The organism is Kosakonia sp. (assembly GCF_032052965.1).
GTDB lineage: Bacteria > Pseudomonadota > Gammaproteobacteria > Enterobacterales > Enterobacteriaceae > Kosakonia.
Window position 1 is genome coordinate 1 of record NZ_DAMBVN010000011.1, and the last position, 57,240, is coordinate 57,240.

A 57,240-nucleotide genomic window follows, 5' to 3' on the forward strand; every position below is an offset into this window, starting at 1 on the left:
ACCACTTATTCAGAGAACCCAGCCTTTGGCTGGGTTTTTGCTTTTCTGGGTACGGCCCGGCACATAAAAGGTAGCGCTGCCTTATACGGCTTACATCCCTACAAGGGTACCGGTGTTAACAAGCTTGTCGGACTCCAGACTCAATCCGCCTGTGCCACCTAAACGCGCTTTTTTACCACTGTTAGTGACTTTATATGCGGCGACTTCCGCAGTGCCCTGACTCAACATATTGAGATAATTGTACAGATTACCCGTCGTTTTAACGGACAGGGATTCATTACTCAACACATTCCCCCAGTTAGTAATATTGTCTATAGCCGTAATCTCGATAGTTTTCCCAACGATATTGCTGTTGCTATTGTTGGTAATGGACTTTCCGCTCTCAATCTTCAGGTTTGTGCCCGCGGTAATGTCTTTATAGTTCTGAACGCCATTCAGGGCATTAATCGTCATCGCATTTTGTGCATCAAGTGTATTGTGGTTATAAAGGATGCCAGCCAATACGTTAACATTCATATCGCCTTTGGCGCTGATCCAACCGTAGTTAGTCATACTCTTATCTACCGTCAGGTTCAGGTTCTTATCCGCCGCGATAACGCCGGTAGCATTATTATTGGCTAAAGTACCGGTGCTGAGATTATCCAGATAGTGCGTTTCGATATCGAGATGGCCTGCGCTGCGGATCGTCGCGTAGTTATTATAGAAAACACCCCCAACGTTAATTTTCGCGTCCGCCTTACTGCTCAGCAACCCAAGCGTATTATCAATATTCCCTTTCGCCTGTAAGTTGAGTGCTCCGCCTTCGGCAACAATCCGGCTATTTGTTGTATAGATATTGTTCGCGGTCAGTTCCACGCCCCCTTTACCTGCCAGGCCGCCGATCTGCTGCGCCATACCTAAATAACGACCGTAAACGATACCAAAAATATTACCGTCACGATTTTCAATATTACCGTGAGCATTTATCGTCAACCTGTTGTCAGCAACGATAAGCGCAGTATTATTATTGAGCCACGAACCCACATCGACAGTAACATTCTGCCCTTTCATGAAACCACCGTGGTTATCCACGGTATGAGCTGCTAATACAATATCACCTTGTGCAGAACTGATAATACCAAGGTAATTATCAATATAGCCGTTCACCGCGACATTCACCCCCTGCTCACCACTGAGATAACCGGTGTCATTGCGCAAAGCGTTCCCTTTTATTATCACATTTCGGTTGGAAAGAAGTTTACCGTTATAATTATCGATACCCTTCGTGCTCTGTACTAGCACATCGCCATTTGATGCAATTTGCCCGGCATCGTTATTAATGGAGTCAGCGACCATTTCCACCCCCGCTCCGGCAATAATACCTAGCGAGTCAGAACTTACCGTATCAGCTGTCTTATTATCACGATTACTAATGGCACCACCCGCAGCCATTTTTATATGGCCGCTCACTGAGCGGATCAACCCAGCATTATTAGCGACATTTCCAGAGCTGGTGATATTGATATCGCTGTCAGATTCTATATGGCCACTTTTATTTTTCAGATAAGCAGTATTTATTTCCATCGAGCCACCGGTAATTTGCCCTTTGCTATTATTCAGCGTGCCGGTATTAAGCAACACAATATCCGCGCTTACACCCACATCACTGCCCTTACCGGAATTGGTGAACGTATTCTTATGCGTGTCTACAGCAAGCATACCGCCAGAAGTGAGTTTACCGTTGGTGTTATCGACCTCGCCGCTGCAAATCGAGACGCTGGATAAGGAAGCGATTTTGCCCATACGGGTATTGATGAGCTTATTCTGATTCGAATCGATTGAGAGGGCTCCTTGGGCTTCAATCAGACCGGAGGCATTCTCTAGCGAGCCGTTGGTCCGAATATTCATTTCACCACCAGACTGGATCCGGGCATTACGGTTCAATAGTTGCCCTTTCGAATCGATCACTACACCGCCGGTAGTGGCCGCAATCACCCCGCGATTACGAACACCGACACCGTTTTCAGTGCTAATGAGTGTGATCTTATTAGCGTACATTCCACCTAGCATGGCCACATCAATGCCATAGCTTTTACGTAACCCTGTTGCCGAAACCTCACCGGTTACTTGCCCGTTGCGATTCACCGCATTATTTCCGGCCACTACAGTTAGCGTGTCGGCAGTCACATCGCCGCTGATGACGACATTGCGGGCAAGAATATCGCTGGGGCTGGCACTGGCCAGTTTATCAATGCTAATGCTACCGCCATTGACCGAATACCCTGTCAGGTTATCCCCCTCAAACGTTGGCGTACCCGTGGTGAGTGTCAGCTTACTGGTATTAATAGCGGTACCGTTACTCACTGTAATGCCGTTTGGATTGGCAATAATCAGTTCCGCTTTATTTCCGGCGACTTCCATCGCCCCGTAAATGGCAGAACGGCTTTTCGAATTAACTTCGTTCAGAATGACGCTCGCGGAGCCCGTAGCAAGGTTGCTGTTCCCCCCAATCTGGTCGGCGAGTTGCGTATCCGATGCCGCACCGCTGTTATTAAAAATCATGCCATTTCGGTCAACATTTAGATCGCTCCAAACGTTATGGGAAACACCCTGACTGTTCGGCTTATTAATATCAACAACGGCAACACCGTTTTGTATTGTTATCTCTGTCGCGTGAGTAACCGCAGTAAATGAAACAATGATTGCAATGGTTAACGGTGCTAATTGCAGTCTTGCTGGTTTATATTGCCTCTTATTTAATGTGTTCATATCATGTCCTTTCATTTTAAATTTCCATGAAGAAACAACAGATAAAACCGAGCGAACATTGTTATAGAAACCCAATGACGTTTATTGTTTAAGAAAATGAAATGTCATAGCCATTCCCCCGCCGCAGTGGCTCAACGCCGTTAAGAGATTCGGGCATATGCCAATAAGGTATTCAGCATACACAACTCGACTGGGCGTCATCTATAAGTTGAAGATAAATACCGGACTATAAAAACAAAGGCTACGGCCGACAGAAAACCTAGCATGCTTTATGCCACAGAACAATATGACGAGCACAATGCCAGCCTGAAATAATATCTTACCGCCTCGCTTTATTTATCCAGAAAAAATAAAATCTTATTTAGGCGAGAGAAAAACACATAAAAAAAAAGATAATAGCGAATGAATAGCGATTCATCCGCCGTTAAATTACAGATAAGGCTATCGTTCAGAAACCTGCCAGCGATCGGCCATTGTCCAGATAATGAAGCTGCTGGTGAAGGTCTGTTGACGAGATGTGAGGCTGCCATTGCTGGCATCTTTGAGTTCAACCGACAGCGAAACGTTATACGCTTTACCGGGCTGGAAAACATAGCCATAAGTCGGAATGCATTTCTGCGGCGATACAGGCACTTCGCCTATATTCGCTTTCTGCAACAGATGATCCTTATTGCCAATTTCTTCAATCCACAGATAGTTCATACGCGCTTCGCCTTGCGGCTGAACGCGAATGCACACCGAGTTGGCAACGGTAAGAACTTCTGCCGGGTCGCGAGGGGGAATACGGTCACCCATCGGGCAGCCTGTAAGAAATGTTGCCAATAAACACACCGGAATAATCCGTTTCACGTCCTGTCACTCCTGTCTTAATAAGAACAGAGTGAGTATATCCCTGGATTATCTTTACTGAAGCCATTGATATAAAAAAACCGTCTGTTTTCAGACTGATTTCTCAACAGAAGCGCACAGTTCATTCCAGTAGCTGTAGCGCATGATCAGATAAAGGCGCTCATTTTTCATCATAAATCCAGACAGAAGGGTGGTAATCAAGACCATAAAGCAGACCGAACGGGATCAGCAACGCCACATGGCGGCCTGAGTCATATTCCCCCTCTTCCACCTGTACAGTCAGCGTCGGGCTAAGGCGATTGAGCCATTGTTGCAGTATTGTCTTCATCAGCACGTTCTCCGCAAAGGTGACCGGGATAGTTAAGCGCAAACTGCGTCATAACCAAAACGAGAATTTTTGCGCAGGATTACCGAAAAACGCATATGGCTTGCCACTCTCTTTTTCATGTAATATTGTAAATTACATGAAAGCACTTATCCTGACAGAAAGTTCATGAGCACCCACACTAACGATATCTTTAATCGCGAATTTTCCCGACAGTACGACGCGTATAGCCACAAACTGGCGGAAATTACCGATAACCTTCATTTGCTGATCTCTCTGCTGTTAAATACCCTGCCGTCACAGGCGCGCGTGCTCTGTGTCGGCGTGGGGACCGGCAGCGAAATACTCCGTCTGGCGCAACAACATCCACAATGGCATTTCGATGGCGTCGACCCCTCGCCGGATATGCTGGCCGTTTGCCATGAAAAGCTGGCAGATGCCGGAATAGCAGCCCGTTGCACATTACATGAGGGTTATCTCCGTGATTTGCCCGTCCGTGGCGACTACGATGCGGTGCTGTGCCTGCTGGTCACCCACTTTATTCAGCACCCGCAACGGGATGGCATCTATACGCAAATGGCACGCCAGTTGAAAAATGACGGCAGAATGATTACGGCTGAGATAGCGGGCGATATGCAAAGCCCGGCTTTTGATGAACAACTGGAGATGTGGAAAACGATGCACGAGGTCGCCAGCCAGGCCCCGCGTGACAAGGCAGAAATCAAAGCGCAGCTGTCGCAGCGACTGCTGTTATTGCCGCCGGAGCAGACAGAAAACCTCATCGCCACCGCCGGATTTACCCTGCCACAACGTTTTTTCCAGTCGCTATTGATTCACGGCTGGACGGCACGCAAAGCGCCATAATGCTGGCGCTTTCGCTTTGCCCCAGAGCCGGTCATTTACGTGAGCAGCAGGCGATATAATTCAGTTGATGACGATGACGGCGAAAGAAGCGGAACATGCCCAGAAAACGTGTTCGATTGTCGCGGTTGCGCAGACCGTTAAATACAATACGCAGCGCGCGGGTAAAGCCTTCATCGCGGATCAGACCGGCGGGCGACATCAGCGACATACTGCCGTTATGCGTCTCAACTGCTGAGAAACCATTCTCAATAAACAGTGCCTGCCACGCCTGTTGCGTCATCGGACTCACATTCGATTTAACGACCTGTTCCAGCATGGCCTGATTGCTGTTGGCCAGTTCATTACGGGTGTACATGATGTCGTGCGTTAACAGGCGACCTCCCGGTTTTAATACCCGGTAATATTCGCTAATCAGCTTCGCTTTGGCTTTATCTACATACATGGTCAGCATCGCTTCGTTGATCACCACATCGAACGTGTTGTCATCAAAGGGCAATTTACTGGCGTTGGCTTCATGGATGTGAACCAGGCGCTCAAGCCCGGCTGCATGAACATTTTCGCGTGCTTTCGCCAGCGCGTTTTTATCCATGTCGATGGCGTAAACCGTGCATCCGAAACGCCTGGCGAGTTCCATTGAGGTGGTGCCCATATTGCAGGCCACTTCCAGCACATTGCTCTCTGGGGTGAACTGCGCCTGGCTGAACAGCCACTCTGTAGCCTCCACACCGCCCGGACGCAAACGCGTTTTGCCCAGGCTGGCTAAAAAAGTGTGCCCTGCTTTGTCGTTTTCGGCCATCGGTGTTCCCTCGCTAAACATGCATTATAAATGCAACTTATCATAACCGTCTGGCGATGAGAATGGCTTCCATAACAAAAAAGCCCCTGCGCAAGCGCAAGGGCAAAAGGCTGTGTCCGAGCCAAAAAGTTAGTTAAATACCATCCCGCCATCAATCAGCAGGGACTGCCCGGTCATATAGTCAGAATCTGGCCCGGCAAGATAAGCGACGCATGCGGCGACATCTTCCGGTTCCGACAAACGCCCCAGCGTAATGCGTTTGGCAAACTGCTCTGTACCGTAACCCAGCGGCTGCCCGGCAGCTTCGGAAACCTGGCGATCGATCTCTGCCCACATCGGGGTTTTAACAATGCCCGGGCAATAGCCATTAACCGTGATCCCCAACGGAGCAAGATCGCGCGCGGCGGTTTGCGTTAAACCGCGAACAGCAAATTTACTTGAACTGTAGACGGCCAGTTCAGGGTTGCCGACATGCCCGGCTTGTGAGCAAGCGTTGATAATTTTGCCGCCGTGCTTTTCTGCTTTAAATGCCTGCACCGCCGCCTGCATGCCCCAAATCACGCCTTTCACGTTGATGTTATAAACTTTGTCGACCACCTCTTCAGTGATCTCTTCAATGGGGGTCGAGGGCGCAACACCGGCGTTATTGACAATCACATCGAAGCCGTTCAGTTTTTCCCGCGCCTCTTCGACAGCGGCAAACACCTGCTTACGATCGGACACGTCCACCGTCACCGCAATGGCGCGGCCTTGCTGGTTGTTGATTTCGTCCGCCACCGCCTTTGCGGTGGCTGCGTTGTAGTCCGCCACGGCAACGGCAAAGCCGTCTTTTGCCAGACGTAACGCAATGGCTTTGCCAATCCCCTGACCGGCACCGGTCACGAATGCAACTTTTTTCATGTGATCTTCCTGTTGTTTATAGAATCTGATTAAGGTTTAACTGACCCATGAGTAGCGGGTTATCGCTGTAATCCACCGGGATTGCGACCACCGCGGGGCCATCGATATCCATGGCGGCGCGCAACGTCGGTTCGAGATCCTCAGTGCGTTCAACGGCGAAACCGGCCGCGCCAAAAGCGTTCGCGTAAGCTTTAAAGTCCACGGGGCCAAAGTTCACGCCGGAAAGGCGCTGGTATTTTTTCTCTTCCTGAATTGCCACCATGTTGTAGGCGTTATCCACCCAGATGATGTGCAGGACATTCGCCCCGAGGCGCACAGCGGTTTCCAGCTCCATGCTGGATTGTAAAAACCCGCCATCACCCGAGACAGAAACAACTTTGCGTTGTGGATTCACCAGCCACGCGCCAATGGCCCACGGCAGAGAAACGCCCATGGTCTGTTGGCCGTTGGAAATCATGACTTGCCGCGCCCGGAAGCTGTAGAGATAGCGGGCTATCCAGATATGGAAACTCCCCATGTCTACCGTGAGCGTGACGTCACTGTTCACAATGTCCTGCATCGCCCGCACAATGCGCAGCGGGTGAATGGCGAACTGGCTGAGCTGGGCTCCCCGGCGGCTCAGTAGCTCCCGCTGATTGCGCCGCTCTATGAGGATTTCCGAGGCGCGGGGCGTGAGAACCAGCGGTTTCTCAATGCGTTCCGCCAGCTTGTCGAGCGTGCTGGCAATATCGCCAATCAGTTCAATATCCGGTACGTAGTGGCGCTCTTCATAAGCCGGGAGCACATCGATATGTACCACTTTCGCATCGCCGGTATTCCACATGGCCGGTTCGTATTCCACCGGGCTATAACCGATGCAGATAACCAGGTCGGCAAGATGCAACAACCGATCACCCGCCTGGTTATTGAACAAGCCGACGCGCCCGGCAAAGCGCGTAAAGTGTTGTTGATTGACCGCGCCCGCCGCCTGATAGGTACTGGTGACCGGAATATGGCTCTTCTCTAACAGTTGGTGCAACGCGCTGATATTTTCCTGCCGGCTGGCCATCAGGCCGAGCAAAAACACCGGATTCTTAGCGGCAGCAATCATCTTCGCCACCTGATCGATAGACTTATCTGGCGCGGCGCCCAGTTGAAGAACGCCGCTCGCGGGTAAAATGTTGCCGCTGGCAGGCTGGTCAGCAATATCCTGCGGTACGCTGATAAACGCACTCCCCGGTCGCCCCTGCTCTGCGGCACGAAACGCGTTTGACACGACTTCCGCTATTGCATCCGGCGAGGAGATCTCAACGGCATATTTGGTCACCGGATGAAACATGGCGACGGTATCCATGCTCTGGTGCACTTGTTTGGCCTTGTCGGCGCGTTTGACCGCGCCGCCAATCGCCACCAGCGGATCGCCCTCACTGTTGGCGGTGGCCATGCCGGTAATCAGGTTTGAACAACCGGGGCCGGACGTGACCAGCGCCACGCCTGCTTTCCCGGTAATGCGCCCGACGGCGGCCGCCATAAACGCCGCATTGGCTTCATGACGCACAGGAATAATTTGAATGGTTGAATCGAGGAGGGAGTCAAAAACCTTATCGATTTTTGCGCCAGGAATGCCGAAAATCTGTTTGACGCCCTGAGCCTCCAGTTGTCTCACGACCATATCAGCGCCATGCGCCCATTGGTGTGTACGGCTTTCACTGCTCATCATTCACTCCTTGTAACGTGATTAACTCTCCACAGAACGAATGGCCGCATCCAGATTGGCCGGGTGCAGGTTGGCCTGCAGAAATGCAGGATCGGCAGGCAGATCGATCATCAACTGGCGAATTTCGCCAAACGCCAGCGTGCCGTGATCGAGTTGATAATCCAGCAGATGCCCACCGCCGCGGCGGTCATCAGTAATAAAGTGTTCGTGATAGCCCGCCACGTTGATCCCCTGCATATGCTGCGGCGTGCGGAAACCCACCAGCACGCCATCACGTCCGTTGAAACGGAACACTGGCTGATCGTCGAGCACGTCGGTCATTGCACGATAAGGTGGTTTCTGACGCGGCACAGTGCGGGTATGGGCATGACGAAAATGACCATCAATACGCAGTGCGCAGAACAGGTTGTCTGACGGAATGTGCTGATCAATGACATCGTGCAATTGCTGGCGGCTGATAGGCGTATCGAATTGCTGGCGGTAATGCGGTGTGAACCAGGTCATCACCGCAAACGGTGTTTTCTGTTCCGGTTGCGCTTCTCTCGCACTGCCATCCGCACGCAATTGATAAACTTCGCTATTGAAAGCAATCAGCTCACCGTCCAGTTCATTAAAAGTGCCGAGGCCAAAATCACCATGCGCGAGCAGATCCTTAATGGTGGTATTGCCTTCATAAACACCGCAAAGTAAGGCACTCATTAGCGATGTTTGATATATCACGCTCTGTGGATTGCTTTCTGAAAAAGCACGAAATGTTTCTCGTAAATTTTCTTCGCAAGAACAATCTCTTACATAACTCATCCTCTTTTCCCTCGCTATGCAGACGGTTAGAAAAGCTGATTAAATATTGACTCGTTTCAGCTAAGGATTCCAATATACAAAGCATCAGGGTTTGAGATGTTTTCGATATGGAACTTCGTTATCTACGCTATTTTGTGGCCGTTGCGCAGACGCAACACTTCACTCGCGCAGCAGAAATGCTGGGCATGTCGCAGCCGCCGCTGAGCCAGCAAATTCGCCGCCTTGAAGAGGAGGTCGGCACCCCATTGTTCTACCGACTTACCCGCGGGGTAGAGCTGACTGAAGCCGGAGAGGCGTTCTATGAAGATGCCTGCCAGATCCTTGCATTGAGCGACGCCGCGCTGGAAAAAGCCAAAGGTATTGCCCGTGGCATGAAAGGCAAACTTTACCTGGGCGTAACCAGTTCAAATGCTTTTCACAGTAAGATTTTTTCCGTGCTGCGACAGTTTGTTAACGCTTATCCGCAGGTGGCGCTCCACCAAAAAGAAGCCAATATGGCGACGCTGATGCAGGAACTGGATGAGGGGGTGATTGATGTGGCTTTTGTCCGGCTGCCTTGTGAGAACAGCAAGTCATTTAACCTGAAGCTGATTGATGAAGAGCCGATGGTGATTGCCCTGCATCACACGCATCCGCTTTCGTCCAAAGAAGAAGTGTCGCTCTTCGAACTGCAAAAAACACCGGTGGTGACCTTCCCGCAGGAGGTGGCGCCAGGGCTGTACGAACTGGTGTATAACGCCTGTCTGCGAGCGGGTATTAATATGGACAACCAGCAGCAGGCTTCGCAATTCTCCTCATCACTGAGCATGGTGGCAGCCGGGTTTGGCTTCGCTATCATTCCGCAATCAATGGCCTGCTTCAGGCATCCACAGGTGACGTTTCACAAAATGGAAGAGGCGCTGAAAACGGACATTGCGCTGGCGTGGCGTAAATTTGAGCGTTCGCCAGCCGTGCGACGTTTTATTGACAACTTCTGACGTGTATTGCCCGGCACGCAGCCGGGCAATACCCCGCGTTAGCTGCGGTGGGCGTTAACAACCTGACCCATTCCCTTACCTTCCAGCGTTTCGTCCGGATCGGCAAAGAAATCAAGATTGAAGTAGGTGTCATCAGTAAGCAGTTCAATATGATGCCAGTACTGCGGTGGGCTGATGCCGAAATGGCCCGCCTCGATCACCACTTCCATCTCCGGTGTGGTGTCATGTTCACTGGCGAAACCAAAATATTTCACTGCGCCCTGCATCACAGACAAACGCCCATATACCCCTTTTTTGGTGTTATGGTGCGTGAGCAACGCCTGTGGGACCGTGTCTTTGGTCCAGAACGGGGTGGAACGGGTGTGACGAAAATGAACAGGAATTTGCAAAGCCATAGCTTACTCCTCCGGCGATAATTACCAGCCGCACACGTTAGTTTCTTCATCCGATTCGTAACCGCGCACAATATTAATCAAATCTTTCACTGCATCTGCGGCGTTAAGCGGATCGTTTAATTCTTCCAGGCTGGCAAAATCTTTGTCCACGGAAACACCGTTGTTGTTGTTGGTAACGGTCAGGACGAATTCGCTGGCATTATTTTTTGCATCAGAAAGGCCGTTAATCAGCTCTGCTACCGCCTGCACCGCAACGTCCGGAACATATAACGACATCGGCTTAAGAAACACTTTTTCGTTAGTTTCATTATTGCTACGGTTCGCTACCGATAAAGAATATCCTTTATTTTCAGTGGTCATAATGAATACCTCAGCCTTCAATCAAAATTTTCGGGTCAACATAGAAATCCACGCTAAATATCGTGTCGTCGGATAACGCTTCAATGTTGTGCCATTTTTCTGGCGGGAACACACCAAACTCCCCCGCGCGGATGGTTAGCGTTTCTACCGGTTCCGGGCTGGTTTCGTCGGCATAGCCGTAATAGCGGATGGCGCCTTGCAGCACGCTTAAGCGCGGGTAGACGCCCTGCCGCGTTCCGGCGTCAAGATGGCGCTTCCAGATGGAAGCCGGGGCGGTTTCTTTTGTCCAGAACGGCGTGGTACGGGTGTGGACATAGTTCGCGGGTATCGCAATACGTTGCATGTTTCATCCTCACTGTTCCCAACAGGCAACCCGCCGGGAAGGTAAAAACATATGTTGCATATCATATACCTGTTTTGATAATTGTGGACTACTTTTTTTAGGGGCTATTTTTCGGCGGTTTTTGGTACTCAGAAAGGGTTATTGAAAATTACGACAGCGAAGGAGAAGAATAGTAAACAAATATTTTATGGAAGGAGTCAAAGCAACAATGAAAAACAAATCAAAACTCAATTCATTTTATTATGGCTTCCCGGTTCTTTTAGTCACCACGCAAGACAGCAATGGCAACAATAATATTTGCGCTGCATCTTCATCTATTTCCCTTGGCGAAAAGCTGATTATTGGTATCAGCAAAGGCAGCAAAACGTGGAGTAATTTCATGGCGGGCTCCAATGCCGTGATCAATATTCCCGACCATAGCCTGTGGGAAAAAGTTGAGCAAATTGGCAGACTGACCGGCGGCGATACGCTGTCAGAAGCCCAGACCAAATGGGGCGTCGAGATTTGCCACGATAAATTCAGCAAAGCCGGATTACACACCGAAGCGTCTGTCGATATTGCCGTGCCGCGCATTGCGGAATGCCCTATTCAAGCTGAGTGCCGATTGGTCAGTACCAGCGATAAAGGGCGTTTTATGCTGGCCGAACTGGATATTGTCAACTTGTGGGTCGACGATGAGCTGTTAGGCGAAAAGGGGATTGTCGATTCCCGCAAATGGAAACCGTTGATTTTTAATTTCCGCGAGTACAACACCGTCGGTGAAACGCTCGGTTTCAATGTCAAATACGGCAACTGACGCCGGACAGGTTACGCCCGACTTTATACCGGATAAGGCCGTCGCCGCTATCCGGCATGAAGTCCTGAAACGTTAATCGAGTAAGTGTTTATCCCACCCGCTGAAAATCGCCGCCAGGTTATATTGCGCGGCGTCTTGCTGGCTTAACTGATACTTCGCGCCACCCTGCCCGGCACCCGGCCCACGGTTGCCGGACTCGTAAAAACGGCTGTCTTCAGGATAAAACCAAATCTTCTCACCCGCTTTGTCTTTGCCGGACATTTTGTCCCAACCGTAGATATGATCGTCTATCTCGCAATTGATAAACGCCGCCAGACCAATGGCGTTGGGATCGGCGTAACGTCCGTCGCTGAACTGCGTTGTCGGGTGCCACGGGCGCCCAAGCGCATAGCTTTTCGCTGGCACTCCTGCCTCTTTGCTCAGCTTACTGTTGATAATAAACAGGCCGAACTTCTGGTCCGCCTGCGTCGCGGGTGCCGTAATGTAGCCATACGGCGGAGTGGTATCGGTGCGGTTACGGGCAATGATGTCGCAGCGATCAAAAACCGCAATCCCAGGACCAAAGATAAAATCGACGTGTCCGCTGACTTCACAATCGGTGAAATAGCTGCGGCTACCGCTCTTGCTGTAAAACGTGTCCTGATAGCCCTCCAGCCGGACATGACGGAAACGGGCCTTATCGACATCTTCAGACACCATTAACGCCACCGCCTGCGTATCTTTCAGTTTTTTGGCATCGCCATCCGGCAGTGCTGCATTGGCCGGGTAATCAAAGCTGTTGCGAATGGTCATATTCTCGATCGTCACATTGCTGGCGCGGATCTCCACCGTACTGGTGCGCCCGGTTCCCAGTTTTTGACCGCTCTCATCCAGTGCTCCGGCAGGGGTATCAGCCTCAATCTGCGTTTGTGTTTTCGAAGCACCCACCAGCGTCACCGGTTTTTCAATCACCAGCCGCTCGTTCCAGCGCCCCTCTTTAATCAGAATACGCCACGGCGTTCCCTTGTCCGGCGCGGCGGCCAGCGCCTGGCGAATGGTCGCGAACTCGCCGGCCTGCGGCGAGGTGGAAACGACAGCATTCCACTCAGCCGCCTGGGCAGAAATACTGATACAAGCCAACAGTAACGCGGAACAGTGCAGTGTTTTCATCAGACTCTCCTTAGTGTTTTAACAAATCAGCAAGCGTGCTCAATTCAGGCGTCTGACGGATCTGCCCGGCAACAATCGATGCGACGGCCTCCGCGCCTTTTTCCTGGAAATGCGTCGTATCAGGATTGCTACGAATGCCTGATGTTTGCGTTTTATACCAGGGGTAACGCGGATCGTTTGGATCAACCGCCAGCCAGTAGTCCATCCAGTCGTGCGGATGCGCATTGGCAAAATCGATGGTCTCTTTTTCAAGATCGATAAGCGGCGTATGGTTACGCCGGGCGGTCTGTTTGATGGTGTCGATATAATTTCCGCTATAACGATAACCCGGCTTTGCCACGGTGTAATGGCTGCTCACGACCACATCGTTAGCGCCCTGTTGGAAAGCCGTTTTTCCGGCGCGGTTTTTCACCCGCGTCGTTGGGGTCAACAACACCGGCGTGGCGCCCGCCGCACGTGCCAGGGTGATATAGCGTTCCAGCGAATGCTGGAAGGACATTGCCGGTTGCCCTGGAGGGAACTGCGGATTGCCGCTGGCATCATTCGGGTAGGTACAGAGATTTTGCACATCGGCTGCGCCGCGCACTGCTTTATTACCATCGCAGTTCTGATCATTATGACCATGGGCAATAAACACATAGTCGCCGGCGCGCAGATCGCGTGCCATTTGCTGATACCAGCCCTCGTTGTAAAAATCGCGGCTGGAACGACCAGAGCGTGCGCCATTCAGCACAATGACGCCGCTATCCTCACGAAATTGCTGCTGAAAACGTTGCCCCCAGCCCATGCGCGGCAAGCGGGCTTGTTCATAGGCTGCGGCCGTGGAGTCGCTGACCAGCAGAATGCGCCTCTTCGCGCTGCGAATGGCCTGCTTGTCACGCAGCGCCTGCGGCAGATCCAGCGGTTCCCATGCTCCGCTGTTTTGTAACCCGACAATCGGGCGGAACGCACTGTCGGTAAGCACGGTGCTGCCCGCTTCCCCGCTGTTGTTGTCATAGTTACGGTTGTGATGAATCACCGATAAGATCATAGTCATACCGTCGCCCTGGCGGATCGGTGTTTGTACTGGATCACACTGTTGCGGATCGATCCCCGACAGGCGTAGCGCCTCCCCCATTCCGGCGCGGAAGTTTGCCAGCGGCGTAGCCAGCAGCCCGGCATTCAGCTTTGCGGGAGCCCCCAGTTCCACCCACTGTTGCGGGCCGGTAAACCCCAGCGCACCCGCCACTTCCGACACCAGCCGATCGGTAACGGGTGTGATATTGGCAATATTGGTCTGGTCAGCTTGCAGGGTCAGGCGCAGAGAAGCCAGACAACGGGCTCGCGGAACGTCGCTGCGCAGGCAGGTTATCGAGCCGTCTGTGGGCTGCACGGCGGAGAGGGTTAACGGTGCGCGAAGGCCATCGACATTCAAGGCATAGCGGCCATCGCGCTGAGTATGCGTGGTGAGTTTTTTTCCGTTGCTGTCGGCGACCATTACCGTTGCACCGACCAGCGGCGCATCGCTCATGACGGTGCCTTCGAGCATTGTCGCAGCGCTCGCCATCACTGGCAGGCAATATAACAGCGCGGTAACTCCCGCAGGATAAGACATGAATATTCTCCCGAAACAGGTGATCCCGGCGCACAAGCACCGGCGTAATCATGCGTTTCTGTTCCTGGAAAATGGCGCTAAACCAGACCGGCGGCACGTCACCTGCTGGGCTGAAAGTTGGCTAGGGTTTTTATATTTATAAACTCATAAAACGAAACGAAGTTTTACACAATGAGAAACGCAGTTTTGAGATCGGTTTCAAAAATATGACAATTGCTTATGTAGCCCGGCGGGAACCGGGCTGCATATCAGCGAGGAAAAACACGAGCGCGCCCGGTCACATTGACCTTCACCTTCATGCCAGGCAACCAGCTGGCATCGGTAACGCCCGGCAACACCAGGGATTCACCACTCGGCGAAAATAACAGCGTGAGCGATGAAAGGTACCCGGCAAAGTCGATGTCCACAATTTGTGCCTGTGGATAAATGCAGTCATCTGCACAGCGCTCTATTCTGATCTGTTCCGGGCGCAACAGGATCCGTTGAGAACCCTGCAGGTCAGTCTGCCCAACAGCCACCTCGCCCAACAGACAGCGCGCTTTCCCTTGTGCCACCTCGGCAGGGAGGATCAACGCATCACCTAAAAACAGCGCTGTCTCTTCATCCACCGGCTGCGAGTACACCTCAAGCGGCGACCCGACCTGCGTAAAGCGCCCATGGCGGATAACAGCAATTTGGCTGGCGAAGGAGAGCGCCTCTTTCTGATCATGTGTCACCAGAATCGCGGCGACGCCCGCCTGGGTTAACAACGCGGCCGTCGCTTTACGTGTGGCCGCACGTAATCCGGTATCGAGTGCGGAGAAAGGCTCATCCAGCAACATAATGGCCGGTTGCTGAGCCAGCGCTCTGGCAAGCGCCACACGCTGTTGCTGGCCGCCGGAAATCTCATGCGGCCAGCGCTGCGCCAGTTGACCATCCAGCGCCACCATCGCCATCAGTTCTGCCACACGAGTCTGCTTTGCCTGCCGGGAGCCACTCAGCCCCCAGGCAATATTCTCGCCCACACGCAGGTGGGGAAACAGCGCGCCCTCCTGCGGCACAAAGCCGATCCTGCGCTGGTGCGCGGGCACAAACTGCCCGTCGGCAAACAGCGGCTTGCCCTGCAGCATAATCTGCCCGCTGTCCGGTGCGTCGAACCCGGCAATCAGGCGCAGCAACGTGGTCTTCCCGGAGCCTGAAGGCCCGACGATCGCCGTTCGGCTGCCGGGTGGGATCGACAGGCTGATATTATCCAGCACTTTTGCAGCGCCAAAAGCTTTCGAAATATGCGTGAGTTCTAACATCTTAAAGACCTGAAAGTTTTTGTGATTGCTTATACAGCAGGCCGGTTAATGGCAGCGAAATCAGGATCATCAACAGGGCGTAAGGCGCGGCGGCTACATAATCAATCTCACTGGTTAAGGCCCAAAATCCCGTTGCCAGCGTGCGGGTGCCCGTCGGGGAGAGCAATAACGTGGCGGTGAGCTCATTACTTGCCCCCAGGAAAACCAGCGCCGCAGCGGCAGACGCGCCAGGTGCCGCCAGCCGTAGCGTGACCCGAACCAGCGCCAGCGTCGGCGGAGTGCCTAAACTTTGCGCTACGTGTTCCAGCTCCACCGGAGCCTGAGCAATACCGGCACGCAGGTTAATCAATGCCCTGGGCATAAACATCAGCAAATAGGCGAGAAAAAGCGTCACTTCGGTTTGATAAATCGGCCGCGCATAATGAATGGTTACCGTCACCAAGGCCAGCGCAACAACAATGCCAGGCAGGGCGCTGGCAACGTAATTACACCCCTCTAGCAGACGGAATAAGGGACGTGGGTGGCGCACCGCCAGCCACGCGGTGGGCAGCGCAAAAAAGGTAGTAATCAGCGCACCGCTAAGCGCCAGGGTGAGCGTCTGGTGTAACGAGAGCCACAGATCGGCGTTGTGCCAGTTCGCTATGCCGCCGAGCCACAACCAACGGCCAAGAACCACAACCGGCGTGCCGAGCGATAACACCACAGTGCCCACCGCCAGCAACAGCCCCACGGCCACACCGCAACACCCCAGTACGCGCACGGGTTGCCGCCGTGGCGCGCCCGCTCCGACACGCGCATAGCGTGCGGTTCCGCGCGCAGCGCTTTCCAGCAGCAATAAACCAAGGCAGCAGAGCGCAAGCACGCCGGCCAACATGTTGGCTGCCGGGCCGCTAAAGGTTGACTGAAACTGGTCATAAATCGCCGTCGTGAAGGTATCAAAACGGATCATCACAAACAGGCCATATTCCGCCAGCAAGTGCAGCGCAACCAGTAGCGCGCCTCCACAGAGCGCCAGTTTCAGTTGCGGAAGGATGACGCGAAAAAAAACCTGCCACGGCGGGGTACCCAACGACGCCGCAACATCTTCCAGACTGGGATCGAGACGCCGCAATACGGCTGCCACGGGCATATAGATAAACGGAAAATAGGCCAGTACCGAGATAAATACCGCCGCAGCAAGGCCATTGAAACCCGGTGCAATACTCATCCACGCATAGCTTTGCACAAATGCCGGAATAGCCAGCGGCGCAACTGCCAGTACCGACCACAGCCTGCGGGCGGGTAGTGATGTTCGCTCTGTTAGCCACGCCATTGCTGTGCCCAGCGTCACGCAGGCAGGCACTGTGATGGCAATTAACAAGGCAGTATTGCTCATCAGTTCGCCCACGCGGGGGCGAAAGATGAGCGCCTTAACGGTCGTCCATCCAGTCTCGATCCCCACGGCGACAACAAAGCACACGGGGAGCAAAGCCAGCAAGGCGACAAAAACAGCTAACAAGACCAACAACGCGGACGGGCGATGGCGGATCGTCCGGCGGGTCGCGTTGACGGACGATGATAACGCTAAACTCGACATAAGGCGCTCAGGGTAACGGAATTACAACAGACCCGCTTCGGTCATCAATTCACTGACTTTTTTACTGTTCAGCTGCGACGGCTCCACTTTAGGCGCATCCAGCTTATTCAGCGGGATCAGTTTCTCATTGGAGGTGGAATTCACGCCTACCGCGTACTCAAACGCCGTGTTTGTTCGCAACATCTCCTGACCCGCCTTGCCGGTGATCCATTTGATAAACGCCTGCGCCTGTTTTTGATGTTTACTGGAAGCCAGTACGCCACCACCGGAGATACTGACAAACGCGCCCGGATCCTGATGTTTGAAGTAGTGAAGCTGAACATTTTTACTGTTCTCACCCGTTTTGGCCTGATCAACAAAATAGTAATAGTGATAAATGACCCCGCTATCAATCTGCCCGGCATTCACCGCTTTCATTACCGTGCTGTTTCCTTTGTACGGGGTGAAGTTGTTTTTCATCCCTTTCAGCCACTCAAGCGTCGCTTTTTCGCCTTTTAGCGACAGCATCGCGCTGACAATCGCCTGGAAATCAGCCCCGGAAGGAGAAGCCGCCCAGCGGCCTTTCCATTCTGGTTTAGCTAAATCCATCAGTGAGGCGGGCAATTGCGCCTCGCTGATTTTGGCCGGGTTGTACACAAACACGGTGCTGCGCGCGGCAATGCCAATCCAGCGACCGTGTGCAGGGCGATATTGCGCAGGAACCTGTTTCAGCGTATCGGTATCCAGCGGGGCAAACAGATTTGCATTATCCACCAGCGTCATGGCCGGAGAATTTTCAGTCAGGAAGACATCCGCCGGAGAGACGCTGCCCTCCTGGACCAGTTGGTTACCCAGCTCCGTATCGCCGCCATTACGCAGCGTGACTTTAATCCCGGTTTCTTTGGTGAATTCATCAACCCAGGATTTCGTCAGATTCTCATGCTGCGCATTGTAAACAATGATACCTTCATCGTTATTTGCCGCCGATGCAGTAGACATAACGAAAACGGAAGAAATAACCAGTGCAAGAGAACAGAAAGGCAAAAAGCGATTCTTCATCATCACTCCTTTTTTTATGGGTGTAATAGCGAACGTCTGCAGACTCGCCAGGAGTGTAATCGCAGCGGCAATGGAATGAGAATCGGAATTATTATCAAGAATAACACTTCAAAATTTAATAGAAGAAAAAAACAGAAACACAAATGAATACGCTATTCTTGAATAGCAGGATTATCTTAAGCTTAAGAAAACCTTAAAACGTTTAAGAAATATTTAATCTGTTATTACTTCCCCGTCTCTCGCACCCTTTACTTTCCTTTTAGCGGATCGCAAATTAACAGTATACTTAGTAGGATTAATAAACATCGCAAGAGCGCCTGCACAGGTAAGTAAGAAAATCATGAGCAATAAAAAAATAGACACAATGGCTAAAGTCGCTATGCGCAGTAGGGGTTTATCGGTAAAAGAAAAACGCGTGCGTTACCAGGGCAAGATATTCACATTCAAATATCAATCGGGCCAATACGCTGTCTTTTTCGAAGGCCAGCAGATCGACACTTTCGCCACAGATAACATTAATCAGGCCATTGCCGATTATAAAGAAAAGCACAATAAAGCCAGGCGCTAACCCTCTCTTTTAACCTGCACGACAGGCCAATCGCCAGCTTTCCCCCCTCTTCTTTCCTGCCGGGCGGAAATAACGCCAGACCCGGTTTCGCCACACCAAAAACCCTATAAAAAGCATGGAAATCAACACATTAAAGTAATATTTTTTTACACAAAGCATTTACACGTTAACAATAATTCTTATCATAACGATAATCACTACCATGACACGGTGTGATGCCATTTGCGCGCGAAGGAGTGTCAACGCCGCACTATTTCTGATTACACGGGAATGAATAACAATGAAGCATCGCTATCTTTGGGCTTTAAACCCCTGCTTACTGATGATGTTTTCCACACCAGGCTGGGCTGAGGGCCAAAAAGAAGAGACGTTGGTTGTCGCCGCCAGCAGGGCAAATCACAGCATTACCGATATGGCGCAAACCACCTGGGTTATTGAGCAGGCGGAAATTGAGCAGCAAGTTCAGGGCGGTAAAGAGTTAAAAGAGGTGCTGGCTCAGCTTATTCCTGGCATGGATGTCAGCAGCCAGGGCCGGACAAACTACGGAATGAATATGCGTGGTCGTTCGATGATGGTCATGGTCGACGGCGTGCGTTTGAACTCCTCACGCAGCGACAGCCGGCAACTGGACTCCATCGATCCGTTTAATATTGAACGCATTGAAGTGATTTCTGGCGCAACCTCACTCTATGGCGGCGGCAGTACGGGTGGCCTGATTAATATTGTGACCAAGAAAGGTCAGCCGGATACCCAGCTTGAATTTCAGACCGGCACGAAAAGCGGCTTTAACAGCCATAACGATCATGATGAAAATATTGCCGCGGCTGTCAGCGGGGGCAATGATAACGCCTCGGGTCGCCTGTCAGTTGCGTATCAGCGCTATGGTGGCTGGTATGACGGCAAAGGCAATGAGGTCATTATTGATAACACCCAGACCGGTTTACAGTACTCCGATCGTCTGGATGTGATGGGCACCGGCACGCTGAACATGGATGACCATCAGCAGTTGCAATTAACTACTCAGTATTACAAGAGCCAGTCAGACGGTAAACATGGCCTGTTCCTCGGGGAAAACTTCTCGGCTGTGACCGGCTCGGGGAATGCATATAACAAGGGAAACCTTGATTCCGACCGCCTGCCGGGTACCGAACGCCACTTAATCAACCTGCAATACGCTAATAGCGATTTCTGGGGACAGGATTTGCTGGCGCAGATTTATTACCGCGATGAAAGCCTCACGTTCTATCCGTTCCCGACTCTTTCTGGCGGCAAAGTCACCTCTATTGGCGCATCGCAGCAGAAGACCGATTTCTACGGCGGCAAGCTGACCATCAATAGCAAGCCTGTCGATGCGTTAATACTGACCTGGGGGGTCGATGCGGAACACGAAACCTTCGACGCCAATCAGCAATTTTTCGATCTCAATAAAGCTGCGGCCAGCGGTGGCATGAAGCTGGATAATGCCTACAATGTCGGGCGCTATCCGGGTTACAGCATCACCAACTTCGCCCCGTTCCTGCAAAGCAGTTACGACATTGCGGCCATCACCTTAAGCGGTGGCGTACGTTATCAGTACACTGAAAATAAAGTTGATGATTTCGTTGGTTATACCCAGCAACAGGCCATCGCCGCTGGCCGCGCCACCTCTGCTGATGCTGTTCCCGGCGGGAAAACGGACTACAACAATCTGTTGTTCAATGCCGGGATCCTCGGTCATGTCAGTGACCGCCAGCAGTTGTGGTTTAACTTCTCGCAAGGCTTTGAGATCCCTGATCTGGCTAAATATTACGGCTCCGGTACTTACCGGCTGGCGAACGGCCATTACACCCTGCTTAACAGTGTCAACGTGAACGACTCGAAGCTGGATGGCATCAAAGTGGATGCCTGGGAGCTGGGCTGGCGTTACACCGGAGACAACTTGCGCACCCAGGTTGCGGGTTACTATTCGTTATCGGACAAGACCATCAACATCAATAAGTCCGACATGACCATCAATATTGAAGATGATCAGCGTCGTATTTACGGGGTTGAAGGCCAGGTGGATTACTTCTTTACCGACAGCGAGTGGAGCACCGGGGCCAACTTTAACGCCATTAAATCGCAAACGCGCGTCGAGGGTAAATGGCAGAAGTTAACAGTAGACAGCGCCAGTCCATCGAAAGTCAGCGCATGGATCAACTGGGCGCCAGGCGACTGGACGCTGCGACTGCAAAGCACTCAGACCTTCTCGCTTTCGGACGCAGACGGCAAGAAAATTGACGGTTACAACACGGTGGATCTGCTGGGCAGCTATGCCTTACCCGTGGGTAAGCTGAGCTTCAGCGTCGAAAACCTGCTGAATGAGGATTACACCACGGCCTGGGGCCAGCGTGCGCCGGGGCTGTACAGCCCAACGTATGGCGCGGCGGGTTTATATACCTATAAAGGGCGTGGGCGTACCTTTGGTTTAAATTACTCGGTGCTGTTCTGAGCCTTTTGCCGCCTGTCAAAAACAGGCGGCAAACCTTCTGAACCATCCCAAATAACCAAACAAAAGATAGCCGACATCCTCAGCTAAATATCCGCTGAAAAGGCAGTTGTGCAGTTACAGACTTAAGTTAAATATATATACGTAAGGCGATTATATTTGACTTAAATTAATATAAGATATATTTAAGCAACGTATTCAAAAACAGAATCATGCGAGTGATGTACTCACGTAATTACCCAAATCAGTTAAGAATAACCCTTATCATATACAGGATATAACGCCAAAAGCTTATTGCATGTCTGTCATTTCAGACTGACCGATACTTTCTGCCGGGACATTCTGTATAGCTTTTACGCCTTCCAGCTGTTGTTGCGCAACCTGACTATTTTGCTTCGCTAATTGCGCCTCTTCTAACTCTTGCTGTGTCACTTTTTTTCCGGAAAACGCATCGATCATTTCCGTACGGCCGTCAGGATATTTAACAATGGTCACTAATCTTCCGCCATATTGCGGAATGCCAGACATCGCCAGCGAATAATCAATTTCATGATTTTCCACCTTTTTCTTTTCCTGAACCTGCTGTTCGGCTTTTATATCCTTCGCTTCTTTATGTTTTTCTGCACGCGCAGAGAGCGTCACTTTGGTGCTGTCATCCTGATACGACGTTGGGTGGCCTGAGCCATGGTCTGCACTGTTCGCCGTTTCAATTTTATGCGTGATAGTCTCTTTTGTGCTGGCAAGGTGCGTGCTTGCCTGAATCGCCTGAATCTCCTGCATCATTATCTCCACCAAGGGTTAAACCCGATAATCTGCGACGAATGACTCCTCCGATCTGAGTCGAAAAAAGATCCTCATAACGATTATCGACAGGGTAATAAAACATATTAATAACAAATAATGCTGACAATGCACCATTCACAGAAGAAATTAAAATATCAACCACACCAAAATATATTTTATAGATTTTACTTAAATCAGAATAATTATGAAAAATATAATCTAAGTCAGATTAACTTGTGCGCAGGAAAAAAAACGGCGGCATTAATGGCTAATTGTTAAACAGGGTTAAGGGGGATTTTCTGGTCCGCAAAAGTGAACTTACGCCAGGGTATGGCCAACAAACAGGCCCTGTTACCGCGCGCGATGGCACATCGCAAGGTACAGAAGCGTGGCAAAAAATCATCCACTGTTACCTGTTTAACCCGTTGCTGTCTGACGGAATTATGCTGTTATTTCAATAACTCATACCAAAGACGGGCATTAACCGCATCGAGGGTAAAGCGCACTCCCCGTCTCTGTCGCATCCTGATATTCTCAAAGACGATAACCACATCCCATATCAGGAGTGAAAATGAACCAACAGCCTTTACACGCCGAACCATTAAGCTGGGGACACGGGCCGCGCACGTTTGAAGTGTTTCTCGAACCAACCTGCCCTTTCTCCGTTCGCGCGTTTAATAAGCTCGATGCGCTTCTCCAGTCCGTGGGGGAAGAGAATGTGACAGTCAAGATCCGCCTGCAATCACAGCCCTGGCATCTGTTTTCCGGCGTGATTGTGCGCTGCATCCTTGCCGCTTCTACCCTGCCGGAAGGCAAAAGTGCAGCCCACAAGGTACTGAAAGCGGTGGCCGATCACCGTGAAGAGTTTGAATTTACCGATCATTGCAGTGGGCCGAATATGGATGCCACACCGCAACAGATCATCGACCGGATCGAGCAGTACAGCGGAGTGAAACTGTCGCAGGCGTTCGCCCGCCCGGAACTGCAAAGTGAAATCAAATGGCACTGCAAATATGCACGCCAGAACGGTATCCACGTCTCACCCACTTTCATGGTGAACGGGCTGGTACAGGCCGACCTCGGCAGTGGCGATGATGTCAGCGTCTGGGCGCAGCGCATCCTTGGCTGAGGCACTGCTACACTCAATTTTTGTTTATTAACGCTTTGGTAACTCAACAAAAAGGCAGACCAAAATGTCAGACAACTATCAACCTCCAAAAGTCTGGACGTGGGATAAATCCGGCGGTGGCGCATTCGCCAATATCAATCGCCCGTTTTCCGGCCCGACGCATGAGAAAACCTTACCCATTGGCAAACATCCGCTGCAGCTCTATTCGCTCGGCACCCCGAATGGGCAGAAAGTAACCATTATGCTGGAAGAGCTGCTGGCAAAAGGCGTAACGTCGGTTGAGTACGACGCCTGGTTAATCCGCATTGGTGAAGGCGATCAGTTTTCCAGTGGTTTTGTTGACGTTAACCCGAACTCAAAAATCCCGGCGCTGCGCGATCATTCCACCACGCCGCCGACGCGCGTGTTTGAATCCGGCGCAATTCTGCTCTATCTCGCGGAGAAGTTTGGTCACTTCCTGCCTGAAGAACCGGCAGCACGCACCGAGACGCTGAACTGGCTGTTCTGGCTGCAAGGCTCAGCACCGTTCCTCGGCGGCGGCTTTGGCCACTTCTACAATTACGCACCGGTAAAAATTGAGTACGCGATTAATCGCTTTACCATGGAAGCCAAACGCCAACTGGATGTGCTGGACAAACAACTGGCGCAGCATAAATTTGTCGCAGGCGATGAGTACACCATTGCCGATATGGCGATTTGGCCCTGGTACGGCAACGTGGTGCTGGGCAATGTCTATAACGCGGCGGAGTTCCTTGACGCAGGTAGCTACACGCATGTGCAACGCTGGGCAAAAGAGATTCTTGCGCGCCCGGCAGTGCAGCGTGGGCGCATTGTGAACCGCACCTTCGGCGAGCCGAATGAGCAACTCCACGAACGCCACGATGCCAGCGACTTCGACACCCAGACCGAAGATAAGCGCAACGCGTAACCCTGCAAACCGGGCGTATCCTGCCCGGTTTTCTCCCCTATAGTGGGTGCCTTTCACTGTTTTTTTCACACTGTATTTACATAACCGGGATAACTGGTAAGAATGCCTTTTATTTACCCGAACGCCGCCTCATGTCCGATATTGCGCTCAAACAGCAGATCCAGAATCTGAAAAAGCATAACGCCCGGCTGGTGCGGATCGCACGCGACGCGCGTAACAAACTCAGCGCAGCGCTGGACGGCACCGGTCTGTGCCTGTGGCAGTTAGATGTGCCCAGCGGCAAGCTGATTATCTTCAATCGCCGATGGGGCGCGATGCTTGGTTACCAGCCAAAAGCGCTAAGCGCCCACTTTGATGTCTGGCGCGAGCATTTGCATGTGGAGGATCGCCAGCGTGTGCTGGAGGCGTTTTACGATCATTTGCATGGCAAGACCCCATTCTATGAAGCGCTGCACCGCATGCAGCATAAAAACGGTACCGTCACCTGGGTACTCGATCGCGGTCGCGTAACGGAACGGGATGACAACGGTAAACCGTTGAAAGTGACCGGTACGCATATCGACATGACCAAAGAGAAGCAGTATGAGGAGCAGCTGGCGGCGCTGGCGAATCACGATCCGCTGACCGGACTGGCAAATCGACATGCGCTGCTGCACCACTTTGCTGAATGTAAGAGCGCCGGGCCGTTATGCGTCGCATTTATCGATCTGGATGATTTCAAAAGGGTTAACGATACCTTCGGCCACCGCAGCGGTGACGAACTGTTGATCCAGCTGAGCCAGCGGCTACGCAGCGCCTGCCCGGAAGGTGCCATTGTTGGTCGCCTCGGTGGCGACGAATTTGTTCTGTTATTACCCTTCGCACTCAGCAGCCTGATGATTAACAGCACCGCGCATCATTGCCTGCGCGCCGCCCTTACCCCGTTTGAACTGGATAATGGCGAGGCCTCCGTTGGCGCGTCGATTGGTATTGATGAAGTACAGACGGGAGATGATTTTGTCAGCGCGTTAAAACGCGCCGATCAGGCGATGTATCACATTAAACATACGGGTAAAAACGGCGTGGCGATTGGTCAGAGACGCCTCTCTCTGTCTGCACGGGCGGAGGCATAACCGATGAAAGCGGCGCGCCAGCAGACGATCGTGCAACTGCTCACCCATCATGACACCCTGACCACCGCGGCGCTGGCTGCCCAGTTGAATGTCAGCATCGAAACAATCCGCCGGGATCTCAGCGACCTGCAAACGCAGGGCAAAATTGTACGGCGCCATGGCCGCGCACGCACGCTGCACTCACCACAACAGGATGGCGGCGAGCCGTTTCGTACCCGGCTGAAAAGCCATTATGCTGATAAAGCCGACATTGCCCGCCATGCGCTGAACTGGATCGACGAAGGGATGGCGCTGGCGCTGGATGCCAGTTCAACCTGTTTTCACCTTGCGCGGCAACTGCCGGATATGGCCCTCACCGTGTTTACCAACAGTTTGCCGGTCTGCCAGGAAATGGCCCGCCGGCAAAACATCACGCTGATCTGCTCTGGCGGGCAGCTGGAACGTTCCGAGCGTTGCTATGTCAACCCGACGCTTAGCAGCCTGCTAAAGACGATTGAGATCGATTTGTTTATCTTCTCCTGCGAGGGGGTGAGCGCTGACGGAGAAATGTGGGACTCCACGCACCATAACGCGGCATTTAAAGCCCAGTTATTACGTCGGGCGCAGCAGTCGTTATTGTTGATAGATAAGAGTAAATTTTACCGCGCCAGCGAAGTGAAAATCGGCAACCTGGCGCTGGTTACGCAAATGATCACCGATGAGAAAACCGAAATGCCTCACGCCTGAGGTGAAAACTCCTCCAGGTCCAGACTGCGTAACGCCTCCAGGGTCGCTCTCGCTTCCTCTTCATCAATCAGACTCATGGCAAACCCGACGTGCACCAACACCCACTGCCCAAGCAATGCACCCGGTTCACCTTCACATACCAGCGCGATATTAACCTCGCGCCGCACGCCGCACACATCGACCTGCGCCAATTGATGAAAATCCTCTCCCACGGCCACGACCTGGCCCGGTACGCCTATGCACATCGCGGCTACTCCACTTCAATACTTTTGATTTGCACACCTTCACTGCGTTCGATATGCAACGTTGGGCAGTGACAGCGCGGGCACTCATCATAGCGAGTAACCTCTACCGTCTGACTGCAATTCCAGCACCATGCCTGCGCCGGTTTAAGAATGATATGCAGCTCACAGCCCTGCGCCAGCGTATCGCGGCAGGCCATATCGAAACCGAAACGCAGCGCGCTTTCTTCAACACAGGCCAGCGCTCCCACTTCCAGCCATACCCCGGTCACCCGGGATGCGCCATGTTGCCTGGCCTGCTGTTCAATGATCTCGACTGCATTCTGGCACAGCGATAGTTCATGCATGCTGAGCACCCTTCAGCCTGCCAAGCAATGCCCGGCGGCTTACGGCGTCGCTCACTGGCAGAGAGAGCGCCATTTTCAGGCAGTCGTTCGCCAGTTGCGGCCCCTGCGCGGCGTTGATATCGCGCGACAACGGCGACATCAATGAACAACTGAGATACTGCGCCACCTGCGGCAACTCGCCAACGGTAAATGTCATCTCACCGTAGGGCAGTTTCAGCCCGATACGTTCGCCCACCCTGCGCCGCGCCCAGCACTGTTGCGGGCCAGGAAAAATCACCAGGCTCAACATCCATGGCGTGACCACACATCCCAGCCATTGCCCTTCAAACAGGGTGAATGGCGTAACGTAGACCGGCATTTGCGGGTGAACAAACGGTAAATCGCGCATTTCCCCGTCGGCAACAGTCATTAACGCAGCCTGTACTGCATCATGCGGCGAAGCCTCAAAGCCTGAAAACTCATCCTGCATGCTGCGCCTCCCGGGAATGCAGCGTCACTTCGGACTCCGCCAGTGCCGCCAGTACCGCCTGTAATGCGGTGTCGATGCTGGCCTCAACAACCGGCGTCATACCAATGTGTGGCTCCAGCGATGCCGGTATCACGCCTATCAGCGTCAGTTTCGCCGGGAACTCGCCGGTGAAACGCAGCGCCGACAGCACATCAGACAACCCCAGTTGGTGCGGTGAAATTTTATTGCTGAAAAGCGTCGGCACCGCATCGTCCCGCAGACAGATAACCTCCCCCGGCTGGCTTTTCCGCGTGACAATGGCGTCCACAATGATCAGATGATCACGGTTCGCCATGGCGCTTAACAGTTCCATACCCGCGGTGCCGCCATCCAGCACTTCTACATGCTCCGGCAGGTGAAAGCGCTGCTCCAGCGCCTCCACAACACGCACACCAATCGCTTCATCGGTGAGCAAAATATTGCCCACTCCCAACACGAGAATCGACATCACAACACCTTCACCGACACCACGTCGTTACCGTCCGCATCCAGTACATGCACGGCGCAGGACATGCAGGGATCGAACGAGTGGATAGTGCGCACCACTTCCAGCGGCTTTTGTGGATCGGCAACCGGGGTGCCCACCAGCGACAATTCGTAAGGGCCTGGTTCATCGTTAAAATTACGCGGCCCGGCATTCCATGTGGACGGCACCACCGCCTGGTAGTTGTCGATTTTGCCATCCTTGATCACCACCCAGTGCGAGAGCATGCCGCGCGGCGCTTCCAGAAAGCCCACACCTTTGTACTCGCCACTCGCGGGAATGTCCGGCTTTACAAAGGTTTCCATGTCACCTTTGCCGATATTGTCCACTAAAGCCTGATACTGCTGACTGGCCACCTGATGCAATTCGCAGGCATGCACGGTGCGCCCGATAATGCGCCCCAGCGTGGAATGGAGTTGTGCAGTCTCCAGGGTTTTGCCGGTGAGTTTGTGGTAAATCTCGACGATTTCATTGAGTTTATTGGTGGTTTTTTCATTTTTCGCAGCCAGTTTACACAGCATGTTGGCCAGCGGCCCGACCTCCACTGTTTTGCCGTAAAAGGTCGGCGATTTCACCCACGAGTATTTGCCTTCTTCCTGCCAGCCCGTGTAATCAGGTACCGTTGTACCCTGCCATGGCTCCTGCGGAGCGTCATCTTTATACCAGGCGTGTTTAGCACTCTCCTGAATACCTTTCACCAGGAAGGGATCGTTATAATCAGTGATCGCTTTGTAGGTGCTGAGATCGGCGTTTTCAATATAGCCGCCCGCAAAGAGAAAACTGCCATTGTTGCCGTCAGTAGGAAACTCGGGCGTACTCAAATAGTTCACGCCGCCTTTACCCAATTCCAGCCATTGCGGATAAAACGCGGCAATGACCGCCGTGTCCACTTTGTAAACCTGTTCGATAAAGCCCTGCAGTCGATCGATAAACGACTTGAGGTACATCAGGCGTTCCAGGTTCAGCACCTCAATCCCGTCGAGATTGATCGGGTTAGCGACACCGCCCACAGCCATGTTCTGAATGTGCGGCGATTTACCGCCCAGCAATGCCACGATGCGGTTGGCATCGCGCTGACACTCAAGAGCTTGCAGGTAATGCGCAACAGCTATCAGGTTGACTTCTGGCGGCAGTTTCATCGCCGGATGCCCCCAATAGCCATTGGCGAAAATACCCAACTGCCCGCTGGCCACCAGCGCTTTGATCTTGTTCTGTACCTCTTTAAACGCATTTTCGCTGTTCAGTGGCCAGTCAGAGAGACCTTTTAACAGCGCCGCGGCTTTGGCCGGATCGGCATTTAACGCAGAGGTGATATCCACCCAGTCGAGCGCCGAAAGCTGGTAAAAATGGACAATATGATCATGAATGGAGTGAGCGGCCAGAATAATGTTACGGATGTACTGGGCATTGACAGGCACTTTCATTTCCAGCGCACTTTCGACCGCGCGCACCGAGGCAATGGCGTGGATCGTCGTACATACCCCGCAAATGCGCTGCATAATGATCCAGGCATCGCGCGGATCACGGTTTTTCACGATCTCTTCCATACCGCGCCACATCGTGCCTGATGCCCACGCCCTGGACACCACCCCATTTTCAATTTCGCAGTCAATGCGTAAATGACCCTCAATACGGGTCACCGGATCGATGGTAATTCGTTGGCTCATGCTTCACTCGCCTTATGACGTTCTTGTCGTTGTAACGGAGGAATAATCGGCAACAGACGCAGGAGTAAAATGTACGCACAGACTTCAATTGCCACAAAACCGATAGAAATCAGTATCTCTTCCCAGGCCGGGAAGTAGTGATAGCCGTTGCCAGGATTAAACGCTAACAGCGAATAAGAGAGCCGCCACAGAGCGCACCCCAACAGCATGCTTAACGCGCCGATAAACAAAAAACGGGAATCGTTGCGCAGACGCGCCGAACGCAGCACCAGCAACGGAAAGAGCAGCAATGCGATTTCCAGCCAGAACATCAGGCTGTAAAAATCCCCGGCAAAGGCGTAATGCCACTTATCGCGCCAGGTAATTTCCCCCACGCGCAGCAGTAAAAAAATCAGCAGCAAAACACTGAGCGTGGCGGTTAACCGGGTGAAAAGTCGTTTTTCATCCGGCCCCTCGCCACGCAGGCTGGCCTGCAACAATGAGCCTTCAAAGATGACAATCGAAAAGCCCATGATAAATGCCGTCAGTAACGAAAACACCGGCAACATTTCATAGCTCTGCCACAGTGGGTAAACCTTATACCCGGCAGCAATCATCAGCGACCCCATAGAGGACTGGTGCATAGTCGGTAACAGGGCGCCAAGGGCGATAATAAAGAACATCACCTTATTCAACCGGCGTAGCGACACCTTCCAGCCCAGACGCTCCAATAACGCAGGCGCAAACTCCAGCGCCATTACACCGATATAGATGGTCATGCAGACGGCGGTTTCGAACAGCACCGAATTCACATTAAAATGCCCGGGAATGTAAAAGTAAGGCAGATTCCAGTAACGTCCCACATCGATGGTGATCGACAGTCCCCCCAGCGAATAGCCGAACAGACTGGCTAACAGCGCCGGGCGAACCAGCGGGTGATATTCACCCCGGTTGAAGACATACACCGCCCAGGCCAGCGCCCAACCGCCACAGGCAAAGCCGGTGCCGATCAGCAAATCAAAGGCGATCCAGATCCCCCACGGATAACCACCGTTAAGATCGGAAACCGATCCCAACCCAAAGACCAGACGTTTGACGATAAAGATCGCGCATAACACGATCAGCGGCGCAAAAAGCAGGATGGGTTTGCTGAGAAGCTTGCCACCCAACGGTTGCGGATCATGACTCATTTTCTGATCCTCCTTCATGGTGCTCGTTGCGGGTATGCCGGCGCACCAGTGCAGTCAGCCCTGCCAGCACCGCCAGCGGCAACATCATGCCTTTGTAGACCGTATGCTGAACATGTTCGGAGCGAGCGCCGGTTGCCAGATCATCAAGCGCCGGCAGGCCCAGCACCTCATAGGGAACCCCCGTCAGCACCAGCACCTGCGTGCCGCCGCCCTCTTTTTCACCGTACAAGTGCGGGTAGTAGCTGCCGACAGGATGTTGGTAAGTATCCGCCGAGTTCAGCGTTTGCCGGGGATAGAGATAGTCAGTGCCGGGTTTCAGCGAGAGGCGTTTTCTGGCCTCGGCCAGCAGCGCTTCGCGGGTGCCAAAAATCACCGCTCCCGCAGGGCAAACCTCCACGCAACCGGGCAACCCGCCTTTATCCAGCCGCTCAACCCCTTTCTGATTGCATAATTGGCATTTATGCAACTCACCGAAGGGATTGTTGTAATCATATTTCGGCACATCAAACGGGCAGGCGACCATACAATAACGGCAGCCGGTACAAACGCTGGCGTCGTAGTGAACAATCCCGGTTTTGCTGTCTTTTTTCAGCGCCTGAACCGGGCAGACCGAAACGCAGTTGGCATCCACACAATGCATGCACTGCTTTTTGATATAGGCGTAACCGTCTTGCAGACGATCTTTATTCTCCCCGCTCCCGCTACGCCAGACCTGGATAATGTTGTTGGTATAAGGGGTAAGTTTGTCGTTATTAGACCAGGTTTGCTCGCCCTGCGGATTGCGCAGCGGGGTATTGATATCCTGGCAACGCGTCACACAGGCCTGGCAGCCGACACACAGCGTGGAGTCGTACAACATGCCAAGCGCCCCCGGGATCGGCGGACGATTTTGCGCAGCGGCAAAGCTCGTCGACGACCCCGCCACTAGCAGCGCCCCGCCGGACGCGGCTTTGAGAAAATTTCGTCTGTTCACGGTCAGTCTCCCTGTGAGTCAGCGTCATTTTTCTTCTGCTGACGTCCCAGCTCGCGCACCGTCATCACGCCTACGCCCGCGACCAGGCCAACCACGCCGCCCAGCAACCCGACGGCCGTTGCCGACACCTTGCCGCCCTCTTTGAGATCCACATCCGGCTTTTCAGCGCGGGGCGTGGGGTTATCGACATGTGCCAGTTGATGAATGCCTTTATGAAAACCAATGCCTTCTTCATTACAGCCATAACAGGGGTGGCCAATGGCAACAGGCCAGACGCCGCCAACATCGCAAAATTGCAAAGTTGAGCAGTTACCCCAGGTCTCCGGGCCTTTACAGCCCAGATGATATAAACACCAGCCTTCGCGGTGCCCCTGGTCGCCAAAGGCTTTTGCAAAGCGGCCTGCATCGAAGTGCGGACGACGTTCACAATGTTCGTGAATAAGCCGCCCGTAAGCGAAGGCAGGCCGGTTTTTGGCATCCAGCGCCGGGGGTTTACCAAAGGTGATGAGATGCGCCACGGTGGCGAGGAAATTCTGCGGGTTCGGTGGGCAACCGGGAATGTTAATCACGGTTTTACCCGGCAAGACGGCCTGGAGGCTTACGGCCCCCGTCGGGTTGATCCCCGCCGCCGCAACCCCCCCCCAGGCGGAGCAGGAGCCAATGGCAATAATCGCCGCTGCGTTTTCTGCCGCCCTGCGAATATGGTCGACAATCGGCTCACCCGCCACCATGCAGTAGATACCGCCATCTTTCATGGGGATCGAGCCATCCACCACCAGCACATACTGGCCTTTGTACTGCTCCAGCGCGCGATGTTTATTCTCTTCTGCCTGATGCCCGAATGCGGCAGAAAGCACTTCGTGGTACTCCAGCGAAATGGTTTCCAGCACAAGGTTTTCAACAGTCGGGTGGGTGGAACGCAGCAGCGACTCCGTACACCCGGTGCATTCCTGCGCACCAATCCACACCACCGGTGGTCTCTGAGGATGGCTAACGGCTTCTGCCATGGCCGCTGCCGCTTTACTGCTTAATCCCATCGTGGCTGCAAGCGCCGCGCATAACTTCACAAAATCACGACGACTGACACCCGGTGATGCAAAGTGCTGATTCTCTCCTGCCATTGCCTTGTTATCCTTTAGTCGGAACCGCAATTATTCTCCACGCGTTTGGCTGAAGAATGCTGCGATCGCCCCGACAATTAATCACATAAAAAACAAGGGTATTATGCAAAAAGTAGACGGAGAGCACAGTAGACTTAGAAGAAGAAGGGTCTTTGCGGGCACAAAACGATAAAAAAAAATGAAAGCCACTCTCGACAAAAGTGACCTTCACTAAAGAGAACTACACATTGAGCAAAGCTTATTTTTAGATTTCGAGGCGGTAACCCGCCATAAAAAAGCGGATCACGGTGCTGGAGTGGCTCTCGCGAAAGAAGTCCATCACCATGTCCTTATCCAGTCCGTAGCGGCGCGTTAGAATGCCTGCTTCCCACGCGCTGAGTTGACGATCGCCGGTTTTTTCAAACATGCGATGTGAAAACCCAAGAACAAAGCCCCGCTTATAGTCCGGGCAGAAATGCGCCACATTACTGGCGCTATCCGCCTGTGCGGCATTCAGCCCGGCCATCAACCCTTTACCAAAATGGTTGTCCATTCTTATCCCCCCAATCGTTATATAAAAAATTATATAACGATCTTTCTAAGGGGTGATAGTACGGATTAAAACGCCACCCATTCATCCTGCGAAGCCGCAGATTTTTTGCCAGTACCGCCGGTACCGCGCGACAGATCCGGTTTGACCAGCGCCGTGGCAGCCGGTGTGTGCTGTTCATCGCTGGACAGACGGAACTGCTGCACGGAACGCTGCAACTCCTCTGTCTGACGCTCCAGCGCAGCAGCAGCAGCAGAGACTTGCTCGACCAGCGAGGCGTTCTGCTGTGTAACATTATCCATCTGCGTGATAGCGACGCCCACCTGCGAAATACCTTTGCTCTGCTCAGCAGAGGCGGCGGCGATCTCTTTCATAATGGTGGTCACTTCCGTCACCGCACGCAGAATGCCTTCCATCGTGGTGCCGGTGTCACTGACCAATTGTGCGCCTTTTTCAACCCGGCTGACCGAATCAGCGATCAGCGTCTCAATCTCTTTCGCTGCGCCCGCACTTCGGCTGGCAAGATTACGGACTTCACCGGCAACAACAGCGAAGCCGCGGCCTTGTTCGCCCGCACGCGCCGCTTCAACAGCGGCGTTCAGCGCAAGGATGTTGGTCTGGAATGCAATGCTGTTAATGACGTTGGTGATTTCCGCAATTTTCCTCGAGCTACCGGAGATGCCATCCATCGTGCTGATCACTTCTTTGACCAGCGTGCCGCCTTTGCTGGCGGTAACCGAGGCGACTTCCGCCAGTTCACTCGCATGGCTGGCGTTATCAGCATTCAGTTTCACTGTTGCGGTCAGTTCTTCCATACTGGCTGCAGTCTGCTCAAGCGCTGCCGCCTGCTCTTCAGTACGGGAAGAGAGATCATTGTTACCGGAGGAGATTTCTGTCGCACCGCGCCAGATGTTCTCACTGCCGTGGCGAATACTGCTTACGGCTTCACGCAGGCTGTCCTGCATGGCCATCAGCAACGGAACAACCTGGCCCACACAGTTGCGGCCGAAGTCCTCCATCGGCTGGCTCAGATCGCCCTGCGCCATCTGGCGGAAGTGCGCGCGAATACGGTTTAGCGGCTTCACCAGCATGGTAACCAGATAACGGTCGGTAAACAGCAGGATCAGCAAGCCCAGTACCATGGCAGCAATCAGTACTGCGCGGGTGCTGCTGGTCTGGCTGTCGACCATGACACGGGTTTCATCAAGCATCACACCCGCCGCCTTATTAAAGGCTTCGGTCGCGTTGCCAAAATTGCGGCTCAAGCCTGGGGTGACATTATTCGCCTGTTGGCGGTACGCATCAGGGGTACCCTGCTGGGCCAACTGCATTTGCGGGTTTATTCCCTGGTCCAGCAACGCCTGCCAGCCAGAAATCACTTGCTCAGAGACAGCCGGATCCATCGGCCCCGGCGAGATCGCTTTGAAGTCAGCAAGCCGGCGCGTCATGTTATCCAGCGCTTGTTGGACGGGGGCCATATCTGGTGAGCCGCCCGCAGCTTTGGCTTCCATTACGCGACTAAGACGAGTAACAAACCGAAAGTATTGATCATTGCCCTGGCTAAGAAGCGTCATCTGTGACACTAACTGGCGATCAACTTCATTGCCGTCGGCCACTTTTGACAAAGAAAACACGCTATACAAACCGACGCCAGACCACAGCAAGCCAAAGATCCCGAGGATCACCAGCATCACGGCTCGTATAGTAAAGTTACGAAGCATACCCATAATATTATCCTTGCGGTGAAGGTGCGTTATCGCCTGCGGGCGATACTTATCGTCTTTATCGGCAAGTTTTAGAAAATATGTATGGTCCTGGTAAAAAAAATTATCGTCGAAGTTGCACTTCATATCTTTGAAACCGTCCGCCTTGCCATCCGGGCAAAACGTTATTCTGCTAAGTTTCTCTCCCCCACACCCGGTGAACAGAAAAGTTAGCCACACGCTAAAAGCATCTGTAACCCCTCAATTTTTAAGAAAAATTTAATTAAACATTAATTAACTAATTTTTTTAAATATAATCAAAGGTAACAATGAGGTTATCACAAACACCCAGCAAACACGGCGCAATAAAATTATAAGCCTGCATCATCGCAATCTATTATCCGAGAAAAAACCCACCCCATAAATATTGCACTAACCTATCTCAAGCACCGTAGCGGAAATATTAAAAAAGCTTGATATAAGCGCTAAAATACCGGCCCACAGTTCTATTAAGTGGGGATTAAATCATCATTAACGCTTGTTAAAATAGATTAAATATTATGCAGCCTGGTGCGTTGTTCATCCGTTTTAACAAACTGCACAACAGATGCCATGCAGCCTGCCGGGGAGGTCAGATCAGTCAGCAGATCCGGGTCATTCAGCTATGTTGCAAACGAGGCCGGAGGCTTTGCCTATATTTGTATACATTCATAAATATTATGAGTAGAGCACACTCATTTAGTCTGCGACGGTTTTTCAGCCATTTTTCCAGGAATTTTCTCAGAAGAATGGCCATGCCTAAAGTAAATTAAAACCGCTATCAAGCGCAGCGCTGGCAACAATAAAAAAGCGAGAATACCGTTATTTGCTGATTTTTTTCGCTACTGGCAGCATAAAGAGCGCCACCATCATCTGGCGGCGCTCGGATCCATCAATAATGCTGTCAGCGCGATATATTCCGCTGCACCTTTTCCGCGGCATCCTTGCCCATAAGCGCGCTTAATGCAGGTACTTTTCAAACCAACCGAGCGTACGTTGCCAGGCCAGCTCAGCGGCAGCCTGATCGTAACGTGGCGTCGAATCATTGTGAAAGCCGTGATTGACGCCAGGATAGAGGTAAGCTTCATAAATTTTGTGGCCATTTTTTAACGCCTGCTCATAAGCGGGCCACCCTTGATTGATGTTTTTATCCAGCGCGGCATAGTGCAGTAGCAGCGGCGCACTGATTTTCTCCACCTCTGCAGCCGGCGGCTGGCGCCCGTAGAATGGCACGGCGCAATTCAGCTCCGGATAGGCCACCGCAGCCGCGTTTGCGACCCCGCCGCCATAGCAAAACCCGGTAATACCCACTTTCCCGGTGGCGGCCGGGTGCGTTTTCATAAACTCAATAGCGGCAAAGAAATCATTCATCAACCTGGTGGGATCCACTTTCTGTTGCAGCGCACGCCCTTCATCATCATTGCCGGGATACCCGCCCACCGAGCTGAGTCCATCCGGTGCCAACGCAATGTACCCCGCTTTGGCAACGCGGCGTGCAACATCTTCAATGTAAGGATTAAGACCGCGATTCTCATGCACCACCACCACCGCTGGCACGTTGCCCGTCACCTTTGTTGGCTTTACCAGATAACCCCGCACCGCGCCATGCCCATTCGGGGAGGGGTACGTAATATATTCCGGGTGAATGTCCGGATCGGTGAATTCAACCTGGGTCGCAAGTGCATAGTTTGGTTTGAGCAAGTTAAAGAGCGCCAGTGCGGTCACGCCACCTACCGCATACTTGCCTGCCATCTGTAAGAATTCGCGTTTATTGATTTTGCCATGCGCGTAATAGTCGTAATAGTCGAGCAACTCCTGAGGGAAGTCTTTAGCAGTTAAACGGGTCATTAGCATTCTCCAGGACGTTTTTACCCTTCTAAGGTAAGCATAGCGGCATGTTTTCTGCGCAAAAAATATCCGCATCTTACCATTACCTTGCTGTACAGAAATCCGGCGATAAAATGGGAACGTTGTTTCATTTACCCTGTACAAGAAAGGAGACATCATGTCTGGTTTCGCCAGTCCGCATCGCTACGAGCAAATGCACTATCGCTATTGCGGTAAAAGTGGTTTGCAGCTACCCGCGCTTTCTCTGGGGTTGTGGCACAGTTTTGGTCATGGACACGCGCTGGACTCCCAACGGGCGCTCTTACGTAAAGCATTCGATCTGGGCATTACCCACTTCGATTTAGCCAATAACTATGGGCCGCCCCCCGGCAGCGCAGAAGAGAATTTCGGCCGCTTGTTGCGTGAAGACTTCGCCCCCTACCGTGACGAGCTGATCATCTCAACCAAAGCCGGGTATGACATGTGGCCCGGGCCGTATGGCTCTGGCGGTTCGCGTAAATACCTGCTCGCCAGCCTCGATCAAAGCCTGCAACGCATGGGCCTGGAGTATGTGGATATTTTCTATTCACACCGGGTAGATGAAAATACGCCAATGGAAGAAACTGCCGCCGCACTTGCGCAGGCGGTCCAGAGCGGAAAGGCGCTGTATGTTGGCATCTCCTCCTATTCCACCGAACGCACGCGACAAATGGCAGCGCTGCTGCGAGAGTGGAAGATCCCGTTATTGATCCACCAGCCCTCCTACAATTTACTTAACCGCTGGGTAGATAAAACCGGTTTGCTGGACGCGCTGGAAGATAATGGCATGGGCTGCATTGCTTTTACGCCACTGGCGCAGGGCCTGCTAACCGGTAAATACCTGAACGGTATTCCTGAAGGATCGCGTATGCAGCGTGAAGGCCATAAAGTTCGCGGCCTGACAGAGAAAATGCTAACCGAAAACAATCTGAAGAGCCTGCGATTGCTGAATGAGATGGCGCAACGACGCGGGCAGTCGATGGCGCAAATGGCGCTGAGCTGGTTGCTGAAAGACGCGCGGGTCACGTCGGTGCTGATTGGTGCCAGCCGCGCGGAGCAAATTGAAGAGAACGTGCAGGCACTCAATAACCTGACATTTAGCGCAGACGAACTGGCGGAAATTGATAAACACGTGGCGGATGGCGAGCTGAACTTGTGGCAGGCATCCTCGAATAAATAATGGCAGGCAGGCCGGGCAATCCGGCCTGCATTTTAGTGTTTCTTGCGGGTTAACCGGTCCAGGTACCCCATCACAAAGGCGGAAAGTACAAACGTCAGGTGGATTATCACATACCACATCAGTTTGTTGTCCGGGACGTTTTTCGCATCCATAAACACCCGTAGCAGATGAATCGACGAGATCGCAACGATAGAGGCAGCCACCTTGTTTTTCAGCGAGGTTGCGTCCATTTTGCCCAGCCAGCTCAACTTCTCTTTGTGCTCGGCAATATCCAGTTGCGACACAAAATTCTCATAACCGGAAAACATCACCATCACCAGCAGCCCGCCAACCAGCGTCATATCCACCAGCGAAAGCAGCGTCAGGATCAGATCGGCTTCCGCCAGGTTAAATATATTGGGCAGGACGTGAAAAATCTCCTGGAAGAATTTTACCGTCAGTGCAAGCAGGGCAAGGGAGAGGCCAAAGTAAACCGGGGCGAGCAACCAGCGCGAAGCGTACATTGCGTTTTCCAGAAATCGTTCCATAAAATCCTGTCAGATAGCTAAACCGGCGGTCAGTATATCCCAGTCCAACTACACTTTGGCAACATCAACACAACGCAGGATCAACGCTGCCTGCCGCGCAAACCTTGCGCCATACTGTATCAAAAATAAGGATACGCGCCGGCCTCTTGTCCTGCCAAACGGGCAACAGACAGGCATGGCGGAGAGACGGCGTTAAACATCTTCCGGATTTACCCACGGGCGCTGATTTTCTGGCCATACCAACACCACCAGCGCCGGATAGGCTTCCATACTGAACTCGCGGAAACACTGGCGCAGATTGAGCACGTCCAGATCGGCATGCGAAACTTTCTCGCCATTCAGGCAACGTTTCTTAATATTGTCGTAGTACTTGTATACAGCAGAATTGAGATCGCTACAGCGACGCTGCGCCTCAAATAAACCGGGAGTGTTATTTAATTCCGCCATGTTCATACGCTTTATAGTGGCATGAAGAAAATCAATATATTCATGGTTTACGCGCCAGTACCAAACTGGGGTAATGGCATTCATTAACACCGAAAAATGATCCTCACCTTCTTCTTTTGTCAAAGGGGGAATCAGTGAGGGCGGATTGTCAATTTCACTTCGGGGAGGGACTTTATTGTACTCGCGCATCAATAAAAGTACCCCGCCCGTTAGCAGTAATAATAAAATGACAGAATAAAAAATACTGTTCATGAGCTGGCTCCATTTTTTTTGATTTTAAAATTGCGCCATGATATTGTCAACGAACCTCACGCCTGCCTTAACCCTTCCTTGTTGATATTAAAAGGATATTAGAAATGCTTCCCGAGAATCTTGTCCCGGCACGATTTCACATTTCCGCCGTTGAAACCAAGCCAGGGGAAGAAGAAAAAGAGGCTAATTTAGCTCAGGGAAAAAGAACGCTCTCTGAACATGCCAGCCAAATATTGGCGAATGTCAGCTCTACCGGGCAGTCCAGAAATATGTTACTCGAAGAACGCGATCGTCATATAAAAGACCGGCTATTTCGCGTGGTAAAAATCGAGACATTTGCCCGTATGCTTAATGACTTACAAGCTGAAGGCGAGATTGATGCCCAGACATTAAGTCAAATAATTAACGCGAAAACGCAAGAAATTAATGAAGCCGGCAATGAGATTTGGCTTAACCTGATTACCCGCGAAAAAGATACGCCTATGTTTTATAAACTTGGGGATGAATAACGTGAAAGATGTCGATAATAATAATGTCTATTTGACTTTAGATGACAGAAATAGCGATGAATTTATCTTAAAGCAAAATATAGAAGCACTGGTCCGGGATAAGAATACCACTATCGATCGTATTGCCCAGGAGCTGGTTTCAATCCCTGCCGCGCTGGTACGCCTGAAGTGGCAAAACCGCCGGGAGATCTACCCGCTACAGGTTAAAGAAGAGATTTATGGCGCAGTCATCGATGCCATCATTGAGCAGAAGCCCGAACTGCGGGACAAAATCATGGCGCGCCTTGAAGCCAACTACCAGTACATTGTCGGGCGTGAGGCTGCCACGCTGCGTCTGAGCCGTAAGCTGAGCGATGGTGAGTACCGAACCTCCAGCGTTTCGACCGTCGCGCTGGACGAAGCGATCGCCAGGAAAACGCCAGATAATAAGTAAATTCTCAACACCTCTGTTTCAGCCATCCCAGCTTATATAAATTCCTTCCTACGATGACTGTCATTACAGTCCAGCCACAGGATGGCAGGCATAAAAAAAGCTGGCTTACGCCAGCTTTTCAGATTGCCCGAAGCAGGTTACTTCGCTTTCGCGACTTCTTCGCCTACCAGACCAATTTTCAGATAACCCGCCTGATGCAGAGTATCCATCACCTTCATCATTGTTTCGTAGTCCACGGTTTTGTCCGCGCGGAAGAAGATGGTGGTGTCTTTCTTCCCTTCCGTCAGCGTGTTTAACGCGGTGATCATGGTTTCATCCGTCACCGGATCATTACCAATAAACATGCTGTTATCCGCTTTGACGGAGAGGTAAACCGGTTTTTCCGGACGCGGCTGCGGCTGGCTGGAAGATGCCGGCAGGTTCACTTTGACATCAACCGTGGCAAGCGGCGCGGCCACCATAAAGATAATCAGCAGCACTAACATAACGTCGATAAACGGCGTTACGTTGATTTCATGCATTTCGCCGTTATCGTCCAGGTTTTCATTAAGACGCATTGCCATAACGCATTAACCTACACGTAATTTCTGGGCGGTACGAACCGGCTGCGCATTGCTGGCGGCCAGATCAAGATCGCGGCTTTGCAGCAGCAGAACCTGCGCGGCAACATCGCCAAGAGTGGCTTTATAACTGCCGATCATGCGAGCAAAGAGGTTATAAATGACCACTGCCGGGATGGCAGCAACCAGGCCAATAGCGGTTGCCAGCAGGGCTTCGGCAATCCCCGGCGCGACAACAGCGAGGTTAGTCGTTTGCGTCTGCGCAATACCGATAAAGCTGTTCATGATGCCCCACACGGTACCGAACAGACCAATAAATGGAGAAATTGCGCCGATAGTGGCCAGATAACCGTTACCACGCCCCATATAGCGGCCAGTGGCGGCGACACGGCGTTCGAGACGGAAACCGGTACGCTCTTTGATCCCTTCGTTATCTTCACTGCCCGCAGACAACTCCAGCTCATTCTGGGCTTCGTTAATCAACAGTGTACTCAGGCTTTTCGCGTGGAAAGCCGTCGCGATTTCGCTTGCCTGATCCAGAGAGCGAGCTTCAGCCAGCTGTTGCTGTTCGCGCTTGAGGCGACGCTTATGCGAAATCATCTCAACGCTTTTGCTGAAGAAAAGTGCCCACGTCACCACGGACGCCAGAATCAGGCCGATCATCACAATCTTCACCACGATGTCGGCATGCTGATACATACCCCACACGGAAAGATCCGTCTGCATCAAATTATTACCCACTGTGTTTCTCCGCGACGCAAATCACAAAAATCTGTGCGCCATCATATCAAAACGACGTCGAATTGATAGTAGTTCTCATTAGTATTTGCATAGTGCCTGAATTGAAAAGTGTTTTCTTTGCGCTTACTCAGTAAACCGCCCTAATGAATACTTATCAGAAAAAATTCGCCCCCACACTGCAAACACAGGTGCATCGGCATGCAATCATGGTAGTCTGGACATCCAGACGTATAAAAACAGGTTGAGCAATAATGACGGCAAAGCATCTTGATACCGCTCTGGTTAACGCAGGGCGCAGCAAAAAATACACGCAGGGATCGGTGAATAGCGTTATCCAGCGTGCCTCCTCTTTGGTGTTCGATACGGTCGAAGCCAAAAAGCACGCCACGCGTAACCGCGCCAATGGCGAACTGTTTTATGGCCGCCGCGGCACGCTGACTCACTTCTCTTTACAGGAAGCGATGTGCGAGCTGGAAGGCGGCGCCGGATGCGCGCTGTTCCCCTGCGGGGCGGCGGCGGTCGCGAACACCATTCTGGCGTTTGTCGAACAAGGCGATCATGTGTTGATGACCAACACCGCCTACGAACCGAGCCAGGATTTCAGTACCAAAATCCTCGCTAAACTCGGCGTTACCACCAGTTGGTTTGATCCCTTGATCGGGTCGAGCATTGTGCGTCTGATCCAGCCGAATACCAAAGTGGTGTTCCTGGAATCACCCGGCTCAATCACTATGGAAGTGCACGACGTCCCGGCGATTGTGCAGGCAGTGAGAAGCGTCGCGCCGGAGGCCATCATTATGATCGATAACACCTGGGCGGCAGGCATCCTGTTTAAAGCGCTGGAGTTTGATATCGATATTTCCATCCAGGCTGCGACCAAGTACCTGATTGGCCACTCTGACGGCATGATCGGGACAGCGGTTGCCAATGCGCGCTGTTGGGAACAATTGCGTGAAAATGCCTATTTGATGGGGCAGATGGTCGATGCCGACACCGCCTATATGACCAGCCGAGGTTTACGCACGCTAGGTGTTCGCCTGCGCCAGCATCATGAAAGCAGCCTGAAAATAGCCGAATGGCTGGCCGCGCATCCGCAAGTGGCGCGCGTGAATCACCCCGCCCTTCCCGGCAGTAAAGGCCATGAATTCTGGAAACGCGACTTTACCGGTAGTAGCGGCCTGTTTTCGTTTGTATTGAATAAGCGCTTAAGTCATGACGAGCTTTCAGCCTATCTCGACCATTTTTCCCTCTTCAGCATGGCCTATTCCTGGGGCGGTTATGAGTCGCTGATCCTGGCTAACCAGCCGGAGCAACTGGCGGCAATCCGCCCGGATGGCGGCGTTGATTTTGATGGCACGCTGGTCAGGGTGCACATTGGTTTAGAAAACGTTGACGATTTAATTGAAGATTTAGCTGCGGGCTTCCAGCGTATCGTGTAAACCAGGTGACCGGGGCGAAGCATCAGAAAATTCTCTGTTTCTTGCGCCCCGGATCAAGGTGTTTTTGGCGAGTTGGAGTACAATAGCCTCCTCTACGCGGTACCACAGGAAAGTCCATGGCTGTTATTCAAGATATTATTGCTGCGCTCTGGCATCACGACTTTGCTGCGCTGGCTAATCCACACGTTGTGGGTGTCGTTTATTTAGTGATGTTTGCCACGCTTTTTCTCGAAAATGGCTTACTTCCTGCGTCATTTTTACCGGGTGACAGTTTACTGCTGCTGGCCGGGGCGTTAATCGCGCGCGGCTGCATGGATTTTGTCTCGACGCTGGTTATCCTCACCTCTGCGGCCAGCCTTGGCTGCTGGCTGAGCTATCTGCAGGGCAGATGGCTGGGCAATACGCGGGTAGTGAAAAGCTGGCTATCGCAGTTGCCGGTCAAATATCATGAGCGCGCTACCTGCATGTTTGACCGTCACGGTTTGCTGGCGCTGCTGGCAGGGCGTTTTCTGGCGTTTGTGCGTACGCTGTTGCCAACCATGGCGGGCATTTCTGGTCTGTCGAACCGCCGCTTCCAGTTCTTCAACTGGCTGAGCGCGCTGCTGTGGGTCGGCGTAGTCACCTCGCTGGGCTATGCCATTAGCATGATCCCCTTTGTCAAACGGCATGAAGACCAGGTCATGACCTTTCTGATGATCCTGCCCCTGTTCCTGCTGGTTGCCGGGCTGGTTGGCACAGTAGCGGTTGTTCTGAAGAAAAAGTATTGCAGCGCCTGATGCATGTGTCCCTCTTCTTGACGGAGAGGGACAACCAATTAGCTTCCCTGAATCATCCTTATTCTTGCCACATCTTCTCCCGGCGTTAGGCCAAAGTAGCGTTTAAATTCGCGGCTGAACTGCGACGGGCTCTCATACCCCACGCGCATGGCTGCAGCTCCCGCTTTCATACCATCATGTACCATCAACATGCGTGCTTTATGCAAACGGTACGTTTTCAGGTACTGCAACGGCGACGTGCTGGTGACCGACTTAAAGTTATGGTGAAACGCAGAGACGCTCATATTGGCTTCCGCCGCCAGTTGGTCGACGCTGAGATTTTCGGTGTACTGGCTTTCAATGCGCTTCAATACCCGACTAATCAGGCTGAAGTGAGTCTGACGACTGACCAGCGCCAGCAACGCCCCACCGCGCGGCCCGGTCAGCACGTGATACAGCATCTCGCGGATAATCTGCTTACCCAGGATTCGCGCGTCCAGCGGGCGTTCCATCACATCCAACAGGCGTTCGGCAGCACACAGGATCTCTTCTGATAAAATTGCAGAGTTAATCCCGCTCGCGGCGACATCCGGGCGAAAGTGTTCATCCTCGCCAATATCCATCAACAGCTCCTGCAATTGCAGGATATCGACGTTCAAACGGATGCCTGCCAGTGGTACCTCCGGCGAAGCGAAAGTCTCACATTCGAACGGCAGCGGTACCGTCAGTAGCAAGTATTCGTTGGTGTCATAACGGAAGATGCGTTCATTGATATAACCAATTTTGTGACCAGAGAAGAGAAAAACGATGCCGGGCTGGTACATTACCGGTGTGCGTGTTCCCGGTTGTGTACCGTACATCAGGCGAATATCCGGCAGCAGAATATTGAGCTTATTTTCATTTACTTTCAGTCGTTTAATTTTTTCAGTAAGCTGCTGACAAATCAATTCACGGTTCATTTTTCGCCACTCCGGCAAGGCATTTCGACCGCTACAGTGTGCAAATTTTTACGCTTTTTCTCCAGCCATAAAGAGAAACAGGCAATACATCGGCAGGAATGTGCATTGAGCGTTCTTCCCCCCGCGCCCACAATACTTCCCATCAGGCACTCTGCTGCCCTACTGTCTTTCACCCATTAAGAAGGGAACGAGCAATGAATAATTTTAATCTGCATACCCCGACCCGCATCCTGTTTGGTAAAGGCGCGATTGCCAACCTGCGCGAACAAATTCCGGCCAATGCACGTGTATTGATCACTTACGGCGGCGGCAGCGTAAAGAAAAATGGCGTACTGGATCAGGTCTACAGCGCGCTGGAAGGTCTGGACGTGCGTGAATTCAGCGGGATTGAACCAAACCCAACCTATGAAACGCTAATGAAAGCGGTCACTCTGGTTCGCGATGAAAATATCAATTTCCTGTTGGCGGTTGGCGGTGGTTCCGTCCTCGACGGCACCAAATTTATTGCCGCTGCGGCGCACTACGCCGACGGTATCGATCCATGGCATATTCTGCAAACACGCGGTAGCGAAATCCACAGCGCGATCCCGATGGGCTCCGTACTGACGCTGCCGGCCACCGGCTCCGAGTCCAATGCGGGCGCTGTCGTTTCACGTAAAACCACCGGTGACAAACAGGCGTTTCACTCCCCGTTTGTCCAGCCCGTTTTTGCAGTATTGGATCCGGTCTATACCTACACCCTGCCGCCGCGCCAGGTGGCTAATGGCGTGGTCGATGCCTTCGTCCATACCGTTGAGCAGTACGTCACTTACCCGGTCAATGGCAAAATTCAGGATCGTTTCGCCGAAGGTATTCTGCTGACGCTGGTAGAAGAAGGCCCGAAAGCGCTGCAAGAACCGGAAAATTACGACGTGCGGGCTAACGTGATGTGGGCCGCCACCCAGGCACTGAATGGCCTGATTGGTGCAGGCGTACCGCAGGACTGGGCCACACATATGCTCGGCCATGAACTGACCGCGATGCACGGTCTTGACCATGCACAAACACTGGCCGTGGTGTTGCCGGCATTGTGGAATGAAAAACGCGACACCAAACGCGCCAAACTGCTGCAGTACGCCGAACGCGTGTGGAACATCACTGAAGGTTCAGAGGACGCGCGAATTGATGCAGCCATTGACGCGACGCGTAACTTTTTTGAGCGTATGGGTGTGCCGACACGTCTGTCTGGTTACGGTCTGGATGGGAGTTCCATTCCTGCCCTGCTGGCTAAACTGGAAGAGCACGGCATGACACAGCTGGGCGAACATCAGGATATTACGCTGGAAGTCAGCCGTCGCATCTACGAAGCGGCGCGTTAAGACCAGCCCGGCAACAGCTTTCGTTTTTGATTTTTTCGACCACACTTAATGCACATCACCTTACCGGGCCTGTCCCGGTAAGCCTATTAAAAGGAGAAATGCATGACACATCCCACCGTGATTAAGCTTTCCGATGGCAGCCTGATGCCACAACTGGGTCTGGGCGTGTGGAAAGCGGGCAACGAGGAAGTGGTTGGCGCTATTCATAAGGCTCTGGACGTTGGCTACCGTTCTATTGATACGGCCGCGGCCTACAAGAATGAAGAGGGTGTTGGCAAAGCCTTAGCCAGTGCTGGCGTGGCGCGTGATGAACTCTTCATTACCACTAAGCTGTGGAACGACGATCAGCAACGCCCGGCAGAGGCGTTGAAGGAGAGCCTGGAAAAACTGCAGCTCGACTACGTTGACCTCTACCTGATGCACTGGCCGGTGCCAGCTATCGATCATTATGTCGAAGCATGGAAAGGCATGATCGCGTTGCAACAACGGGGACTGGCAAAAAGTATCGGCGTGTGCAATTTCCAGATCCCTCATTTGCAGCGGCTGATCGACGAAACCAGTGTTGCCCCGGCGATTAACCAAATCGAGCTGCACCCCCTGATGCAGCAACGTCAGTTGCATGCCTGGAATGCCACGCACAAAATCCAGACCGAGTCCTGGAGCCCGCTGGCGCAGGGCGGCGAAGGCGTATTCGATCAGAAAATCATTCGCGAACTGGCGGATAAATATGGCAAAACCCCGGCGCAGGTGGTGATCCGCTGGCACCTTGATAATGGACTGGTGGTGATCCCGAAATCTGTCACGCCGTCGCGTATTGCCGAGAACTTTGATGTCTGGGACTTCCGTCTCGATAAAGATGAACTGGCAGAAATCGCCAAACTGGATGAAGGGAAACGCCTGGGGCCGGACCCGGATCAGTTCGGCGGCTAAACCTCCATTCGCCACAAAAAAATGCCTGGTCGTCACCAGGCATTTTTTCTTAACGTACCCGCGTGGCTTTTTTCTTCACCGGTGCAGCAGTTTTACCGTTACTGCGTTGGTGCGCAATCGGTGCGTGCCGGGTGAGAGCGGGCTGTGCCTGGCGGTTCTGGCGACGTGCTTCGCGCATTTCATCCAGCGTTGGCGCAGGCACCAGGCATTCGCGGCGCGAGCCAATCAGGTGCTTCTTACCCATCGCTTCCAGCGCCTGGCGCAGCAGCGGCCAGTTTGCCGGATCATGGTAACGCAGCAGCGCTTTGTGCAGGCGGCGTTGTTTATCCCCTTTGGGCACCACCACGTCTTCGCTCTTGTAACCAATCTTCGACAGTGGGTTTTTGCCGGTGTAATACATGGTCGTTGAGTTAGCCAGCGGCGACGGGTAGAAGTTTTGCACCTGATCGAGGCGGAAACGGTGGCGCTTCAGCCACAGCGCCAGGTTAACCATGTCCTCGTCACGCGTGCCAGGATGCGCGGAGATAAAGTACGGGATCAGATACTGCTCTTTACCCGCCTCTTTCGAATAGGTATCAAACAGCTGCTTGAAACGGTCATAGCTGCCCATGCCCGGCTTCATCATCTTCGACAGTGGCCCCTCTTCCGTATGCTCTGGCGCAATCTTCAGATAGCCACCCACATGGTGTGTCGCCAGCTCTTTCACATAGCGCGGATCTTCCACCGCCAGATCGTAACGCACGCCAGAGGCGATCAGGATCTTCTTGATGCCTTTCAGATCGCGCGCACGGCGATAGAGGTTGATCGTCGGCTGGTGGTTGGTATCCATATGCGGACAGATATCCGGGTAGACACAAGAGAGACGGCGGCACGTTTGCTCCGCTCGCGGCGATTTGCAACGCAACATATACATGTTAGCGGTCGGGCCGCCCAAATCGGAAATCACGCCGGTAAAGCCCGGTACCGTGTCGCGGATGGCTTCGATCTCATTAATGATCGAATCTTCGGAACGGCTTTGAATAATGCGCCCTTCATGCTCAGTGATCGAACAGAAGGAGCAGCCGCCAAAACAGCCGCGCATGATATTGATGGAGAAACGGATCATCTCATAAGCCGGGATCCGGCTCTTGCCGTATGACGGGTGCGGCACGCGCTGATAAGGCAGCGCAAAGACACTGTCCATCTCTTCGGTAGAGAGCGGAATGGCAGGCGGGTTGATCCAGATATAACGATCGCCATGCTTTTGCAACAGCGCACGGGCACAGCCGGGGTTCGTTTCATGGTGCAAAATACGTGACGCATGCGCATAGAGGACTTTGTCGCTTTTCACCTTCTCAAAAGAAGGCAACAGCACGTATGTCTTTTCCCACGGTTTCGGACGCGGCGGCTGTACGGTAACACGTTTGGCCTCCTGCGCCTGCGGCTCCACGGGTTTGTTGTCTGCACAGGGTAGATCTTCACCATAGGGATGCGGGATCGGATCGATTTTACCCGGGGTGTCGATACGGGTGGAATCCACACCGCTCCAGCCCGGCAGCGCTTCTTTAACAATAATTGCCGTGTTGCGCACATCGCGGATGGTGGCGATCGGCTCACCAGCAGCCAGGCGATGAGCCACTTCCACCAGTGGACGTTCGCCATTGCCAAACATCAGCATATCGGCTTTCGCATCGATCAATACCGAGCGGCGCACCGTATCAGACCAGTAATCATAATGCGCGGTTCGACGCAGACTGGCTTCGATACCGCCCAGGATCACCGGTACATCTTTCCACGCCTCTTTACAACGCTGGGTGTAAACCAGCGTGGCGCGATCCGGGCGTTTACCCGCGACGTTATCCGGGGTGTAGGCATCATCGTGACGCAGCTTACGATCGGCGGTGTAACGGTTGATCATCGAATCCATATTGCCTGCGGTAACGCCGAAGAACAGATTCGGTTTCCCCAGACGCATAAAATCGTCTTTGCTGTTCCAGTCCGGCTGCGCAATGATCCCGACGCGGAAGCCCTGCGCTTCCAGCATGCGCCCGCAAATGGCCATCCCGAAGCTTGGGTGATCGACGTAAGCATCGCCCGTCACCAGAATAATGTCGCAGCTATCCCAGCCAAGTTGATCCATCTCTTCGCGCGACATCGGCAAAAACGGCGCCGGACCGAAGCAGGCAGCCCAATATTGGGGCCAGGAGAAAAGGTCACGATCCGGTTGGATCAGGGATATTGCGCTCATGTTGCTTCCAGAAATGGTAAAAAAATAATCAAAGGGCGGCGATTATACGCCGTAAGCCTGCATGAAATGAAGGGGGATTTTGTCAAGGCCTGAGGCGCGTCGCGCCATCAGGCATCGGGTATTTATGGCGCCGGATTGACCAGCAACTGCCCCACCGAACCACGGTCGCTCATCTCCAGCGTCTGGCTCTGGTACTGGAACGGGAAATGCGGCCATGACGGTTGACCGAACCACACCAGCAATTCGACCTGCCCATCGATCCAGACGGTATCTTTCCAGCCTCTGTCTTCCGGGAATGGCATGGCGCCATTGACATTGCGCACCTGGAACATGACGCCTTCCATATGGAACGACTGCGGCATTTCGGCGCGTACGGTCCAGCGCTCCCAGGTCCCCTGCTGGGTGGTGATATCAATACGCTGCGTATCCCACAACTGACCATTAATACCTGGATCGCTGCCGAGGGTAATATCGCGGCTACGCGTCGGCGTGCCGGTCATAATATCGGATGGCAACAGACGCATCGGCAGTGTATCGGTGACCAGCGGCAGCAACCCGGTTGGGCGCAACGTCAGCACCAGCGTTGAGATCAGAATGCTGGAGGGTTCAAAGAGGCCACGCAACCGGTCCATAATGCTCGCGGCTTCGCCGCAGGTGATCGAAACTTCATCACCATTGGTCATATCCACCAGCACTTCGCGGCGTTCGCCCGGAGCCAGTGACAATTGTTTAACCGATACCGGCGACGGCAGAAGCCCCTGATCGCCCGCAATAACATGCAGTGCACGGCCGTCGCTCATTTGTAACTGATAACGGCGGGAGTTAGAGGCATTCAGCAGGCGCAAACGCACCCAACCGCGAGACACTTCCACATACGGACTTTGCGCGCCGTTGACCATCAGTGTGTCGCCAACAAAGCCGCCGCTGCCCGGTTCGCTATATTCCGGCGTACCGAAGTTATCCAGCCGTTTGTCCTGAATAATGACCGGGAAATCATCCACACCGTAGTGATTAGGGATCGGCAGCGATTTACTGATGTCATCCTCTACCAGCCACATCCCCGCCAGGCCACCATAGACCTGCTGTGCGGTGCGGTTTGGGGTATTGGCGTGGTACCACAGCGTTGCGGCGCTCTGCCGGATTGGCAGCACCGGTGCCCAGTCATTATTGGCCGTCATCATGCGCGCCGCACCGCCAATCAACGGGCCAGGCACTTGCAGACCGCTGACGGTCATCGCCACGTTTTCCGCCAGTCGGTTGCTGTAAATCAGTTTGACGTCATCCCCGTTCCACACGCGAATGGTTGGCCCGAGATAACGCCCGTTAATCCCCATCACCTGGGCGCGCGTGCCGGTGGCAAATGACCAGTGCGCACGTTGCAAAGTGAGAAAAAGCGGCTGGCCGCGACGGGATTCTAAAAGAGGAGGAACGGGTAATGGCGGTTGCTGCCCGGCGGCATTTGCCCTCAGCGGCACCGCACCTGCACATAGCGCAACTCCGGATGCCTGAATAAACTGACGCCGACTGAGTGACATAATTGCTCCGTGTAACACTGACTCAATGCGCCGCAGGCATCACTGCCTGCGGTCTTGGTTGACAACAACAGGTTAAACCCGACCGGCGGCTTCACGCTCAGCCACTTCTTTATCGAGCTCTTCAATTTTCTTCGCCATCAGTTCACGGCAATGGGTGGATAACTCACGCACCTGATCTTTACCGAACCGGGAAACATCCACAGGCGGCAGCATCTCAACAATCACCAGCCCGTTACGCAGGCGGTTAAGGTTGATCTTGTTCGACGTATTAGAGACGCAGACCGGAATGATCGGCACACCGGCAGCAATTGCAGCGTGGAACGCGCCGGTTTTGAACGGCAACAGACCACGGCCACGGCTACGGGTGCCTTCCGGGAACATCCAGATAGAGATATTCCGTTTCTGGATCTGCTTCACCACTTCGGCAATGGTGCCATGCGCTTTAGCACGGTTATTACGATCGATAAGCAGGTTGCCGGTCAGCCAGTAAAGCTGGCCGAAAAAGGGGATCCACAACAGGCTCTTTTTACCCACAGTCACGGTTGGCGGCAGCACAATACTGGACGCCGTTACCATGTCGTAATTGTTCTGATGGTTAGCGATATAGATAGCGTTACCAAACTTGTCAGCATCCGGCGGCAGGCGGAGTTCCACTTTCAGGCCAAACACCGGTGCCAGGCGACCAAACATATGACCGAAGGTGGCGACATGTTTCGGGTTACGCGGACTGAACAGGCAGTAAATGGAGCCGAATAGACACACCAGAATGGAATAAATAACGACAATTATTACGCGAAAAATGAATAGCATAGCGACCTCTGAAGCCCATACCTTTGAGCATTATATACACGCCAGCGGCATTATGCTGGGGCTGGCGGCGCCACGATGAGCCAGCAACTGGCCTGGGCTTTTGTGTTATGCGGCCTTTAAAAAAGCGTATTGTTAATCGCAATTGCCGAATTAACAACGCTTTTACGGGAAATTTTAATGAGAAACGTGTCCCCGCGACGGACAGGGACACGCTCAGGCAGATTACTCTTCGCTGTCGCCCGCGCCCGGGCGTGAAGGGGAATCAATCTCAACGCGATCGATACGCTGCAAGCCACGCATCAGCGTACCGCGACGCCCGCGTTCGCCCTGCACTTTTTGCAGCTCTTCAGGACGCAGTTTGATTTTGCGTTTACCCACGTGAATGGTCAGCGTACTCTGCGGCGGCAGCAGATAGAGGTGTGCAAGTCCATCGGCACCGCTGACCGCATCTGCAGACGGGATCCCAATGATCTTGTTGCCCTTACCTTTCGACAACTGCGGCAGATCGCTAACCGGGAACATTAACATGCGACCGGCCGTGGTAATGGCCAGCAGCATATCGTCGTCGTTGTGGATCTCCAGCGGTGGCATGACCTTGGCGTTATCCGGCAGGCTAATCAACGTTTTACCGGCGCGGTTACGTGCCACTAAGTCGTTAAAGGTGCAGACAAAACCATAACCTGCATCGGAGGCCATCAGCAGTTTCTGCTCCTCGTTGCTCATGACCATATGTTCAACGGTCGCACCTGGCGGCAGCGTCAGTTTGCCGGTTAACGGCTCGCCCTGGCCACGGGCAGAAGGCAGCGTAATCGGGTCAATGGCATAACTGCGTCCGGTGGTATCAATAAACACCACCGGCTGATTGCTCTTGCCTTTTGCCGACGCTTTCCAGCTATCGCCCGCTTTATAGCTCAGCCCTTGCGCGTCGATATCGTGGCCTTTGGCGCTACGCACCCAGCCCATTTGCGACAGCACAATGGTCACTGGCTCTGACGGCAGCATATCGTGCTCGTTCATCGCTTTGGCTTCTTCGCGCTCATGCAGTGGGGAGCGACGATCATCACCAAATGCATCGGCATCAGCCTGCAGCTCTTTTTTCAGCAGGTTGTTCATCTTGCGCTCGGAAGCGAGGATCGCCTGCAGTTGATCGCGCTCTTTCGCCAGCTCGTCCTGCTCACCACGGATTTTCATCTCTTCCAGTTTGGCGAGATGGCGCAGTTTTAACTCCAGGATCGCTTCAGCCTGGGTTTCACTGATGCCGAAACGCGACATCAGGGCTGGCTTCGGCTCATCCTGAGTACGGATAATCTCAATCACTTCGTCGATATTGAGGAACGCGACCAGCAAACCTTCAAGGATATGCAGGCGCTTGAGCACTTTATCCAGACGATGATTGAGGCGGCGGCGCACCGTATCACGGCGGAACGTCAGCCATTCGGTGAGGATCTCCAGCAGATTTTTCACCGCCGGGCGCCCATCCAGACCGATCATATTGAGGTTAATACGGTAGCTTTTTTCCAGATCGGTCGTGGCAAACAGATGGTTCATCACCTGTTCCATATCAACACGATTGGAGCGCGGCACGATCACCAGACGCGTCGGGTTTTCATGATCTGACTCATCACGCAGATCATCGACCATCGGCAACTTTTTATTGCGCATTTGCGCGGCGATTTGTTCCAGCACACGCGCGCCGGAAACCTGGTGAGGCAGAGCTGTAATCACCACCGCGCCATCTTCTTTTTTCCATACGGCGCGCATGCGCACCGACCCGCGACCGTTCTGGTAGATTTTGCGGATTTCCGCGCGCGAAGTGATGATTTCCGCTTCGGTCGGATAATCCGGCCCCTGCACGATATCCAGCAACTGGTCGAGGGTGGTTTTTGGTTGTTCAATCAGGGTAATGGCCGCATTGGCGACTTCACGCAAGTTATGCGGCGGAATATCTGTCGCCATCCCCACCGCAATACCGGTGGTGCCGTTCAGCAAAATGTTCGGCAGACGCGCAGGCAGCATTTTCGGCTCCTGCAGCGTACCGTCGAAGTTCGGCACCCAGTCAACGGTGCCCTGGCCCAGTTCGCTCAGCAGTAACTCGGCGTATTTCGACAGGCGGGATTCGGTATAACGCATGGCGGCGAAGGACTTGGGATCATCCGGCGCACCCCAGTTACCCTGGCCATCAACCAGCGGATAACGGTAGGAGAACGGCTGCGCCATCAGCACCATAGCTTCGTAACAGGCACTGTCGCCATGCGGGTGATATTTACCCAAAACGTCACCCACGGTACGGGCCGATTTTTTGAACTTGGCGCTGGCGTTCAGCCCCAGTTCAGACATTGCGTAAACGATGCGGCGCTGAACAGGTTTCAGGCCATCACCGATAAACGGCAACGCACGATCCATGATGACGTACATGGAGTAGTTCAGGTAGGCGTTTTCCGTAAATTCATGCAGCGCAAGGCGCTCTGCCATATCGCTCATTAATCGTGATTCCTCAACATATGCGCCAGCCTGTACGGCGGCAATATTGCCGCAGATACTACCTTATCTGCGGCGAGGAGTCATAGCGATGCGCGATTTTTTCACACGTTATCGCCGCTTACTGCGCGACTTTACGTATCTCTTTGACGTCGATTTCTACCGAGTTCCAGTCTTTATCCACTTCCCCCTGGATCTCAACCGTATCCTGCGGTCCTACGGTAACGCCGTTCCAGCGCTTACGGTTGATATCAACATTTATGGTGCCGGTCGCATCCTTGAATAAATAGGTGTCATCAGAGACGCGCTCAACAATATTACCGCGCAGCGTTACCCAGGCATCATCACGCAACGATTTTGCGCTTTCGACGGTGGCTTTGCTGCCGTCTGGCCCGGTGAATCCGCCGCTCTGTTGCGTGGTTGCCGGCCCGGTAAAACCGCCCTGGTTTGCGGCGAAAGCCGGCGCGGAACATATGGCGAGTACAGCAAGGATTGCCGCTGTCTTTTTCATTTTCTTCTCCCTTTTTCCTGTGGTTTGCGACCATTTAACCCGACAGTTCTTAACGATTTCTTAAAGGGTAAAAAGATAATTTTTTTGCTGTACATTGCCCGCTGTCAGCGGTTTTATTGCCATAAAAGCGAGAGGAAACGGAGGCGTTGTGCGTATTTTACTGATCGAGGACGACACGCTCATCGGCGATGGGATCAAAGCCGGGTTGAGCAAAAAGGGATTTAGCATCGACTGGTTTACTGACGGTAAACAGGGGAAAGCCGCACTGTTTACCGCCCCTTACGATGCCGTGATCCTCGACTTAACGCTACCGGGTATAGATGGGCTGGATATTCTGCGCGACTGGCGCAGCCAAAAACGGGTCGAGCCGGTGCTGATCCTCACCGCACGCGACGCCATTAATCAACGTGTCGAAGGCCTGCGTCTGGGCGCCGATGATTACTTGTGCAAACCCTTTGCGCTTATCGAGGTCGCTGCGAGGCTGGAAGTGCTGGTTCGTCGTACCCACGGTCAAACGCAAAGTACACTCAGCCACGGTGAAGTGATGCTGGATCCGGTAAGCCATGTCGCCACGCTGGATGGTGCCCCCCTACAGCTTAAACCGAAAGAATTTGCCCTGCTGGAGCTACTACTGCGCAACGTCGGGCGTGTACTGCCGCGTCAGTTAATCGAAGAAAAACTCTATAACTGGGATGATGACGTCACCAGTAACGCCGTAGAAGTGCATGTGCATCATCTGCGACGCAAATTGGGTACCGCTTTCATTCGTACCGTTCACGGTATCGGTTATACGTTGGGAGACGCATGAAACAGTTTCGCCAGTTAAGCCTGCGTTTGCGCCTGACACTGCTGTTTTTATTGTTGTCGATGGCGGCCTGGCTGTGCGCCAGCGTTGTGGCCTGGCAGCAAACCCGCGATAAGCTCGATAAGCTGTTCGACACGCAACAAATGCTGTTCGCCAAACGGCTGAGCGTGATGGAGTTTGATCAGTTAAAAAAAACCGCGCCGCAGCTCACCCATCAAAAGCTGAAACACGGGCATCTTGATGATGACGCGCTGGCGTTCGCCATCTATTCCACTGATGGCAAAATGCTGCTCAACGATGGCGAAAATGGTAAAGACATTGTTTATGACTATCACCGCGACGGTTTTGATAATGGTCATCTGCGTGATGATGATGACAAATGGCGCTTTCTGTGGCTGACCGCCGAAGATACGCGCTTTCGCATTGTCGTGGGCCAGGAGTGGGACTACCGCCAGGAGATGGCGCTGGACATTATCACGTCGCAGCTTACACCGTGGCTGGTCGCACTACCGTTGATGCTAATCTTGCTGATTGTGCTGCTGAGTCTTGAACTGCGCCCGCTGGAAAAACTGGCGCAGGCCCTCAAGCGGCGCGCGCCTGAAAGTGCTGAACCGCTCAGTACCGCAGGCGTACCGGGTGAAGTACGCCCGTTGGTGGAGTCACTCAACCAGTTATTTGCCCGTACTCTCACCATGATGCGGCGTGAACGGCGTTTTACCTCGGATGCCGCCCACGAACTTCGTAGCCCGCTTGCGGCCCTGAAAGTGCAGACCGAAGTTGCCCAGCTTTCGGACGACGATCCGCAGGCCCGGGGAAAAGCGCTTCGCCAGTTGCATGTGGGTATCGATCGCGCCAGCCGCCTGGTGGAGCAGTTACTGACCCTTTCCCGACTGGACTCGCTGAATAACCTTGATGATATTGAAACCGTCCCGCTGGCTGCATTACTGCAATCGGCTGTGATGGACAGTTACCTGCCTGCACAGCAGTCAGGCATTGAGGTCCGTTTGCATCTTCACGTGGCGTCCGTCAGCCGTCAGGCGCAGCCGCTATTGCTGAGTCTGCTGGTGCGTAACCTGCTGGATAATGCCATTCGCTATAGCCCGCCGGGCAGCACGGTGGATGTCACACTGGACGCGAATGGGTTCAGCGTGCGGGATAATGGCCCCGGTATTAGCGATGAAGCGCTGGCACGCGTAGGGGAACGTTTTTACCGCCCGCCAGGGCAAACAGAAACGGGTAGCGGGCTGGGTTTGTCGATTGTGCAGCGTATCGCCAGGCTGCATCAAATGACGGTGACGTTTGGCAACCATCCACAAGGCGGGTTCATGGCACAGATACGCTGGTAGCTTAATTATTGCTCTGAAAGCAAAAGTCTTTGCACATTTTGCCAATTAAACAGCCCTATCGTTAGGCGTAACATAAGCGGCAAAGACATTTACTTGAGGAATTTTCATGAGCAATATTCTGATTATCAATGGCGCGAAGAAATTTGCCCACTCCAATGGTCAACTCAACGACACCCTGACCGAAGTCGCGGAGAGTTTTCTGCGCGACCTCGGGCACGATGTCCGTACCGTACGTGCCGACAGTGACTATGACGTGAAAGCAGAAGTGCAAAATTTCCTGTGGGCCGACACCCTGATCTGGCAAATGCCTGGCTGGTGGATGGGTGCCCCATGGACGGTAAAAAAATATATGGATGATGTGTTCACTGAAGGCCACGGTTCGCTGTATGCCAGCGATGGCCGCACACGTTCAGACGCCTCGAAGAAATACGGTTCCGGCGGGTTACTGCAGGGCAAGACTTATATGTTGTCGCTGACATGGAATGCGCCAATGGAAGCCTTTACCGATAAAGCGCAATTTTTTCATGGCGTAGGAGTCGATGGGGTTTATCTGCCGTTCCATAAAGCTAACCAGTTCCTGGGTATGG

At 52.9% G+C, this 57,240-nt stretch carries 56 protein-coding genes (1 of these 56 only partly in view); 19 read left to right on the forward strand and 37 right to left on the reverse strand.

Annotated elements, in window-relative coordinates; translation table 11 throughout:
- Nucleotides 1–90 precede the first annotated feature (90 nt).
- The 3 genes from RTX30_RS14115 to RTX30_RS14125 all read right to left on the reverse strand — a co-directional run bounded on the left by RTX30_RS14115 (nt 91) and on the right by RTX30_RS14125 (nt 3,925).
- Nucleotides 91–2,763 (reverse strand): filamentous hemagglutinin N-terminal domain-containing protein, encoded by a 2,673-nt coding sequence (locus RTX30_RS14115; RefSeq protein WP_312690788.1) that lies wholly within the window; start codon nt 2,761–2,763, stop codon nt 91–93.
- Between the two features lie 426 nt (nt 2,764–3,189).
- A complete protein-coding gene (locus tag RTX30_RS14120; RefSeq protein WP_312690789.1) occupies nt 3,190–3,597 on the reverse strand; it encodes a putative T6SS immunity periplasmic lipoprotein in 408 nt (135 codons plus the stop codon).
- Between the two features lie 160 nt (nt 3,598–3,757).
- On the reverse strand, nt 3,758–3,925 hold the full coding sequence (locus tag RTX30_RS14125) for a hypothetical protein (RefSeq protein ID WP_312690790.1): 168 nt from the start codon (nt 3,923–3,925) through the stop codon (nt 3,758–3,760).
- Nucleotides 3,926–4,090: 165 nt separating this feature from the next.
- On the opposite strand from RTX30_RS14125, the gene RTX30_RS14130 reads away from it, so the two are divergent.
- A complete protein-coding gene (locus tag RTX30_RS14130; protein ID WP_312690791.1) occupies nt 4,091–4,786 on the forward strand; it encodes a class I SAM-dependent methyltransferase in 696 nt (231 codons plus the stop codon).
- Between the two features lie 31 nt (nt 4,787–4,817).
- Here the strand turns inward: RTX30_RS14130 and RTX30_RS14135 are convergent, their stop codons facing one another.
- The 4 genes from RTX30_RS14135 to budA all read right to left on the reverse strand — a co-directional run bounded on the left by RTX30_RS14135 (nt 4,818) and on the right by budA (nt 8,979).
- Entirely contained in the window at nt 4,818–5,582 is a 765-nt protein-coding gene (locus RTX30_RS14135) for a class I SAM-dependent methyltransferase (protein WP_312690792.1), read from the reverse strand.
- Between the two features lie 129 nt (nt 5,583–5,711).
- Nucleotides 5,712–6,482 (reverse strand): (S)-acetoin forming diacetyl reductase, encoded by a 771-nt coding sequence (locus RTX30_RS14140; RefSeq protein ID WP_312690793.1) that lies wholly within the window; start codon nt 6,480–6,482, stop codon nt 5,712–5,714.
- Nucleotides 6,483–6,498: 16 nt separating this feature from the next.
- A complete protein-coding gene (alsS, locus tag RTX30_RS14145) occupies nt 6,499–8,178 on the reverse strand; it encodes an acetolactate synthase AlsS (RefSeq protein ID WP_312690918.1) in 1,680 nt (559 codons plus the stop codon).
- Nucleotides 8,179–8,199: 21 nt separating this feature from the next.
- A complete protein-coding gene (budA, locus tag RTX30_RS14150) occupies nt 8,200–8,979 on the reverse strand; it encodes an acetolactate decarboxylase (RefSeq protein WP_312690794.1) in 780 nt (259 codons plus the stop codon).
- A gap of 107 nt (nt 8,980–9,086) precedes the next feature.
- On the opposite strand from budA, the gene RTX30_RS14155 reads away from it, so the two are divergent.
- Entirely contained in the window at nt 9,087–9,956 is an 870-nt protein-coding gene (locus RTX30_RS14155; protein ID WP_312690795.1) for a LysR family transcriptional regulator, read from the forward strand.
- 38 nt (nt 9,957–9,994) lie between these two features.
- On the opposite strand, the gene RTX30_RS14160 is transcribed toward RTX30_RS14155, so the two are convergent.
- The 3 genes from RTX30_RS14160 to RTX30_RS14170 are packed head-to-tail and all read right to left on the reverse strand — an operon-like array spanning nt 9,995 to nt 11,054.
- Complete coding sequence (locus tag RTX30_RS14160) at nt 9,995–10,351, reverse strand: DUF1971 domain-containing protein (RefSeq protein ID WP_312690796.1); 357 nt, start codon at nt 10,349–10,351, stop codon at nt 9,995–9,997.
- Nucleotides 10,352–10,372: 21 nt separating this feature from the next.
- Nucleotides 10,373–10,711: a DUF1869 domain-containing protein gene (locus tag RTX30_RS14165; protein ID WP_312690797.1), complete on the reverse strand. Its 339-nt coding sequence runs from the start codon at nt 10,709–10,711 to the stop codon at nt 10,373–10,375.
- 10 nt (nt 10,712–10,721) lie between these two features.
- Nucleotides 10,722–11,054, reverse strand: coding sequence for a DUF1971 domain-containing protein (locus RTX30_RS14170; protein WP_312690798.1), 333 nt, complete (start codon nt 11,052–11,054; stop codon nt 10,722–10,724).
- A 208-nt stretch (nt 11,055–11,262) separates the two neighbouring features.
- Here RTX30_RS14170 and RTX30_RS14175 point away from each other — a divergent pair, with 208 nt between their 5' ends.
- Nucleotides 11,263–11,850 (forward strand): flavin reductase family protein, encoded by a 588-nt coding sequence (locus RTX30_RS14175; RefSeq protein WP_312690799.1) that lies wholly within the window; start codon nt 11,263–11,265, stop codon nt 11,848–11,850.
- A 72-nt stretch (nt 11,851–11,922) separates the two neighbouring features.
- Here RTX30_RS14175 and RTX30_RS14180 read toward each other — a convergent pair whose 3' ends face one another.
- The 5 genes from RTX30_RS14180 to RTX30_RS14200 form a co-directional block, all read right to left on the reverse strand.
- Nucleotides 11,923–12,999: a pectinesterase family protein gene (locus RTX30_RS14180; RefSeq protein ID WP_312690800.1), complete on the reverse strand. Its 1,077-nt coding sequence runs from the start codon at nt 12,997–12,999 to the stop codon at nt 11,923–11,925.
- Nucleotides 13,000–13,009: 10 nt separating this feature from the next.
- The gene (locus RTX30_RS14185; protein ID WP_312690801.1) at nt 13,010–14,593 is read right to left on the reverse strand and encodes a GDSL-type esterase/lipase family protein; all 1,584 of its coding nucleotides are present in this window, start codon (nt 14,591–14,593) and stop codon (nt 13,010–13,012) included.
- 248 nt (nt 14,594–14,841) lie between these two features.
- Nucleotides 14,842–15,876: an ABC transporter ATP-binding protein gene (locus tag RTX30_RS14190; RefSeq protein ID WP_312690802.1), complete on the reverse strand. Its 1,035-nt coding sequence runs from the start codon at nt 15,874–15,876 to the stop codon at nt 14,842–14,844.
- A 1-nt stretch (nt 15,877) separates the two neighbouring features.
- Entirely contained in the window at nt 15,878–17,452 is a 1,575-nt protein-coding gene (locus RTX30_RS14195; protein WP_312690803.1) for an iron ABC transporter permease, read from the reverse strand.
- Between the two features lie 21 nt (nt 17,453–17,473).
- Nucleotides 17,474–18,490 (reverse strand): iron ABC transporter substrate-binding protein, encoded by a 1,017-nt coding sequence (locus RTX30_RS14200; protein WP_312690919.1) that lies wholly within the window; start codon nt 18,488–18,490, stop codon nt 17,474–17,476.
- Between the two features lie 340 nt (nt 18,491–18,830).
- On the opposite strand from RTX30_RS14200, the gene RTX30_RS14205 reads away from it, so the two are divergent.
- Together RTX30_RS14205 and RTX30_RS14210 are read left to right on the forward strand one after the other, a co-directional pair.
- On the forward strand, nt 18,831–19,058 hold the full coding sequence (locus RTX30_RS14205) for a hypothetical protein (RefSeq protein WP_312690804.1): 228 nt from the start codon (nt 18,831–18,833) through the stop codon (nt 19,056–19,058).
- Nucleotides 19,059–19,338: 280 nt separating this feature from the next.
- Entirely contained in the window at nt 19,339–21,528 is a 2,190-nt protein-coding gene (locus tag RTX30_RS14210; RefSeq protein WP_312690805.1) for a TonB-dependent siderophore receptor, read from the forward strand.
- Nucleotides 21,529–21,816: 288 nt separating this feature from the next.
- On the opposite strand, the gene RTX30_RS14215 is transcribed toward RTX30_RS14210, so the two are convergent.
- Nucleotides 21,817–22,308: a hypothetical protein gene (locus RTX30_RS14215; RefSeq protein WP_312690806.1), complete on the reverse strand. Its 492-nt coding sequence runs from the start codon at nt 22,306–22,308 to the stop codon at nt 21,817–21,819.
- 571 nt (nt 22,309–22,879) lie between these two features.
- On the opposite strand from RTX30_RS14215, the gene RTX30_RS14220 reads away from it, so the two are divergent.
- The 4 genes from RTX30_RS14220 to fucR all read left to right on the forward strand — a co-directional run bounded on the left by RTX30_RS14220 (nt 22,880) and on the right by fucR (nt 26,203).
- The gene (locus RTX30_RS14220) at nt 22,880–23,437 is read left to right on the forward strand and encodes a thioredoxin domain-containing protein (protein WP_312690807.1); all 558 of its coding nucleotides are present in this window, start codon (nt 22,880–22,882) and stop codon (nt 23,435–23,437) included.
- Between the two features lie 64 nt (nt 23,438–23,501).
- Nucleotides 23,502–24,365: a glutathione-dependent disulfide-bond oxidoreductase gene (gene yghU / locus RTX30_RS14225; RefSeq protein WP_312690808.1), complete on the forward strand. Its 864-nt coding sequence runs from the start codon at nt 23,502–23,504 to the stop codon at nt 24,363–24,365.
- A gap of 131 nt (nt 24,366–24,496) precedes the next feature.
- Nucleotides 24,497–25,477: a sensor domain-containing diguanylate cyclase gene (locus RTX30_RS14230; RefSeq protein ID WP_312690809.1), complete on the forward strand. Its 981-nt coding sequence runs from the start codon at nt 24,497–24,499 to the stop codon at nt 25,475–25,477.
- Nucleotides 25,478–25,480: 3 nt separating this feature from the next.
- On the forward strand, nt 25,481–26,203 hold the full coding sequence (fucR, locus tag RTX30_RS14235; RefSeq protein WP_312690810.1) for an L-fucose operon activator: 723 nt from the start codon (nt 25,481–25,483) through the stop codon (nt 26,201–26,203).
- Here fucR and hybG read toward each other — a convergent pair.
- From hybG to yghX, 11 genes are all read right to left on the reverse strand, one after another.
- On the reverse strand, nt 26,194–26,448 hold the full coding sequence (gene hybG / locus RTX30_RS14240) for a hydrogenase maturation factor HybG (protein ID WP_312690811.1): 255 nt from the start codon (nt 26,446–26,448) through the stop codon (nt 26,194–26,196). The two genes, fucR and hybG, sit on opposite strands and share 10 nt — an antisense overlap.
- Before the next feature lie 5 nt (nt 26,449–26,453).
- Nucleotides 26,454–26,792: a hydrogenase maturation nickel metallochaperone HypA gene (gene hypA / locus RTX30_RS14245; protein WP_312690812.1), complete on the reverse strand. Its 339-nt coding sequence runs from the start codon at nt 26,790–26,792 to the stop codon at nt 26,454–26,456.
- A complete protein-coding gene (gene hybE, locus RTX30_RS14250) occupies nt 26,785–27,261 on the reverse strand; it encodes a hydrogenase-2 assembly chaperone (RefSeq protein WP_312690813.1) in 477 nt (158 codons plus the stop codon). Before hybE ends, hypA begins: the two co-directional genes overlap by 8 nt.
- The gene (locus tag RTX30_RS14255; protein ID WP_312690814.1) at nt 27,251–27,748 is read right to left on the reverse strand and encodes a HyaD/HybD family hydrogenase maturation endopeptidase; all 498 of its coding nucleotides are present in this window, start codon (nt 27,746–27,748) and stop codon (nt 27,251–27,253) included. Before RTX30_RS14255 ends, hybE begins: the two co-directional genes overlap by 11 nt.
- Nucleotides 27,748–29,451 carry a hydrogenase 2 large subunit gene (hybC, locus tag RTX30_RS14260; RefSeq protein ID WP_312690815.1) on the reverse strand — a complete coding sequence of 568 codons (1,704 nt, stop codon included), beginning with the start codon at nt 29,449–29,451 and terminating at the stop codon, nt 27,748–27,750. The genes RTX30_RS14255 and hybC overlap by 1 nt, the downstream gene beginning before the upstream one ends.
- Nucleotides 29,448–30,620 (reverse strand): Ni/Fe-hydrogenase cytochrome b subunit, encoded by a 1,173-nt coding sequence (gene hybB, locus RTX30_RS14265; RefSeq protein ID WP_312690816.1) that lies wholly within the window; start codon nt 30,618–30,620, stop codon nt 29,448–29,450. The genes hybC and hybB overlap by 4 nt, the downstream gene beginning before the upstream one ends.
- Entirely contained in the window at nt 30,610–31,593 is a 984-nt protein-coding gene (hybA, locus tag RTX30_RS14270; protein WP_312690817.1) for a hydrogenase 2 operon protein HybA, read from the reverse strand. The genes hybB and hybA overlap by 11 nt, the downstream gene beginning before the upstream one ends.
- Before the next feature lie 2 nt (nt 31,594–31,595).
- Nucleotides 31,596–32,714: a hydrogenase 2 small subunit gene (hybO, locus tag RTX30_RS14275; RefSeq protein WP_312690818.1), complete on the reverse strand. Its 1,119-nt coding sequence runs from the start codon at nt 32,712–32,714 to the stop codon at nt 31,596–31,598.
- Nucleotides 32,715–32,958: 244 nt separating this feature from the next.
- Nucleotides 32,959–33,246: a DUF2623 family protein gene (locus tag RTX30_RS14280; protein ID WP_025263833.1), complete on the reverse strand. Its 288-nt coding sequence runs from the start codon at nt 33,244–33,246 to the stop codon at nt 32,959–32,961.
- Between the two features lie 65 nt (nt 33,247–33,311).
- Complete coding sequence (locus tag RTX30_RS14285; RefSeq protein WP_312690819.1) at nt 33,312–34,970, reverse strand: methyl-accepting chemotaxis protein; 1,659 nt, start codon at nt 34,968–34,970, stop codon at nt 33,312–33,314.
- Between the two features lie 975 nt (nt 34,971–35,945).
- The gene (gene yghX / locus RTX30_RS14290) at nt 35,946–36,833 is read right to left on the reverse strand and encodes a YghX family hydrolase (protein ID WP_312690820.1); all 888 of its coding nucleotides are present in this window, start codon (nt 36,831–36,833) and stop codon (nt 35,946–35,948) included.
- Nucleotides 36,834–36,990: 157 nt separating this feature from the next.
- On the opposite strand from yghX, the gene RTX30_RS14295 reads away from it, so the two are divergent.
- A complete protein-coding gene (locus RTX30_RS14295; protein WP_312690821.1) occupies nt 36,991–38,031 on the forward strand; it encodes an aldo/keto reductase in 1,041 nt (346 codons plus the stop codon).
- Nucleotides 38,032–38,063: 32 nt separating this feature from the next.
- On the opposite strand, the gene RTX30_RS14300 is transcribed toward RTX30_RS14295, so the two are convergent.
- Both RTX30_RS14300 and RTX30_RS14305 read right to left on the reverse strand, forming a co-directional pair.
- Nucleotides 38,064–38,558, reverse strand: a complete 495-nt coding sequence (locus RTX30_RS14300) for a TIGR00645 family protein (RefSeq protein ID WP_312690822.1) — start codon at nt 38,556–38,558, stop codon at nt 38,064–38,066.
- Nucleotides 38,559–38,750: 192 nt separating this feature from the next.
- Nucleotides 38,751–39,257 carry an ESA_00282 family adhesion-associated protein gene (locus RTX30_RS14305; protein WP_312690823.1) on the reverse strand — a complete coding sequence of 169 codons (507 nt, stop codon included), beginning with the start codon at nt 39,255–39,257 and terminating at the stop codon, nt 38,751–38,753.
- Between the two features lie 104 nt (nt 39,258–39,361).
- Between RTX30_RS14305 and RTX30_RS14310 the strand changes: the two genes are divergently transcribed.
- Both RTX30_RS14310 and RTX30_RS14315 read left to right on the forward strand, forming a co-directional pair.
- On the forward strand, nt 39,362–39,766 hold the full coding sequence (locus RTX30_RS14310; RefSeq protein ID WP_312690824.1) for a hypothetical protein: 405 nt from the start codon (nt 39,362–39,364) through the stop codon (nt 39,764–39,766).
- A complete protein-coding gene (locus tag RTX30_RS14315; RefSeq protein WP_312690825.1) occupies nt 39,759–40,199 on the forward strand; it encodes a cytoplasmic protein in 441 nt (146 codons plus the stop codon). Before RTX30_RS14310 ends, RTX30_RS14315 begins: the two co-directional genes overlap by 8 nt.
- 137 nt (nt 40,200–40,336) lie before the next feature.
- On the opposite strand, the gene exbD is transcribed toward RTX30_RS14315, so the two are convergent.
- Together exbD and exbB are read right to left on the reverse strand one after the other, a co-directional pair.
- On the reverse strand, nt 40,337–40,762 hold the full coding sequence (exbD, locus tag RTX30_RS14320) for a TonB system transport protein ExbD (RefSeq protein WP_312690826.1): 426 nt from the start codon (nt 40,760–40,762) through the stop codon (nt 40,337–40,339).
- A gap of 6 nt (nt 40,763–40,768) precedes the next feature.
- Entirely contained in the window at nt 40,769–41,500 is a 732-nt protein-coding gene (exbB, locus tag RTX30_RS14325; RefSeq protein ID WP_312690827.1) for a tol-pal system-associated acyl-CoA thioesterase, read from the reverse strand.
- 251 nt (nt 41,501–41,751) lie between these two features.
- Here exbB and metC point away from each other — a divergent pair, with 251 nt between their 5' ends.
- The gene (gene metC, locus RTX30_RS14330; RefSeq protein WP_312690828.1) at nt 41,752–42,939 is read left to right on the forward strand and encodes a cystathionine beta-lyase; all 1,188 of its coding nucleotides are present in this window, start codon (nt 41,752–41,754) and stop codon (nt 42,937–42,939) included.
- Nucleotides 42,940–43,055: 116 nt separating this feature from the next.
- Nucleotides 43,056–43,715: a DedA family protein gene (locus RTX30_RS14335; protein WP_312690829.1), complete on the forward strand. Its 660-nt coding sequence runs from the start codon at nt 43,056–43,058 to the stop codon at nt 43,713–43,715.
- 38 nt (nt 43,716–43,753) lie between these two features.
- On the opposite strand, the gene RTX30_RS14340 is transcribed toward RTX30_RS14335, so the two are convergent.
- Nucleotides 43,754–44,653: an AraC family transcriptional regulator gene (locus tag RTX30_RS14340; RefSeq protein WP_312690830.1), complete on the reverse strand. Its 900-nt coding sequence runs from the start codon at nt 44,651–44,653 to the stop codon at nt 43,754–43,756.
- 194 nt (nt 44,654–44,847) lie between these two features.
- Between RTX30_RS14340 and yqhD the strand changes: the two genes are divergently transcribed.
- Both yqhD and dkgA read left to right on the forward strand, forming a co-directional pair.
- Nucleotides 44,848–46,011 (forward strand): alcohol dehydrogenase, encoded by a 1,164-nt coding sequence (yqhD, locus tag RTX30_RS14345; protein WP_312690831.1) that lies wholly within the window; start codon nt 44,848–44,850, stop codon nt 46,009–46,011.
- Nucleotides 46,012–46,113: 102 nt separating this feature from the next.
- The gene (gene dkgA / locus RTX30_RS14350) at nt 46,114–46,941 is read left to right on the forward strand and encodes a 2,5-didehydrogluconate reductase DkgA (RefSeq protein WP_312690832.1); all 828 of its coding nucleotides are present in this window, start codon (nt 46,114–46,116) and stop codon (nt 46,939–46,941) included.
- A gap of 49 nt (nt 46,942–46,990) precedes the next feature.
- Here dkgA and RTX30_RS14355 read toward each other — a convergent pair whose 3' ends face one another.
- From RTX30_RS14355 to RTX30_RS14375, 5 genes are all read right to left on the reverse strand, one after another.
- The gene (locus tag RTX30_RS14355) at nt 46,991–49,168 is read right to left on the reverse strand and encodes a YgiQ family radical SAM protein (RefSeq protein ID WP_312690833.1); all 2,178 of its coding nucleotides are present in this window, start codon (nt 49,166–49,168) and stop codon (nt 46,991–46,993) included.
- A gap of 122 nt (nt 49,169–49,290) precedes the next feature.
- Complete coding sequence (gene ftsP / locus RTX30_RS14360) at nt 49,291–50,703, reverse strand: cell division protein FtsP (RefSeq protein ID WP_312690834.1); 1,413 nt, start codon at nt 50,701–50,703, stop codon at nt 49,291–49,293.
- A 72-nt stretch (nt 50,704–50,775) separates the two neighbouring features.
- The gene (gene plsC, locus RTX30_RS14365) at nt 50,776–51,513 is read right to left on the reverse strand and encodes a 1-acylglycerol-3-phosphate O-acyltransferase (protein WP_312690835.1); all 738 of its coding nucleotides are present in this window, start codon (nt 51,511–51,513) and stop codon (nt 50,776–50,778) included.
- Between the two features lie 222 nt (nt 51,514–51,735).
- Nucleotides 51,736–53,994: a DNA topoisomerase IV subunit A gene (gene parC, locus RTX30_RS14370; RefSeq protein WP_312690836.1), complete on the reverse strand. Its 2,259-nt coding sequence runs from the start codon at nt 53,992–53,994 to the stop codon at nt 51,736–51,738.
- A 118-nt stretch (nt 53,995–54,112) separates the two neighbouring features.
- Nucleotides 54,113–54,502 carry a YgiW/YdeI family stress tolerance OB fold protein gene (locus RTX30_RS14375; RefSeq protein ID WP_312690837.1) on the reverse strand — a complete coding sequence of 130 codons (390 nt, stop codon included), beginning with the start codon at nt 54,500–54,502 and terminating at the stop codon, nt 54,113–54,115.
- A 148-nt stretch (nt 54,503–54,650) separates the two neighbouring features.
- Here RTX30_RS14375 and qseB point away from each other — a divergent pair, with 148 nt between their 5' ends.
- The 3 genes from qseB to RTX30_RS14390 form a co-directional block, all read left to right on the forward strand.
- Nucleotides 54,651–55,310, forward strand: coding sequence for a quorum sensing response regulator transcription factor QseB (qseB, locus tag RTX30_RS14380; protein WP_312690838.1), 660 nt, complete (start codon nt 54,651–54,653; stop codon nt 55,308–55,310).
- On the forward strand, nt 55,307–56,653 hold the full coding sequence (qseC, locus tag RTX30_RS14385) for a quorum sensing histidine kinase QseC (RefSeq protein ID WP_312690839.1): 1,347 nt from the start codon (nt 55,307–55,309) through the stop codon (nt 56,651–56,653). The genes qseB and qseC overlap by 4 nt, the downstream gene beginning before the upstream one ends.
- Nucleotides 56,654–56,759: 106 nt before the next feature.
- A protein-coding gene (locus RTX30_RS14390; RefSeq protein ID WP_312690840.1) for an NAD(P)H-dependent oxidoreductase crosses the window boundary here: on the forward strand, nt 56,760–57,240 show its 5' portion. Its footprint extends 101 nt past the window's final position; only the first 481 of its 582 coding nucleotides appear in the window; the start codon lies at nt 56,760–56,762; its stop codon lies beyond the right edge, outside the window.

Bases quoted from the DNA above. Each gene is read 5' to 3' on its own strand.
- RTX30_RS14190 (WP_312690802.1), bottom strand. From the start codon at position 15,876: ATGTTAGAACTCACGCATATTTCGAAAGCTTTTGGCGCTGCAAAAGTG.
- RTX30_RS14185 (WP_312690801.1), bottom strand. From the start codon at position 14,593: ATGTCTTATCCTGCGGGAGTTACCGCGCTGTTATATTGCCTGCCAGTG.
- RTX30_RS14280 (WP_025263833.1), bottom strand. From the start codon at position 33,246: ATGGACAACCATTTTGGTAAAGGGTTGATGGCCGGGCTGAATGCCGCA.
- dkgA (WP_312690832.1), top strand. From the start codon at position 46,114: ATGACACATCCCACCGTGATTAAGCTTTCCGATGGCAGCCTGATGCCA.
- yqhD (WP_312690831.1), top strand. From the start codon at position 44,848: ATGAATAATTTTAATCTGCATACCCCGACCCGCATCCTGTTTGGTAAA.
- RTX30_RS14165 (WP_312690797.1), bottom strand. From the start codon at position 10,711: ATGACCACTGAAAATAAAGGATATTCTTTATCGGTAGCGAACCGTAGC.
- exbD (WP_312690826.1), bottom strand. From the start codon at position 40,762: ATGGCAATGCGTCTTAATGAAAACCTGGACGATAACGGCGAAATGCAT.
- RTX30_RS14140 (WP_312690793.1), bottom strand. From the start codon at position 6,482: ATGAAAAAAGTTGCATTCGTGACCGGTGCCGGTCAGGGGATTGGCAAA.
- yghU (WP_312690808.1), top strand. From the start codon at position 23,502: ATGTCAGACAACTATCAACCTCCAAAAGTCTGGACGTGGGATAAATCC.
- hybG (WP_312690811.1), bottom strand. From the start codon at position 26,448: ATGTGCATAGGCGTACCGGGCCAGGTCGTGGCCGTGGGAGAGGATTTT.
- ftsP (WP_312690834.1), bottom strand. From the start codon at position 50,703: ATGTCACTCAGTCGGCGTCAGTTTATTCAGGCATCCGGAGTTGCGCTA.
- RTX30_RS14215 (WP_312690806.1), bottom strand. From the start codon at position 22,308: ATGATGCAGGAGATTCAGGCGATTCAGGCAAGCACGCACCTTGCCAGC.
- RTX30_RS14125 (WP_312690790.1), bottom strand. From the start codon at position 3,925: ATGAAGACAATACTGCAACAATGGCTCAATCGCCTTAGCCCGACGCTG.
- yghX (WP_312690820.1), bottom strand. From the start codon at position 36,833: ATGACCCGTTTAACTGCTAAAGACTTCCCTCAGGAGTTGCTCGACTAT.
- RTX30_RS14130 (WP_312690791.1), top strand. From the start codon at position 4,091: ATGAGCACCCACACTAACGATATCTTTAATCGCGAATTTTCCCGACAG.
- alsS (WP_312690918.1), bottom strand. From the start codon at position 8,178: ATGAGCAGTGAAAGCCGTACACACCAATGGGCGCATGGCGCTGATATG.
- RTX30_RS14300 (WP_312690822.1), bottom strand. From the start codon at position 38,558: ATGGAACGATTTCTGGAAAACGCAATGTACGCTTCGCGCTGGTTGCTC.
- budA (WP_312690794.1), bottom strand. From the start codon at position 8,979: ATGAGTTATGTAAGAGATTGTTCTTGCGAAGAAAATTTACGAGAAACA.
- qseC (WP_312690839.1), top strand. From the start codon at position 55,307: ATGAAACAGTTTCGCCAGTTAAGCCTGCGTTTGCGCCTGACACTGCTG.
- RTX30_RS14210 (WP_312690805.1), top strand. From the start codon at position 19,339: ATGAAGCATCGCTATCTTTGGGCTTTAAACCCCTGCTTACTGATGATG.
- plsC (WP_312690835.1), bottom strand. From the start codon at position 51,513: ATGCTATTCATTTTTCGCGTAATAATTGTCGTTATTTATTCCATTCTG.
- RTX30_RS14255 (WP_312690814.1), bottom strand. From the start codon at position 27,748: ATGTCGATTCTCGTGTTGGGAGTGGGCAATATTTTGCTCACCGATGAA.
- RTX30_RS14230 (WP_312690809.1), top strand. From the start codon at position 24,497: ATGTCCGATATTGCGCTCAAACAGCAGATCCAGAATCTGAAAAAGCAT.
- hybE (WP_312690813.1), bottom strand. From the start codon at position 27,261: ATGCAGGATGAGTTTTCAGGCTTTGAGGCTTCGCCGCATGATGCAGTA.
- hybB (WP_312690816.1), bottom strand. From the start codon at position 30,620: ATGAGTCATGATCCGCAACCGTTGGGTGGCAAGCTTCTCAGCAAACCC.
- RTX30_RS14115 (WP_312690788.1), bottom strand. From the start codon at position 2,763: ATGAAAGGACATGATATGAACACATTAAATAAGAGGCAATATAAACCA.
- metC (WP_312690828.1), top strand. From the start codon at position 41,752: ATGACGGCAAAGCATCTTGATACCGCTCTGGTTAACGCAGGGCGCAGC.
- RTX30_RS14160 (WP_312690796.1), bottom strand. From the start codon at position 10,351: ATGGCTTTGCAAATTCCTGTTCATTTTCGTCACACCCGTTCCACCCCG.
- parC (WP_312690836.1), bottom strand. From the start codon at position 53,994: ATGAGCGATATGGCAGAGCGCCTTGCGCTGCATGAATTTACGGAAAAC.
- RTX30_RS14355 (WP_312690833.1), bottom strand. From the start codon at position 49,168: ATGAGCGCAATATCCCTGATCCAACCGGATCGTGACCTTTTCTCCTGG.
- RTX30_RS14220 (WP_312690807.1), top strand. From the start codon at position 22,880: ATGAACCAACAGCCTTTACACGCCGAACCATTAAGCTGGGGACACGGG.
- RTX30_RS14170 (WP_312690798.1), bottom strand. From the start codon at position 11,054: ATGCAACGTATTGCGATACCCGCGAACTATGTCCACACCCGTACCACG.
- RTX30_RS14285 (WP_312690819.1), bottom strand. From the start codon at position 34,970: ATGGGTATGCTTCGTAACTTTACTATACGAGCCGTGATGCTGGTGATC.
- RTX30_RS14155 (WP_312690795.1), top strand. From the start codon at position 9,087: ATGGAACTTCGTTATCTACGCTATTTTGTGGCCGTTGCGCAGACGCAA.
- RTX30_RS14335 (WP_312690829.1), top strand. From the start codon at position 43,056: ATGGCTGTTATTCAAGATATTATTGCTGCGCTCTGGCATCACGACTTT.
- RTX30_RS14375 (WP_312690837.1), bottom strand. From the start codon at position 54,502: ATGAAAAAGACAGCGGCAATCCTTGCTGTACTCGCCATATGTTCCGCG.
- hybO (WP_312690818.1), bottom strand. From the start codon at position 32,714: ATGGCAGGAGAGAATCAGCACTTTGCATCACCGGGTGTCAGTCGTCGT.
- RTX30_RS14305 (WP_312690823.1), bottom strand. From the start codon at position 39,257: ATGAACAGTATTTTTTATTCTGTCATTTTATTATTACTGCTAACGGGC.
- hypA (WP_312690812.1), bottom strand. From the start codon at position 26,792: ATGCATGAACTATCGCTGTGCCAGAATGCAGTCGAGATCATTGAACAG.
- RTX30_RS14195 (WP_312690803.1), bottom strand. From the start codon at position 17,452: ATGTCGAGTTTAGCGTTATCATCGTCCGTCAACGCGACCCGCCGGACG.
- RTX30_RS14200 (WP_312690919.1), bottom strand. From the start codon at position 18,490: ATGAAGAATCGCTTTTTGCCTTTCTGTTCTCTTGCACTGGTTATTTCT.
- RTX30_RS14175 (WP_312690799.1), top strand. From the start codon at position 11,263: ATGAAAAACAAATCAAAACTCAATTCATTTTATTATGGCTTCCCGGTT.
- RTX30_RS14340 (WP_312690830.1), bottom strand. From the start codon at position 44,653: ATGAACCGTGAATTGATTTGTCAGCAGCTTACTGAAAAAATTAAACGA.
- fucR (WP_312690810.1), top strand. From the start codon at position 25,481: ATGAAAGCGGCGCGCCAGCAGACGATCGTGCAACTGCTCACCCATCAT.
- hybC (WP_312690815.1), bottom strand. From the start codon at position 29,451: ATGAGCCAACGAATTACCATCGATCCGGTGACCCGTATTGAGGGTCAT.
- RTX30_RS14310 (WP_312690824.1), top strand. From the start codon at position 39,362: ATGCTTCCCGAGAATCTTGTCCCGGCACGATTTCACATTTCCGCCGTT.
- RTX30_RS14205 (WP_312690804.1), top strand. From the start codon at position 18,831: ATGAGCAATAAAAAAATAGACACAATGGCTAAAGTCGCTATGCGCAGT.
- RTX30_RS14315 (WP_312690825.1), top strand. From the start codon at position 39,759: ATGAATAACGTGAAAGATGTCGATAATAATAATGTCTATTTGACTTTA.
- RTX30_RS14135 (WP_312690792.1), bottom strand. From the start codon at position 5,582: ATGGCCGAAAACGACAAAGCAGGGCACACTTTTTTAGCCAGCCTGGGC.
- RTX30_RS14295 (WP_312690821.1), top strand. From the start codon at position 36,991: ATGTCTGGTTTCGCCAGTCCGCATCGCTACGAGCAAATGCACTATCGC.
- RTX30_RS14180 (WP_312690800.1), bottom strand. From the start codon at position 12,999: ATGAAAACACTGCACTGTTCCGCGTTACTGTTGGCTTGTATCAGTATT.